At 73.0% G+C, this 57,671-nt stretch carries 49 protein-coding genes (2 of these 49 only partly in view); 19 read left to right on the forward strand and 30 right to left on the reverse strand.

The annotated features are described in order from the left end of the window. Both DFJ68_RS14925 and DFJ68_RS14930 read left to right on the forward strand, forming a co-directional pair. On the forward strand, nt 1–111 hold the end of the coding sequence (locus tag DFJ68_RS14925; protein WP_121034416.1) for a GNAT family N-acetyltransferase family protein. 480 nt of this gene lie to the left of the window's left edge; 111 of the gene's 591 nt are visible here — the last part of the coding sequence; its start codon lies beyond the left edge, outside the window; the stop codon is at nt 109–111. Between the two features lie 7 nt (nt 112–118). Then, entirely contained in the window at nt 119–838 is a 720-nt protein-coding gene (locus DFJ68_RS14930; protein WP_121034417.1) for a class I SAM-dependent methyltransferase, read from the forward strand. 330 nt (nt 839–1,168) lie between these two features. On the opposite strand, the gene dnaB is transcribed toward DFJ68_RS14930, so the two are convergent. From dnaB to DFJ68_RS14950, 4 genes are all read right to left on the reverse strand, one after another. Beyond that, the gene (dnaB, locus tag DFJ68_RS14935; RefSeq protein ID WP_121034418.1) at nt 1,169–2,554 is read right to left on the reverse strand and encodes a replicative DNA helicase; all 1,386 of its coding nucleotides are present in this window, start codon (nt 2,552–2,554) and stop codon (nt 1,169–1,171) included. A gap of 475 nt (nt 2,555–3,029) precedes the next feature. Next, nucleotides 3,030–3,908 (reverse strand): glucosamine-6-phosphate deaminase, encoded by an 879-nt coding sequence (locus DFJ68_RS14940; RefSeq protein WP_121034419.1) that lies wholly within the window; start codon nt 3,906–3,908, stop codon nt 3,030–3,032. A 127-nt stretch (nt 3,909–4,035) separates the two neighbouring features. Further along, complete coding sequence (gene nagZ / locus DFJ68_RS14945) at nt 4,036–5,505, reverse strand: beta-N-acetylhexosaminidase (protein WP_245963679.1); 1,470 nt, start codon at nt 5,503–5,505, stop codon at nt 4,036–4,038. Nucleotides 5,506–5,607: 102 nt separating this feature from the next. Continuing rightward, complete coding sequence (locus DFJ68_RS14950; RefSeq protein WP_245963680.1) at nt 5,608–7,080, reverse strand: MFS transporter; 1,473 nt, start codon at nt 7,078–7,080, stop codon at nt 5,608–5,610. 73 nt (nt 7,081–7,153) lie between these two features. Here DFJ68_RS14950 and DFJ68_RS14955 point away from each other — a divergent pair, with 73 nt between their 5' ends. The 3 genes from DFJ68_RS14955 to nhaA all read left to right on the forward strand — a co-directional run bounded on the left by DFJ68_RS14955 (nt 7,154) and on the right by nhaA (nt 10,210). Continuing rightward, complete coding sequence (locus DFJ68_RS14955) at nt 7,154–7,429, forward strand: DUF2277 domain-containing protein (protein ID WP_121034421.1); 276 nt, start codon at nt 7,154–7,156, stop codon at nt 7,427–7,429. 10 nt (nt 7,430–7,439) lie between these two features. Then, entirely contained in the window at nt 7,440–8,594 is a 1,155-nt protein-coding gene (locus DFJ68_RS14960) for a metallophosphoesterase (RefSeq protein WP_121034422.1), read from the forward strand. Nucleotides 8,595–8,968: 374 nt separating this feature from the next. Beyond that, nucleotides 8,969–10,210, forward strand: coding sequence for a Na+/H+ antiporter NhaA (gene nhaA, locus DFJ68_RS14965; RefSeq protein ID WP_245963812.1), 1,242 nt, complete (start codon nt 8,969–8,971; stop codon nt 10,208–10,210). A gap of 55 nt (nt 10,211–10,265) precedes the next feature. Here nhaA and DFJ68_RS14970 read toward each other — a convergent pair whose 3' ends face one another. Both DFJ68_RS14970 and DFJ68_RS14975 read right to left on the reverse strand, forming a co-directional pair. Beyond that, nucleotides 10,266–10,622 (reverse strand): hypothetical protein, encoded by a 357-nt coding sequence (locus DFJ68_RS14970; RefSeq protein ID WP_147431610.1) that lies wholly within the window; start codon nt 10,620–10,622, stop codon nt 10,266–10,268. Between the two features lie 46 nt (nt 10,623–10,668). Beyond that, a complete protein-coding gene (locus DFJ68_RS14975) occupies nt 10,669–11,982 on the reverse strand; it encodes a glycoside hydrolase family 32 protein (protein WP_121034425.1) in 1,314 nt (437 codons plus the stop codon). Nucleotides 11,983–12,034: 52 nt separating this feature from the next. Between DFJ68_RS14975 and DFJ68_RS14980 the strand changes: the two genes are divergently transcribed. Together DFJ68_RS14980 and DFJ68_RS14985 are read left to right on the forward strand one after the other, a co-directional pair. Beyond that, nucleotides 12,035–12,658: a class I SAM-dependent methyltransferase gene (locus DFJ68_RS14980; RefSeq protein WP_121034426.1), complete on the forward strand. Its 624-nt coding sequence runs from the start codon at nt 12,035–12,037 to the stop codon at nt 12,656–12,658. A 142-nt stretch (nt 12,659–12,800) separates the two neighbouring features. Next, complete coding sequence (locus tag DFJ68_RS14985) at nt 12,801–14,150, forward strand: MATE family efflux transporter (RefSeq protein WP_121035420.1); 1,350 nt, start codon at nt 12,801–12,803, stop codon at nt 14,148–14,150. A 12-nt stretch (nt 14,151–14,162) separates the two neighbouring features. Here DFJ68_RS14985 and DFJ68_RS14990 read toward each other — a convergent pair whose 3' ends face one another. Beyond that, the gene (locus tag DFJ68_RS14990; protein WP_121034427.1) at nt 14,163–14,690 is read right to left on the reverse strand and encodes an anthrone oxygenase family protein; all 528 of its coding nucleotides are present in this window, start codon (nt 14,688–14,690) and stop codon (nt 14,163–14,165) included. Nucleotides 14,691–15,223: 533 nt separating this feature from the next. On the opposite strand from DFJ68_RS14990, the gene DFJ68_RS14995 reads away from it, so the two are divergent. The 5 genes from DFJ68_RS14995 to DFJ68_RS15015 all read left to right on the forward strand — a co-directional run bounded on the left by DFJ68_RS14995 (nt 15,224) and on the right by DFJ68_RS15015 (nt 21,231). Continuing rightward, the gene (locus DFJ68_RS14995) at nt 15,224–16,537 is read left to right on the forward strand and encodes an ABC transporter substrate-binding protein (protein WP_121034428.1); all 1,314 of its coding nucleotides are present in this window, start codon (nt 15,224–15,226) and stop codon (nt 16,535–16,537) included. A 245-nt stretch (nt 16,538–16,782) separates the two neighbouring features. After that, complete coding sequence (locus tag DFJ68_RS15000) at nt 16,783–17,703, forward strand: carbohydrate ABC transporter permease (RefSeq protein ID WP_372498863.1); 921 nt, start codon at nt 16,783–16,785, stop codon at nt 17,701–17,703. Beyond that, the gene (locus tag DFJ68_RS15005) at nt 17,700–18,608 is read left to right on the forward strand and encodes a carbohydrate ABC transporter permease (protein WP_121034429.1); all 909 of its coding nucleotides are present in this window, start codon (nt 17,700–17,702) and stop codon (nt 18,606–18,608) included. Before DFJ68_RS15000 ends, DFJ68_RS15005 begins: the two co-directional genes overlap by 4 nt. Then, entirely contained in the window at nt 18,605–20,197 is a 1,593-nt protein-coding gene (locus DFJ68_RS15010) for a GH1 family beta-glucosidase (RefSeq protein WP_121034430.1), read from the forward strand. The genes DFJ68_RS15005 and DFJ68_RS15010 overlap by 4 nt, the downstream gene beginning before the upstream one ends. Then, nucleotides 20,194–21,231, forward strand: a complete 1,038-nt coding sequence (locus tag DFJ68_RS15015; RefSeq protein WP_121034431.1) for a LacI family DNA-binding transcriptional regulator — start codon at nt 20,194–20,196, stop codon at nt 21,229–21,231. The genes DFJ68_RS15010 and DFJ68_RS15015 overlap by 4 nt, the downstream gene beginning before the upstream one ends. A gap of 112 nt (nt 21,232–21,343) precedes the next feature. On the opposite strand, the gene rplI is transcribed toward DFJ68_RS15015, so the two are convergent. From rplI to DFJ68_RS15040, 5 genes are all read right to left on the reverse strand, one after another. Then, nucleotides 21,344–21,790, reverse strand: coding sequence for a 50S ribosomal protein L9 (gene rplI, locus DFJ68_RS15020; RefSeq protein ID WP_121034432.1), 447 nt, complete (start codon nt 21,788–21,790; stop codon nt 21,344–21,346). 28 nt (nt 21,791–21,818) lie between these two features. Beyond that, complete coding sequence (gene rpsR / locus DFJ68_RS15025) at nt 21,819–22,055, reverse strand: 30S ribosomal protein S18 (RefSeq protein ID WP_056779614.1); 237 nt, start codon at nt 22,053–22,055, stop codon at nt 21,819–21,821. Between the two features lie 162 nt (nt 22,056–22,217). Then, nucleotides 22,218–22,859, reverse strand: a complete 642-nt coding sequence (locus DFJ68_RS15030) for a single-stranded DNA-binding protein (protein WP_121034433.1) — start codon at nt 22,857–22,859, stop codon at nt 22,218–22,220. A 95-nt stretch (nt 22,860–22,954) separates the two neighbouring features. Then, complete coding sequence (gene rpsF, locus DFJ68_RS15035; protein ID WP_121034434.1) at nt 22,955–23,242, reverse strand: 30S ribosomal protein S6; 288 nt, start codon at nt 23,240–23,242, stop codon at nt 22,955–22,957. A gap of 466 nt (nt 23,243–23,708) precedes the next feature. Beyond that, nucleotides 23,709–24,638: a helix-turn-helix transcriptional regulator gene (locus tag DFJ68_RS15040; RefSeq protein ID WP_121034435.1), complete on the reverse strand. Its 930-nt coding sequence runs from the start codon at nt 24,636–24,638 to the stop codon at nt 23,709–23,711. Nucleotides 24,639–24,706: 68 nt separating this feature from the next. Between DFJ68_RS15040 and DFJ68_RS15045 the strand changes: the two genes are divergently transcribed. After that, nucleotides 24,707–25,648, forward strand: coding sequence for an SDR family oxidoreductase (locus DFJ68_RS15045; protein WP_121034436.1), 942 nt, complete (start codon nt 24,707–24,709; stop codon nt 25,646–25,648). A 29-nt stretch (nt 25,649–25,677) separates the two neighbouring features. Here DFJ68_RS15045 and DFJ68_RS15050 read toward each other — a convergent pair whose 3' ends face one another. From DFJ68_RS15050 to DFJ68_RS15095, 10 genes are all read right to left on the reverse strand, one after another. Beyond that, on the reverse strand, nt 25,678–26,685 hold the full coding sequence (locus DFJ68_RS15050) for a glycoside hydrolase family 130 protein (RefSeq protein ID WP_121034437.1): 1,008 nt from the start codon (nt 26,683–26,685) through the stop codon (nt 25,678–25,680). After that, entirely contained in the window at nt 26,682–28,823 is a 2,142-nt protein-coding gene (locus DFJ68_RS15055) for a hypothetical protein (RefSeq protein WP_121034438.1), read from the reverse strand. Before DFJ68_RS15055 ends, DFJ68_RS15050 begins: the two co-directional genes overlap by 4 nt. Before the next feature lie 118 nt (nt 28,824–28,941). Further along, nucleotides 28,942–30,177: a Gfo/Idh/MocA family protein gene (locus DFJ68_RS15060; RefSeq protein ID WP_121034439.1), complete on the reverse strand. Its 1,236-nt coding sequence runs from the start codon at nt 30,175–30,177 to the stop codon at nt 28,942–28,944. After that, nucleotides 30,174–30,926 carry a carbohydrate ABC transporter permease gene (locus DFJ68_RS15065; protein WP_245963814.1) on the reverse strand — a complete coding sequence of 251 codons (753 nt, stop codon included), beginning with the start codon at nt 30,924–30,926 and terminating at the stop codon, nt 30,174–30,176. Before DFJ68_RS15065 ends, DFJ68_RS15060 begins: the two co-directional genes overlap by 4 nt. A 175-nt stretch (nt 30,927–31,101) precedes the next feature. Beyond that, complete coding sequence (locus DFJ68_RS15070) at nt 31,102–32,064, reverse strand: carbohydrate ABC transporter permease (protein ID WP_121034441.1); 963 nt, start codon at nt 32,062–32,064, stop codon at nt 31,102–31,104. Between the two features lie 11 nt (nt 32,065–32,075). Further along, entirely contained in the window at nt 32,076–33,383 is a 1,308-nt protein-coding gene (locus DFJ68_RS15075) for an extracellular solute-binding protein (RefSeq protein WP_121034442.1), read from the reverse strand. Nucleotides 33,384–33,513: 130 nt separating this feature from the next. Continuing rightward, complete coding sequence (locus DFJ68_RS15080) at nt 33,514–34,578, reverse strand: LacI family DNA-binding transcriptional regulator (RefSeq protein WP_121034443.1); 1,065 nt, start codon at nt 34,576–34,578, stop codon at nt 33,514–33,516. Between the two features lie 215 nt (nt 34,579–34,793). Further along, nucleotides 34,794–36,356: a fused MFS/spermidine synthase gene (locus DFJ68_RS15085; protein ID WP_211333385.1), complete on the reverse strand. Its 1,563-nt coding sequence runs from the start codon at nt 36,354–36,356 to the stop codon at nt 34,794–34,796. Nucleotides 36,357–36,503: 147 nt separating this feature from the next. After that, a complete protein-coding gene (locus tag DFJ68_RS15090) occupies nt 36,504–40,013 on the reverse strand; it encodes an ExeM/NucH family extracellular endonuclease (RefSeq protein WP_121034444.1) in 3,510 nt (1,169 codons plus the stop codon). Nucleotides 40,014–40,196: 183 nt separating this feature from the next. Beyond that, nucleotides 40,197–41,192 (reverse strand): helix-turn-helix transcriptional regulator, encoded by a 996-nt coding sequence (locus DFJ68_RS15095; protein WP_121034445.1) that lies wholly within the window; start codon nt 41,190–41,192, stop codon nt 40,197–40,199. Between the two features lie 101 nt (nt 41,193–41,293). Between DFJ68_RS15095 and DFJ68_RS15100 the strand changes: the two genes are divergently transcribed. Both DFJ68_RS15100 and DFJ68_RS19040 read left to right on the forward strand, forming a co-directional pair. After that, nucleotides 41,294–41,746, forward strand: coding sequence for a VOC family protein (locus DFJ68_RS15100; protein WP_121034446.1), 453 nt, complete (start codon nt 41,294–41,296; stop codon nt 41,744–41,746). A 112-nt stretch (nt 41,747–41,858) separates the two neighbouring features. After that, complete coding sequence (locus DFJ68_RS19040) at nt 41,859–43,910, forward strand: amidohydrolase (protein ID WP_211333386.1); 2,052 nt, start codon at nt 41,859–41,861, stop codon at nt 43,908–43,910. 30 nt (nt 43,911–43,940) lie between these two features. Here the strand turns inward: DFJ68_RS19040 and DFJ68_RS15115 are convergent, their stop codons facing one another. Beyond that, nucleotides 43,941–45,356, reverse strand: coding sequence for a glycosyltransferase 87 family protein (locus DFJ68_RS15115; RefSeq protein WP_121034448.1), 1,416 nt, complete (start codon nt 45,354–45,356; stop codon nt 43,941–43,943). Beyond that, nucleotides 45,356–47,662, reverse strand: a complete 2,307-nt coding sequence (locus tag DFJ68_RS15120) for a transglycosylase domain-containing protein (protein WP_245963681.1) — start codon at nt 47,660–47,662, stop codon at nt 45,356–45,358. The genes DFJ68_RS15115 and DFJ68_RS15120 overlap by 1 nt, the downstream gene beginning before the upstream one ends. 342 nt (nt 47,663–48,004) lie before the next feature. On the opposite strand from DFJ68_RS15120, the gene DFJ68_RS15125 reads away from it, so the two are divergent. Together DFJ68_RS15125 and DFJ68_RS15130 are read left to right on the forward strand one after the other, a co-directional pair. After that, nucleotides 48,005–48,661 carry a PadR family transcriptional regulator gene (locus tag DFJ68_RS15125; RefSeq protein ID WP_121035424.1) on the forward strand — a complete coding sequence of 219 codons (657 nt, stop codon included), beginning with the start codon at nt 48,005–48,007 and terminating at the stop codon, nt 48,659–48,661. A gap of 88 nt (nt 48,662–48,749) precedes the next feature. Beyond that, the gene (locus tag DFJ68_RS15130) at nt 48,750–49,841 is read left to right on the forward strand and encodes an inositol-3-phosphate synthase (RefSeq protein ID WP_121034449.1); all 1,092 of its coding nucleotides are present in this window, start codon (nt 48,750–48,752) and stop codon (nt 49,839–49,841) included. A gap of 103 nt (nt 49,842–49,944) precedes the next feature. Here DFJ68_RS15130 and DFJ68_RS15135 read toward each other — a convergent pair whose 3' ends face one another. Together DFJ68_RS15135 and DFJ68_RS15140 are read right to left on the reverse strand one after the other, a co-directional pair. After that, nucleotides 49,945–50,703 carry a DUF4190 domain-containing protein gene (locus tag DFJ68_RS15135; RefSeq protein WP_121034450.1) on the reverse strand — a complete coding sequence of 253 codons (759 nt, stop codon included), beginning with the start codon at nt 50,701–50,703 and terminating at the stop codon, nt 49,945–49,947. Between the two features lie 42 nt (nt 50,704–50,745). Beyond that, on the reverse strand, nt 50,746–51,885 hold the full coding sequence (locus DFJ68_RS15140) for a VanZ family protein (protein WP_121034451.1): 1,140 nt from the start codon (nt 51,883–51,885) through the stop codon (nt 50,746–50,748). Nucleotides 51,886–52,047: 162 nt separating this feature from the next. On the opposite strand from DFJ68_RS15140, the gene DFJ68_RS15145 reads away from it, so the two are divergent. Then, a complete protein-coding gene (locus DFJ68_RS15145) occupies nt 52,048–52,422 on the forward strand; it encodes a YtxH domain-containing protein (RefSeq protein WP_121034452.1) in 375 nt (124 codons plus the stop codon). Nucleotides 52,423–52,573: 151 nt separating this feature from the next. After that, a complete protein-coding gene (locus DFJ68_RS15150) occupies nt 52,574–53,236 on the forward strand; it encodes a peroxiredoxin (RefSeq protein WP_121034453.1) in 663 nt (220 codons plus the stop codon). A gap of 118 nt (nt 53,237–53,354) precedes the next feature. Here DFJ68_RS15150 and DFJ68_RS15155 read toward each other — a convergent pair whose 3' ends face one another. From DFJ68_RS15155 to DFJ68_RS15170, 4 genes are all read right to left on the reverse strand, one after another. Beyond that, nucleotides 53,355–54,434 (reverse strand): threonine aldolase family protein, encoded by a 1,080-nt coding sequence (locus DFJ68_RS15155; RefSeq protein ID WP_121034454.1) that lies wholly within the window; start codon nt 54,432–54,434, stop codon nt 53,355–53,357. A 94-nt stretch (nt 54,435–54,528) separates the two neighbouring features. Continuing rightward, entirely contained in the window at nt 54,529–55,227 is a 699-nt protein-coding gene (locus DFJ68_RS15160) for an SDR family NAD(P)-dependent oxidoreductase (RefSeq protein WP_121034455.1), read from the reverse strand. Further along, a complete protein-coding gene (locus tag DFJ68_RS15165; protein ID WP_121035425.1) occupies nt 55,224–56,618 on the reverse strand; it encodes a DUF6421 family protein in 1,395 nt (464 codons plus the stop codon). Before DFJ68_RS15165 ends, DFJ68_RS15160 begins: the two co-directional genes overlap by 4 nt. A gap of 718 nt (nt 56,619–57,336) precedes the next feature. Then, a protein-coding gene (locus DFJ68_RS15170) for a response regulator (RefSeq protein ID WP_121034456.1) crosses the window boundary here: on the reverse strand, nt 57,337–57,671 show its 3' end. Its footprint extends 349 nt past the window's final position; 335 of the gene's 684 nt are visible here — the last part of the coding sequence; the start codon falls outside the window, past its right edge — the gene reads right to left on this strand; it ends in the stop codon at nt 57,337–57,339.

Below are 57,671 nucleotides of genomic sequence, written 5' to 3' on the forward strand. Positions count from 1 at the left end.
TCCTTCCTCTACAACGGGACGCGCCGACTGTACGAGCGGCTCGGCTTCACCTACGACCGCCCCAAGGGTCTGAAGAACTGCGTCATGGTGACGACGGTCGACCCGGCCTGAGGTCGCCGTGACGACGACCGGGCGCGACGCCGGACCGAGCGACTACGACGAGTTCGCCGAGGCGTACGCGCAGCAGAACGAGACCGGGCTGTTCAACGCCTGGTACGAGAAGCCGGCGATGCTGCGTCTCGTCGGTGACGTCGCGGGGCGGCGGGTGCTCGACGCCGGCTGCGGGTCGGGCCCGACGATGGCGGCCCTGCGTGCCGCGGGCGCGGAGGTCGCCGGGTTCGACGTCAGTACGGCCATGGTCGAGCTGGCACGGCGGCGGCTCGGGGACGACGTCGACCTGCGCGTGGCGGACCTCGCCGCGCCCCTGCCCTACGGAGACGGCGAGTTCGACGACGTCGTCGCCTCGCTCGTGCTGCACTACCTGGAGGAATGGTCGGGGCCGCTGTCGGAGCTGCGCCGGGTGGTGCGGACCGGTGGGCGCCTCCTCGTGTCGGTCAACCACCCGGTGATCTTCCCCGTCGTCCACCCGGACGCGGACTACTTCGCCGTCACGAGGTACACCGAGGACTACACGTTCGACGGCCGGACGGTGTGGCTGACGTTCTTCCACCGGCCACTGCACGCGATGACCGACACCTTCTCCGCCGCCGGGTTCCGTGTCACGACGATCAGCGAACCGGCGCACCACCCCGACACACCGCCGGAGCTCTTGCCCGACGGGCTGCAGGAGGGGCGGACGTTCCTCTGCTTCCTCTTCTTCGTGCTCGAGGCGATCTGAACGGCGGGGCGACCAGGCTCGGTCGGGTGCGTTCCGTCCTTGGATGCAGACGGATTCGGTGAGAAGTATCAGCACTCAGATCGCGATCCGACTGCCGGCCGAGCTGGTGTCGTTCCTCGACCGAGCCGTGGCGGCGGGGGTGGGCCACCAGCCGGGCCGCCCTCGTCACGGCGGTGGTAGAGCGTGAGATGCGCCGACTTGTGGTCGAAAACGACGCAGGGGCGCCTGCCGGCACGCGCCGAGGTGCTGGCCTACGACCTCGAGATACCCCAGCTCGTGTGACCCCGAACGCGTCGCGTTCCCCTCTTCGGGCCCCCTCTCAAAACCGGGCTAGAAGTTCGTCGCCATGTTCTGGAAGCGGCTGAAGTGGCCCTGGAAGGCGACGACGATCGTGTCGGTCGGGCCGTTACGGTGCTTGGCCACGATGAGGTCGGCCTCCCCCTCGCGGGGTGAGTCCTTCTCGTAGGCCGCCTCGCGGTGCAGCAGGATCACCATGTCCGCGTCCTGCTCGATCGAACCCGACTCACGAAGGTCGCTCATCGCGGGCTTCTTGTCGGTGCGCTGCTCCGGGCCACGGTTGAGCTGCGAGATGGCGATGACCGGCACCTCGAGCTCCTTGGCAAGCAGCTTGAGCGCACGCGAGAACTCCGAGACCTCCTGCTGACGCGACTCGACGCGCTTGCCCGAGCTCATCAGCTGCAGGTAGTCGATGACGACGAGCTTGAGGTTGTGCCGCTGCTTGAGCCGGCGGCACTTGGCCCGGATCTCCATGAGCGACATGTTCGGCGAGTCGTCGATGAAGAGCGGCGCATCGGACACCTTGCCCATCGTCGAGGCGAGGCGCATCCAGTCCTCCTCGCGCATGGTGCCCTTGCGCATGTGCTGCAGCTGGATGCCGGCCTCCGCCGAGAGCAGACGCATGGTGATCTCGGTGCGGCTCATCTCGAGCGAGAATACGACGGCGGCCTGCTTGTGCTTGATGGCCGCAGAACGCACGATATCTAGGCCTATGGTCGATTTGCCCATAGCCGGGCGTGCGGCGATGACGATCATCTGGCCGGGGTGCAGGCCGTTCGTCAGGCTGTCGAGGTCGGTGAACCCGGTGGGCACGCCGGTCATCTCGCCGGACCGGCCGGAGGCGACCTCGATCTCGTCGACCGTCGCCTCGATGATGTCGCCGAGCCGGTGGTAGTCGTCGCCGCCGCGCTTGTCGGCCACGGAGTAGACCTCGGCCTGGGCCGCGTTGACGATGTCCTCGACGTCGCCGCCGCCCTGCGCGTAGCCGAGCTGGACGATGCGGGTGCCGGCCTCGACGAGGCGGCGCAGCACCGCGCGCTCGGCGACGATCTGGGCGTAGTAGCCGGCGTTGGCCGCCGTCGGGACCGACGCGATGAGCTGGTGCAGGTACGCCTGCCCGCCGATGCGCGACAGGTCGCCGCGCTTGGTCAGCTCGTCGCTGACGGTGATGGCGTCGGCCGGCTCGCCGCGGCCGTAGAGGTCGAGCACGGCGTCGTAGATGAGCTCGTGGGCCGGCCGGTAGAAGTCGGTGCCCTTGAGCTGCTCGACACAGTCGGCGATGGCGTCCTTGCTGAGCAGCATGCCGCCGAGCACCGACTGCTCGGCGCCGACGTCCTGCGGCGGGAGCCGGTCGTCGGGCGGTCCGCCCTCGCGCGACGACGACCCGAATGCGCTCGTGCTCAGCTCGTCGAGCGACACCGGCTCACCTCTCCCTGACCCTCACGTCGGCGAAACCTGCCGGCCCGCCTCGAACACCTGTCCACACTGAACCACCGGCCACCGACACTGCCAGACGCCGCTTGCCACTGCCTGACACCACCTGACACTGGGGAACCGGCCTCCGCGGGACGCCCGGCCCAACCTAGGGAGACGGGCGGGGCGGCTCCAACTCGGCGGGGCGTGTCGCCGGACAACCCTGTGGACAACCAGTGGACAACACCCACCGACACGCCGTGCACATGTGTGGACAAGGTGTGTGAACAACTGTGTGGGCACCGAGAGGGAGGGACTGTCTCGTGCTCAGCGACCTGCGAGAACGTCCGTCACACCCATGTGGAGGAAAGAAACTTCACCCCTGTGCACTGTCCACAACCCACGATCGTGCGCATGTCGGACCGGGCTGGCGTTCCCGTGTCGAATCGGATATACCGCCCGGCCCAGGCCCAGGCCGCGGTCAGAGGCCGGCGGCCGAGTCGTCGTAGTACCGACGGTTCGCGAGCAGACCCGCGGCCGCCTCGTCGAGCACCGCGACGGCGTCCGCGTGCCACTGCAGGACCGAGGCCGGGCACGACGCCGTCAATGGCCCCTCGACGGCGTTGGCGACCGCCCGCGCCTTGGCCTCCCCCGTCGCGACGAGCACGAGCCGGCGGGCCGACAGCACCGTGCCGAGCCCCTGGGTGACGCAGTGCGTCGGCACGTCGTCGACGGAGTCGAAGAACCGCGCGTTCTCCTCCCGCGTGCTGGCGGCCAGCCGCTTGACCCGGGTGCGCGACGTGAGCGCCGACCCGGGCTCGTTGAACCCGAGGTGGCCGTTGACGCCGATGCCGAGGATCTGCACGTCGACGCCGCCGAGCCCGCGGATGGTCTCCTCGTAGTCCGCGGCCGCCGCCGCGAGGGACGCCTCGTCGTCGTGGGCGCCGTCGGGGACGTGCAGCCGCGCGTCGTCGATGCCCAGCCGGTCGCCGACCTCACGCCGCAGCACCTCGCGGTACGACTGCGGGTGCCCAGCCGGCAGACCGACGTACTCGTCGAGCGCCACGCCGTGCGCCGCGCGCAGGTCGACCCGGCCCTCCCCTTGGGCGCGCTCGAGCTCGCGGTAGAGCCCGAGGGGTGAGGAGCCCGTGGCGAGCCCGAGAACGACCGGACCGCTGACCGCGGGCACCACGGCTGCCACGGCTGCCGCGCCCGCCTGACCCTTCGCGGTCGATGGCGAGCCGGATGCCGGTGGGCGGGCGCCCGACCTGCGTGCGGTCGCGCGGGCCAGCCCCTCGAGCACCTCACGGGCGGCGCACGAGGCGACCGCGTCGGCATCCGGGACGACGAAGACCTCCATCAGCCCACCCTCCCAGCCACGACACCCGGGCCGGGCCGCGACCCGCCCACCGTGCGCGCCGGGGCGGCCGGACGCCCCGCCGACGGCCCGAGGACGAGACCCGACGCACCGAGGCGTGCGGCCGCCCTCATCCGTCGGCCCCGAGCAGGGCGCGCAGCGCCCGACCGACGGCCAGGGACGCGCCGAAGGTGACGAGGTCGGCGCCCCCTCGTGGCCAGCCGCACTCGACGACGAGGACGGCGTGGCCGGTCTCCCGGAGGCGGGTGGCGACACCCCACGCCGGGTGGTCGGGGCCCAGCCCGCGACCGACCACGGCGACCTTGGCGCCGGGGGCGACGGCATCCGCGTCGGTGGTCGGCCCCGCGGCGGCTGGCCCCCAGCGCACCCGACCCACGGCCTGGTTGGCGCCGGAGGCGACCTGCACGACGGCCACGTCGCCGGGCGCGTCACGCCACGAGACGAAGGCCGGACCCGTCTCGAAGGCGGCCTGTACCTCGGCGTCGCTCGTCGGTGAGCCCCTGTCGCCGACCTCGGTCTCTGCCTTTGTCGCCGTCTTGTGGCCGCGCACGGCTGGGTAGGCCTGCGCCACCGCGTCGACCCGGGCGGCAGCCTCGCGCACGCGCTCCAGCGGCAGCCGCCCCTGCTCGACCGCGGCCACGAGCGCGTCGAGCACCTCGCCGTACTCCGCCTCGGTCGTGCGCGACCCGACGCAGAGCAGGTCGCACCCCGCCTGCAGCGCGCGCACCGCCGCCTCGGGGATGCCCGTCTCGGCGCTCGCCCCCGCCATGTCGAGGGCGTCGCTGACGACCAGGCCGTCGTAGCCGAGCTCGTCGCGCAGCAGCCCGCCCAGCACTGCCGACGACATCGTCGCGGGCCGGTCGGGGTCGACCGCGCCGACGACGATGTGCGAGGTCATGACGGCAGCGGCGCCGGCGGTCACCACCGCGCGGAAGGGCACCAGCTCGCGCGCCTCCAGCACATCGCGCGGGACGTCGACGCGGGGCAGCGCGAGGTGGGAGTCGGTGACCGTGTCGCCGTGCCCCGGGAAGTGCTTCGCGCAGGCAGCCACCCCCACCGACTGCAGCCCCTCGACGAAGGCGGCCGCGTGCCGGGCCGCGAGCGCCGGGTCGGCGCCGAAGCTGCGCACGCCGATGACCGGGTTCTCGTCGGCGGAGTTGACGTCGACGACGGGCGCGAGGTCGAGGGTGATGCCGTGGGCGGCGAGCTCGCGGCCGATGGCCGCCGCCGACCGACGGGTCACGGCCACGTCGTCGAGCCGCCCGAGCACCGCGTTGCCGGGCTGCGGCGACCCCGTCAGGTAGTGCAGCCGGGTGACGTCGCCGCCCTCCTCGTCGACGGCCAGCACGAGGTCGTCACGTTCGGAGCGCAGGTCGGCGCACAGCGCGCAGAACTGCTCCTCGTCGACGAGGTTGGTGCCGAAGAGGCACACGGCCCGCAGCCCCGCGCGCAGCTCACGGCGCACCCAGTCGGGCACGGTCGCGCCGACGAAACCCGGCATGAGGGTGGCGGCCACGAGCCCGCGCAGCGCCGCCCGCGCCTCGTCGGGTCCGCTCTCCTGGCTCGTCAGCGCTGACACAGGAAGCAGGCAACCACACGCCGGTGACAGCGCGCGTGGCCGACGCGCCCGCACCCACGGGGAGCGCGGTCCGCGACGGCATCGAGCGCGCTGCCCCTGGCCTCAGGATGCCGGCCGGCGGGGTAGCGCGGTCGCCGTGAGCACCGCGCCCGCCGCCACGAGACCGGCGCAGACCCACATCGCGGCCCGGTAGGCGCTTGCCATGGCGTCGGGGTCGGCGTAGGCCTCGCCCGCCAGCCCGACGAGCGGCGGCAGGGCGGCGACCGCGAGCAGCCCGGCGGTGCGCGAGACCGCGTTGTTGACGCCGCTCGCCGTGCCGGCGAGGGCGTCGGGGGCGGCGGCGAGGACGGTGCCGGTGAGCGGAGCCACGAGCATCGAGAGCCCGAGGCCGACGAGGGCGATGCCGGGCAGCACGGCGGTGACGTACGTGGGGTCGCGCGGCGCGAAGCCGAGCAGCACGAACCCGGCGGCGGCGCACACGGTCCCGGCCACCATGTAGAGGCGGGGCCCGTGACGGGCCGAAAGCGCCCCGAACCGACTGGCCAGCAGCAGCATGGCGAGGCTGAGCGGCAGGCTGGCCGTCCCCGCCGCGAGCGCCGACCAGCCGGCCACGACCTGCAGGAACAGGACGAGGAAGAGCAGGGCCGCCGACAGCCCGGCGTAGACGAGCAGCGTGACGACGTTGACGACGGTGAAGGTGCGGTCGGAGAAGAGCCGCGGCGGCACGAGCGGGTGGGTCGAGCGCCGTTCGGCCACGACGAACCCGACGGCGGCGAGCACCCCGACCCCCGCGGCCACCCACGTCACCGCCCCACCGCCGACCCCACCGCCGGCCGGCCCGACGGTGAGGGCGTAGGTCAGGGCCCCGAGCGCCACGACCGCGAGCACGACGCCGGCCCGGTCGAAGCGGTGGTCGCCGTCGGTGTCGCGAGACTCCGGGACCCGGGTCAGGGTGAGCCACACGACGAGGGCCGCGAGCGGCAGGTTGACCCAGAAGGCCAGGCGCCAGTCGCGGTCGACGAGCCAGCCCCCGACCACCGGCCCCGCCGCCGACGCGACGCCCGACAGGCCGGTCCACGCCCCGATGGCGGCCATGCGGTGCTCGCGCGTGAACGAGGCCTGCAGGATGGCGAGGCTGCCCGGGACGAGCATGGCCGCGGCGACCCCCTGCACGACCCGGGCCAGCACGAGGGTCTCGATCGTCGGGGCGAGGGCGCAGCCGATGGAGGCGAGCCCGAACCCCGCGGTGCCGATGGCGTAGACCCGCGCCCGCCCGAACCGGTCACCCAGCGAACCGCCGAGCAGGATGAGCGAGGCCAAGGCCAGCGCGTAGCCGTTGACCACCCACTGCAGGCCCGCGAGGTCGGCCTCGAGGTCACGGCCGATGCGGGTCAGGGCGACGTTGACGACCGTCCCGTCGAGCAGCGCGATGCCGCTGCCGAGAATGGTCGTGAAGAGCACGAGGCGGGCCCGGGGCGTACCCATGCTCAGCTGCTCCCGCTGTGGGCACTCCCCCGACGGGGGCACGGACGTCGCCACCCGGCATCCGGGGGCACCCTGCGGGGAGTGGCTCATGGCTCATCGTCGCACCCGCCGCGCGACGCGCAAGGCGGTCGGCACCGTCGGGGGTGACGCCTACGCTGGGGACATGTGCAGGAACATCCGACAGCTCCACAACTTCGAGCCACCGGCCACGAGTGACGAGGTGCGGGCCGCTGCGCTGCAGTACGTGCGCAAGGTGAGCGGGGCGAGCAAGCCCAGCCAGGCCAACCAGGCCGCCTTCGACGACGCGGTCGAGCAGATCGCGCACATCACGGCGCACCTGCTCGAGCACCTGACGACGTCGGCCCCGCCGAAGAGCCGTGAGGTCGAGCGCGAGAAGGCCATGGCGCGCAACGCCGTGCGCTTCGGCACCCCCGCCTGAGCGGCACCCCTTGTCGATCTTCGTCCTCGTCGTGGCGGTCGCGCTCGCCCTCCTGAGCCTGCTGCTGTACCGCCGCCTCGCCGTGGCTCCCCGCTGGCCGGATGCCGTGCGCCGCGGTGTCGCGCTCACGCTCGCGCTCGGGTGGGTGGCCCTGCTGCTCGCCTTCGCGATGCAGTCGGGGGTCATCGACCCGCGACCGGCCCGCTGGGTGGCCTGGGCGGGAATGACGTGGCTGGCTCTCGCCTGGTACCTGCTGCTCGGGTCGGTGGTGCTCGGGATCGGCGCCCTCGCGCTGCGGCGGGCCCACCGACCGCAGGCCCGCCTGCGACTGCTGCGGTTCGGCACCCCGGTCGTCGTCGTGGCCGCGCTCGCCACGACGGGCTACGGCGTCTCCGAGGCGGCCACGCCGTCGGTCAACGTCGCCATGCTGACGAGTCCCCGAGTGCCCGAGGGCCTCGACCGGCTGCGCATCGCCCTCGTCACCGACCTGCACGTGGGGCCGGTGCGCGACCGCGCCTTCACCCAGTCGGTCGTGGACCGGGTCAACGAGGCGCACCCCGACATCGTGCTGCTCGGCGGCGACCTCGTCGACGGCAAGGTCGAGCAGGTCGCCGACGCGATCGCCCCCATCGCCGGGCTCGAGGCGCCACTCGGGGTCTACGCCGTCAGCGGCAACCACGAGTTCATCTCCGGCGAGGCCGACGCGTGGATGCGCCAGTGGGAGACCCTCGGCGTGACCGTGCTGCGCAACCGCGGCACCGTCGTCGCGCGCGACGGCAGCGAGCTGCACCTCGCCGGCGTCAACGACCTCACCGCGACCGGGGCCGACGCCACCGACGTCGACGCCGCCCTCGCGGGCACGACCGCCGACGACTTCACCATCCTGCTCGCCCACCAGCCGCTGACGGCCGAGCGGGTACAGGGACGGGGCGTCGACCTGCAGCTGTCGGGCCACACCCACGGCGGGCAGCTCTGGCCTTTCCGCTACTTCGTCCCGCTGCAGCAGCCGATGGTCGACGGGGCCGGGCTCGTCGGCGACGTCCCCGTCTTCACCTCGCGGGGCGCCGGCGCGTGGGGCCCGCCCGAACGGGTGCTCGCCCCGCCCGAGATCCCCGTCATCACGCTGCGCAACGGCGAGCGCCAGGTGCTCGAGCGCCTCGACTGAGGTCGTCGCCGGGTCGGTGACGGCGGGTGAGCGGCCGGCCCGTCTCGCGGTCCGGGCGGGTCGTCTCTGGAGCCGGACGGCGTCCTGACGAGGCCTTCTCGGCCACTACGATGGATGCCGGTGCGCCGGGAAGTCTGGTCGGCAGATGGGTCGTCGACCCCTCTCGGGCGCGGTCGTGCTCGAGACCACCGCCCTCGCAGGAGTCCTCCGTGACCGAGAAGCCCGACCGCCCCCAGCCCCCCGTCGACGCACGGGACCGCCCCGACCTCCTCGGGGTCGACGCGGAGAGCCGCACCGACGCCCGCACCGACAGCTCCAGCGAGGAGACGACCTCGTCCCTCTTCGGCCGCGGCAGCTGGCCGGAGGTCTCGCGCATCACCGAGGTGCTGCGCCGCGAGACCGTCGGCGGGGCCCTGCTGCTGCTCGCGACGGTCGTGGCCCTCGTCTGGGCCAACTCGCCCTGGTCGGAGACCTACGGCCAGGTGCGCGACTTCCGCTTCGGGCCGGAGCAGCTGCACCTCGACCTGTCGGTCGGCTCGTGGGCCGCCGACGGCCTGCTCGCCATCTTCTTCTTCGTCGCCGGGCTCGAGCTCAAGCGCGAGTTCGTCGCGGGCGACCTGCGCGACCGCCGCAAGGCGGCCCTGCCGGTCGTCGCCGCCCTCGGCGGCATGATCGGCCCGGCCCTGATCTTCGTCGCCGTCAACGCGACGACCGGGTCGGGCGCCCTGCAGGGGTGGGCCATCCCCACCGCCACCGACATCGCCTTCGCCCTCGCGGTGCTCGCCGTCATCAGCACGCACCTGCCGGCCGCCCTGCGCACGTTCCTGCTCACCCTCGCAGTCGTCGACGACCTCTTCGCCATCACGATCATCGCGATCTTCTACACCCGCGACCTGCAGCCGCTGCTGCTGCTCGTCGCCCTCGTCCCCCTCGCCGCCTTCGGCCTGCTCGTGCAGCGGCGGGTCCGCTCGTGGTGGGCCCTCGTGCCGCTCGCCCTCGTCACGTGGACCCTCGTCCACGCCTCGGGCGTGCACGCGACGGTGGCCGGCGTGCTCCTCGCCTTCACCGTGCCGGTGATGCGCAGCCAGGCCGCCGGTGGCCCCGAGGCCGGCCCGGGCATGGCCGAGCACTTCGAGCACCGCCTCCGCCCGCTGTCGTCGGGGCTGGCCGTCCCGGTCTTCGCGCTCTTCGCCGCCGGCGTCACGGTCGGTGGCCTCAACGGCTTCGTCGAGGCGCTGTCCGACCGCGTCGCGATCGGGATCGTCGTCGGCCTCGTCGTGGGCAAGGCGGTCGGCATCTTCGGCTCGACCTACCTCATGGCCCGGTTCACCCGGGCGAGCCTCGACCGCCACCTGCGATGGATCGACGTCTTCGGGCTCTCGGTGCTCGCCGGCATCGGCTTCACCGTGTCGTTGCTCATCGGCGAGCTCGCCTTCGGCAGCGGGAGCACCCGCGACGAGCACGTCAAGGTCGGCGTGCTCACCGGGTCGGTGCTCGCGGCCCTCATCGCCGCGGTCATCCTGCGCACCCGCAACCGTGCCTACCGCCGGGCCTGCGAGGAGGAGGAGGCCGACGACGACCACGACGGCACGCCGGACGTCTACCAGCGCAGCTGACCCACAGCGCGTCGGCGACCGGCCGGCGACCGGTCGGTGACCTGCCTACGAACGGTCAGTCGATGATCTCGGACGAGACGCGGTGCGCGGGGGCCGGCACGCCCGACCGGCGGGCCGCCGGCGCCGACACAACGTAGGCGTCGCCGTTGACGGGTCCGGACACGACGGCGTCGACCCACGGGCGGGGCATCGGGGTCAGCCCGGCTGCGGCGATCTCGGCCTCCAGCCGCTGCTGCAGCTCGGCGTGGTCGTGACCGGCGCCCTCGACGGCGAGCCGGTCGATGATCGCCTGCAGCAGGGCGTCGTGGTCCCGTCGGCCGCGCACACCCGTCGCCTCGACCGGCCCGCTGCCGTCGCGCGTCTCGTCGCGACCCGGCTCGCGAGCATCCCCGGTACCGGTCACCCCAGCCATGACGCCTCCGTCCTGCACCCCGGCCCGCCCGGGTGGCACCAGTGCATCACCCGACGCCGGGAGCGGCCTCGGAGACGGGCCGACCCACCCAGCCGGCCCCGACCGCCGACGGCCCGGTCACCTCGTCCCACCGCCCGAGGTCGTCGAGCACGACGCCCACGGCACCGCCCGGGGTGAGCACCTCGACGCACGGGCCGTCGACGAGCACCTGCACCCCCTCGGCCGGCGTCGCCAGCGTGACCGCGGTGTCGTCGTGCTGCACGGTGAGGATGCCGTCACGGTGCGAGAGCGTGAGCCGCACCCGGCCGTCCGCGCCGAGGCTCACCCCGTCGGCGAGGGCGGTCGCGTCGACCGGGTCGAGCACCAGCGCGTTCGCGTCGCCGCGCTCGGTCCACGTGGCGGCGGCGACCGCCGGGTGCAGCCGCACGACGAGCCGACCGTCGACGAGGTCGAGACGGTGCGGCACGCTGAGTGCCCCTGCGCGACAGGCCTGCTCGTCGAGCAGGCCGCGCATCCAGAAGACGATGCAGAGGGCGCCGTCGGCGTCGTGGAACGTCGCGGGGGCGTAGTACGAGTCGCCGTGGGTCAGCCGCTGCCACGCCGCGGCCTCGAAGCGCGGGCCGTCGGCGACACCCGTCGCGGCGGCGACGTGGTGCAAGACGTCGCGGTCCCAGACCGACGTGACGAGCACCTCCACCGCGCCGTCGGAACCCACAGCCCCGTCGGCCCGCCCGGCTCGCTGGCGCTGCGGGCACTCCCAGAGGGCGCCCGTCCAGACCGGCTCCGTCTCCGTCGTCGGGCGCGACGCGGCGACGCCGTCGAACGTCCACGTGTCGAGGTCGGGCGACGAGAACGCCAGGGCGGCAGCGGAACCCGGCTCACCGGCATCCGACAGGGCGGCGCCGACGTACATACGCCACCGGTCGCCGTCGGCGAAGACGAAGGGGTCGCGGAACGACGTCACGCCGAGACCCTCCGGCGCCGTCACGACGACGGCGCCTTTGCCCCACGGCCCGTCGAGGGTGTCGGCGTCGGCCACCCGCACCCGCCCGAGCGGCTGGTCGTCGACGTCGACCGAGGTGTAGAACGCGCGGTGGCCACCGGCGGGGCGGGCCACGACGGAGCCGGACCACACGCCACCGTCGCCGTCACCGGGGGCTAGGGCGACCTCGCGCTCCTCCCAGTGCAGCAGGTCGTCGCTGACGGCGTGACCCCAGTGGCACGTCGGCGCCCACGTCGTGCGGTCGGGGACGTACTGGAACCACAGGTGATAGCGCTCGCCGTCCCACGTCGGCGAGAGTGGGTCGTTGACCCAGCCCCGGTCGGCCGTGAGGTGGATGCCGGGTCGCGCGCTGCTCATGGCCGCCCACTCTGGCACGGGGTGGGGTCGACGGCGCCGGTACGCTCGACCGATGGGCTGGTGGGCGCGCCAGGTGGTGCCGCGGCTCGTGGCCGGCGGCGGCGACGAGCCGAAGGTGCTCGCGCTGCGGGCGCGGGCGTGCGACGGCCTCGAGGGCCGCGTCGTCGAGCTCGGGTTCGGCAGCGGGCCCAACCTGCGGGTGCTGCCGGCCGCGGTCACCGAGGTGGTGGCGGTCGAGCCGTCGGACGTCGCGTGGCGGCTGTCGCAGCCGGCGCGTGACGCCTCTCCGGTGCCGGTGACGCGTGGCGGGCTCGACGCCGGCCGGCTCGACCTGCCCGACGGCAGCGCCGACGCGGTGCTGTCGACGCTGACCCTCTGCACGGTGCCCGACGCCGCGACCGCGCTGGCCGAGGTGCGCCGGGTGCTGCGCCCCGGCGGCACGCTGCACCTGCTCGAGCACGGGCTCGCACCCGACGCCCCCGTGCGCCGGTGGCAGCACCGGCTCGACCCGCTGCAGCGGCGCCTCTTCGACGGCTGCCACCTCACGCGGCCGGTCGACGAGCTCGTGGCCGCCTCAGGGCTGACGGTCGAGGCCATGGAGCGCGAGTACGGCCCCTTCCCCCGGCCGCTGCGCCCGTGGGGGTTCCTCTACGTCGGACGGGCCCGCCGGACCTGACCCCGGCGCCGGGGTGCCGGGGTGCCGCTGCGTCGCATGGAGGTTCGTCGTCGTCACGGCCACCACGACCCTCCACGGGGTCGGGCGCCGCCGCCCCGGACCTGGACGCGCTCCGTCGGTGGTCCCGGCTAGCGTGACGGCCATGCCGGATGCCGACGTGGCCGGGCCCTCGGGGCACCGGCGTGAGATCGCGCGGCTCGCGGTCCCGGCCTTCCTGGCCCTCATCGCCGAGCCGCTGTTCCTGCTCGCCGACTCGGCGATCATCGGCCACCTCGGCACCGTCCCGCTCGCCGGGCTCGGCATCGCCAGCGCCGCCCTCGTCACCGCCGCCGGCGTCTTCGTCTTCCTCGCCTACGGCACGACGAGCGTCGTGGCCCGCCACCTCGGGGCGGGCGACCAGCGCTCGGCGGTCGCGGCCGGCATCGACGGGCTGTGGCTCGCCGTCGGGCTCGGCGCGGTCGTGGCGGTGCTCACCGCCGTCTTCGCCGAGCCGATCTGCGCCCTCTTCGGCTCGTCACCCGACGCCCTCGCGCAGGCCACGACCTACCTGCGGGTCTCGGCCGCCGGCCTGCCCGGCATGCTCGTCGTGCTCGCCGTCACCGGAGTGCTGCGCGGCCTGCAGGACACCCGCACCCCGCTCGTCGCCTCGGGCGTCGGGTTCGGCGCCAACATCGTGCTCAACCTCGTCTTCGTCTACGGGTTCGGTTGGGGCATCGCCGGATCCGCGTGGGGGACAGTCATCGCGCAGACCGGCATGGCGACCGGGCTCGTCGTCGTGCTGCTCGGCGCCGCCCGCCGCCTCGAGGCCCGGCTGCGGCCCCACCCCGGCCGCATCCTCGGGGCCGCGCGCACCGGCATCCCCCTGCTCGTGCGCACCATCGCCCTGCGCGCGACGATGCTCGTCACGACGTGGGTGGCGGCCTCGCTCGGTGACGTGCCGCTCGCCGCCCACCAGGTGGCGCTGACCATCTGGTCGTTCCTCGCCTTCGCGCTCGACGCCCTCGCCATCGCCGGTCAGGCGCTCACCGGCAAGGCGCTCGGGGCGGGCGACCGCGCCGCCGTGCGTGACACCCTCGCCATCATGGTCCGCTGGGGTGTCGTGGGCGGGCTCGTCGTCGGGCTCGTGCTCGCGGCCGTGCACCAGCTCGTGCCGGCGCTCTTCACGAGCGACCCGCAGGTGCGCGAGGCGCTCGGCGCCGCCCTCGTCGTCGTCGGTCTCGGGCAGGCCCTGTCGGGCTACGTCTTCGTGCTCGACGGGGTGCTCATCGGCGCCGGTGACGGCCGCTGGCTGGCCTGGGCCTCCGTCGCCGGGTTCGTCGCCTACCTGCCCTTCATCCTCTGGGTGCGCCACGCCGGGTCGAGCGGCTCGGCCGTGCGCGACGTCGTGGCCCTGTGGCTGGCCTTCACCGCCTTCATGGCCATCCGAGGGGCGCTGCTGTGGTGGCGGTCGCGCCAGGACGCCTGGCTCGTCATCGGGACCGGACGGGCCTGACCCGGCGCCGGGTCAGGCGCCCCGCACGGCCCCCGCGACGAGGAGCACCGCCGAGAGCAGGGCGAGCGCGACCCGCACGTGGTTCATCGCCGTCCAGCCGGGCCGGTACGACTCCCACGCACCGGTGGCGCCCGTGGCACCCGCCTCACCCGTGGAACCGGTGGCACCGGTGGCACCGGCGGAGTCCGGAGGCACGCGCGCGAGGGCGTCGTTGCGCGGCACGTGGTACGCCGCCGTGACGACGAACGCGGCCACCCCGAACACCGCTCCCGCCACGAGCAGCAGCCTCGTCGGACCGTCCGCCGCGACGGCCGCCCAGACCCCGACGACGACGCAGCCCACCGGCGACCCGACGAGCGGCACCATGAGCGCGCTGCGGGGGGCGACGCGGTTGACCGCCTGCATGGTGGGCAGCGCGGTCGCCGGCGGCACCCGGGCGAGCGCCGGCATGACGACGCTCGAGAAGGCGAACAGCGCACCGCCCGTGAGCCCGGAGGCGACGGCGGTGACGAGGGCGATGACCTGCAGCAGCCCGCTCATGGGCGTCAGTCAACCGCACCGGGGTCTGCTCCGGACCCGTGTCGAGCCCGTGACGAGACCGGATGCCGGGCGCACGGTCCCGCGAGCCGTGACCCTCCCGCGGGGCCGAGTCGTCCGGCCGCCGGCACTCTGGGGCAACTGCTACGGCTTTCTCAGGGTTCTTTCAGGTACCCGGGGCAGAGTTCCTCTCGTGAGTTGCTCCTGTGCGGCTCGGTGATCTTCCTCCCCTGTCGGATCGCCGGGTCACGGGCACCCGCTCCTGCTGGCCGAGTTCGGCGACGTGGCCAGCAGGGGCGGGTTTTCTCGTTCGCGCCCCTGCTCACCGGCCGACCATCAACGTGCCAGCGCCGTCCCACGGGGCCCACCCCGGGCCGTGATCGCGCCCCCAGCCCGAGGTCACGGATCGATAACGCCCCTTGACCGGCATCCTGCCTGCCCCTCATTCTCATCCGTGAGAGCGCTCTCACAGCTCGGTTCCGAGCACGGAGAGCGCTCCCACACCACATTGGGGTTGAGACCGAAGGAGCTCTCTCATGGCAACCCGACAGACCCGCTTCGGCCTGCGCGCTACCGCGCTCGCCACCATCTCGATCGGGGTGCTGGCCCTCACGGCGTGCAGCTCGGCTCCCGAACCGACCGCCGCGGCCGGCGGGAGCGCCGCCGCCGGGGGCGGTGACCAGAAGATCACCCTGACGCTCTCGACGTTCAACCAGTTCGGCTACGAGGACCTCATCCCGGAGTACGAGAAGGCCCACCCGAACATCACCATCACGCACAAGAAGGCGGCGACCTCGAACGAGGCGCGCGACAACTTCAACACCCGCCTCGCGGCCGGCAGCGGCATGGCCGACGTCGAGGCCGTCGAGGTCGACTGGCTGCCGGAGATCCTCCAGTACAGCGACAAGTTCGTCGATCTCAAGAACGCCGACGTCGAAGGCCGCTGGCCCGACTGGAAGACGAAGGCCGCCACCGACGCGAACGGCGCCCTCGTCGGCTACGGCACCGACGCCGGTCCCGAGGCCATCTGCTACCGCAGCGACCTCGTCAAGGCCGCCGGCTTCCCCAGCGACCGCGAGTCGGTCGCCAAGTGGTTCGGCACGACGTGGGAGAGCTACTTCGCCGCCGGGAAGCAGTTCGCGGCCAAGAGCCAGGTCCCCTTCTTCGACTCCCTCGGCGCCACGTACCAGGGGATGATCAACCAGGTCGAGAGCACCTACGAGGATGCCGACGGCAACGTCATCGCCGCCGACAACCCGGCCGTCCGCAAGGTCTACGACGAGGTCGTCAAGGCCGGCATCGACGACGGCCTCTCGGCCAAGCTGCAGCAGTGGGGCAAGGACTGGACCGCGAGCTTCCAGAAGGACGGCTTCGCCACCATGCTCTGCCCCGGCTGGATGGTCGGCATCATCGAGGGCAACGCCAAGGGCGTCACCGGCTGGGACATCGCCAACACCTTCCCCGGTGGCGGCGGCAACTGGGGCGGCAGCTACCTCGTCGTGCCCAAGCAGAGCCAGCACCCCGAGGAGGCCCGCGCCCTCGCCGACTGGCTGACCGCGCCCGAGCAGCAGATCAAGGCCTTCCAGAAGATCGGCGCGTTCCCGAGCCAGGTGGCGGCCCAGAGCAGCCCGGCCCTCGCCGCGGTCAAGGTCGCCTCGTTCAACGACGCGCCGACCGGCCAGATCTTCAGCGACCGGTTCAAGGGCATCAGCGTGGCGCCGTTCAAGGGCCCGAAGTACTTCGCCATCAACGACGCGATGCAGAAGGCCCTGACCCGCATCGAGGACGGCAGCTCGACGCCCGACGCCTCGTGGGACAAGTTCGTGGCCGACGTCCAGGCGCTCGGCTGACCGAGGGCGCCAGGGCCGTCCATCCCCACCACCGCCCGGGCCGGCCGCACGCCGGCCGGCCCGGGCGAGGTGGCGTGGGCGGCCACGCCCGACCGTCGCCACGACACCCGTCACGCCCCCACCACGACACCCGCCCACGACCGCCGCCCAGACATCGAGGAGCAGCAGTGACCGTCACCACCCCCCGGCGCGACCGGGCCGACGCGGCACCCGCCGCGCCCGTGCGCCCGAGCGCGCCACCCGGCATCCGGCCGCGGTCGCCGCTGCGGCAGCGCCTCAGCCGCCTCGACGCCCAGGTCTCGCCCTACGCCTACGTCTCGCCGTTCTTCCTGCTCTTCGCGGTCGTCGGGCTGTTCCCGCTCGGGTACACCCTCTGGGTCTCGCTGCACCAGTGGAACCTCATCGGCGGGCAGGGCGCCTTCGTTGGGCTGAAGAACTACACCGACGTGCTCGGCCAGCCGTTCTTCTGGAACAGCCTGCGCAACACCCTGAGCATCTTCTTGCTCTCGAGCGTGCCGCAGGTGGTCTTCGCGGTGCTCATCGCGGCCGCGCTCGACGCGGGGCTGCGGGCGAAGACGTTCTGGCGCATGGGCGTGCTGCTGCCCTACGTCATCGCGCCGGTCGCGGTGGTGCTCATCTTCAACGACCTCTTCGGTGACCGGTTCGGGCTCGTCAACCAGGCCCTCGGCTGGGTCGGCCTCGACCCGATCGCGTGGCACAAGGACACCCTCGCCAGCCACGTCGCCATCGCGAGCATGGTCAACTTCCGCTGGACCGGCTACAACGCGCTCATCTTCCTCGCCGCGATGCAGACCATCCCGCGCGACTACTACGAGGCGGCGCTCATCGACGGTGCCGGGCGCATCCGCACGTTCTTCTCGATCACCATCCCGCAGCTGCGCGCGACGATCATCTTCGTCGTGCTCACCTCGACGATCGGGGGCCTGCAGATCTTCGACGAGCCACGCCTGTTCGACAGCGCCGGCCAGGGCGGGGCCGACCGGCAGTGGCAGACGCTGACGATCTTCCTCTACAACATCGGCTGGACCCAGAAGAACTTCGGCCGGGCCGCCGCCGTCGCGTGGCTGCTCTTCCTCATCATCATCGTCTTCGCGCTCGTCAACTTCGTCGTGACGCGACGCATCGCCTCGAGGGAGTCCCGATGAGCGCCACCCCCGTGCTGCCCGTGCGCAGCGCCCCGACCTCGGATGCCGGTGGGCCCGCCCCGCGCCGCCTCACGCGTCGCGTCGCGCGCCGCGCCCAGGCCAGCCCGATGGCCTACGCCTTCCTCGTCGTCGTGCTGCTGGCGTCGATCTTCCCGCTGTGGTGGTCGTTCGTCATCGGCAGCAAGGACGCCACCGCCATCAACAGCGGGTCCGTCTCGCTCATCCCCGGCGGCAACTTCCTCGCCAACGCCCGCACCGTCGTCGACTCGCTGCCGTTCTGGAAGGCGATGGTCAACAGTGTCATCGTCTCGACCGTCGTCGCGCTCGCCGTCGTGCTGCTCTCGACCCTGGCCGGCTTCGCCTTCGCCAAGCTGCGCTTCCGCGGCAAGGAGGGGATGCTCGTCTTCGTCATCGCGACGATGGCCGTGCCGACCCAGCTCGGGATCGTGCCGCTGTTCATCGTCATGAGCAAGCTCGGCTGGATCGGCAGCCTGGGCGCCGTCATCGTCCCGTCGCTCGTCAACGCCTTCGGTGTGTTCTGGATGACGCAGTACCTCAAGGAGGCGCTGCCCGACGAGCTCATCGAGGCCGCCCGCGTCGACGGGGCCACGGTGTTCCGCACCTTCTGGAACGTCGCGCTGCCGGCCGCCCGACCCGGGGCCGCCATGCTCGGCCTCTTCACCTTCATCGCGACGTGGACCAACTTCTTCTGGCCCTTCATCGTGCTCGACCCCGGCAACCCCACCCTGCCGGTCGCGCTGCAGCAGCTTCAGGCCGAGTACTACGTCGACTACTCGCTCGTGCTCGCCGGGGTCGTGCTCGCCGCGCTCCCCCTCATCGTCGTGTTCGCCGTCGCCGGTCGCCAGCTCGTGTCCGGCATCATGCAAGGAGCGGTCAAGGGATGACCTCCAACCTCACCGACACCCGCACGGGTCGCTCGAGCGGCTCGGGTCGCACGGACGGCGGGCTCGCCGTCGCCGCCGTCGCCGCCGCCCCCACCGGTCTCGACCTCACCGGCCTGACGTCCGCGACGGATGCCGGTGCGCCCGGTGGGCGCGCCTTCCCGCCCGGGTTCGTGCTCGGGGCCGCCACCGCCGCGTACCAGATCGAGGGCGCCGCGCGGGTCGACGGACGGACGCCGTCGATCTGGGACACCTTCTCGCACACGCCGGGGGCCGTCGTCGACGGCGACACCGGGGACGTGGCCTGCGACCACCACGCGCGGTTCGAGCAGGACGTCGAGCTCATGGCGCGCCTCGGCCTGCAGTCGTACCGCTTCTCGACCTCGTGGGGCCGGGTCTGCCCCGACGGCGGCCCGGTCAACGCCCGCGGCCTCGACTTCTACGACCGCCTCGTCGACTCGCTCGTCGAGCACGACGTCGCGCCGTGGCTGACGCTCTACCACTGGGACCTGCCGCAGGCCCTCGAGGACCGCGGCGGCTGGACCTCGCGCGAGACGGCCGAGCGCTTCGTCGAGTACGCCCTCGCCGTGCACGACCGGCTCGGCGACCGGGTGTCGACGTGGACGACGCTCAACGAGCCGTGGTGCTCGGCCTTCCTCGGCTACACCGCCGGGGTGCACGCCCCGGGGCGCACGTCACCGGCCGACGGCCTGGCCGCCGCCCACCACCTGCTGCTCGGCCACGGCCTGGCGGTGCGGGCGCTGCGTGAGCGCGACCCGTCGCTGTCGCTCGGCCTGACGCTCAACTTCACCGTCGCCGACCCGGTCGACCCGACCGACCCGCGCGACCTCGACGCCGTGCGTCGCGTGGACGGGCAGATGAACCGGATCTTCGCCGAGCCCGTGCTGCTCGGGCGCTACCCGGCGGACGTGCTCGACGACGTCCGCGGGTTGGGACTCGAGCGCCACATCCTGGACGGCGACCTCGAGGTCATCTCGACACCCATCGACGTGCTCGGCGTCAACTACTACAACGGCGAGGCGGTCGGGCACACCGAGCCCGAGGTGCTCGTCGACGGGCAGGCCGACCCGGGGCGGCCGACCCGCTCACCGTTCCCGGCCGCGGAGGCGGCGTACCGGCATCCCCGCGGGTTGCCCGTGACGGCGATGGACTGGGAGATCCAGCCCGACGGCCTGACCCGGCTGCTCACCCGCCTGCACACCGACTACGTCGCCGACTACGCCCGGGGCTGCGGGCGGGGGCGGGCGGTGCGGATGTCGGTGACCGAGAACGGGGCCGCCTTCGACGACGAGGCCGACGCCACCGGCTTCGTCGACGACACCCGACGGGTGGCCTACCTGCGGGCGCACCTGGGGGCGGTGCTCGACGCCGTCGACGCGGGCGTGCCGGTGCACGGGTTCTTCTACTGGAGCCTGCTCGACAACTTCGAATGGGCCTGGGGCTACGCCAAGCGGTTCGGTATCGTCCGGGTGGACTACGAGACCCAGGTGCGCACGCCCAAGGCCAGTGCCCTCGACTACGCGCGCATCATCGCGACCAGACGCCTGCCGGCGGGAGACGAGCAGCCATGACCGACGGCGCGGTGGCCGAGCTCGCCGGCGCGGCGCGACCCACCCTCGAGGAGGTCGCGCGGGTCGCCGGCGTGTCCCGGGCCACCGTGTCGCGCGTCATCAACGGCTCCCCTCGGGTCAGCCCCGACGTGCTCTCGGTCGTCGAACGGGCCATCGCCGAGCTCAACTACGTGCCCAACCGGGCGGCGCGGTCGCTCGCGGCACGGTCGACGATGTCGATCGCGCTCGTCGTGCCGGAGGACGCGCACCGGTTCTTCGGCGACCCGTACTTCGCCGACGTCGTGCAGGGGATCAGCGAGCGGCTCGACGACAGCGACTACGTGCTCAACCTGCAGCTGACGCACCCGAGCTCACCGTCGGAGAAGACGCGCCGGTACCTGCTCGGCGGCAACGTCGACGGGGCGCTCGTCGTGTCGCACCACTCGGGTGACCACTTCCTCGCCTCGCTCGGTCGGTCGCTGCCGGTCGTGTTCGGCGGCCGGCCGCTCGGCGAGGTCGCCAACCCGGGCGACTACTACATCGACGTCGGCAACCGCGCCGGCGCGCTGCGCGGGGTCGAGCACCTCGTTACCCGCGGCCGGCGCCACATCGCGACCATCACCGGGCCCGACGACATGCCCGCCTCCGTCGACCGCGAACGCGGCTGGCGCGACGCCCTGGAGGCGGCGGGGCTCGAGGCGACCCGGCTCGAGCGCGGCGACTTCACCGAGGCGGGCGGCATCCGGGCGGCGCTGGCCCTCGTCGACCGCCACCCCGACCTCGACGCGATCTTCGTCGCCAGCGACCTCATGGCGAGCGGTGCCCTGCTCGCCCTCGAGGAGCGCGGGCTGCGCGTGCCCGAGGACGTCGCCGTCGTCGGGTTCGACGACAGCCGGTACGCGACCCGGGGCCGCATCGGGCTGACGACCGTCGCGCAGCCGGCGCAGGAGATGGGCATCGTCATGGCCGACACTCTGCTGCGGCTGCTCGCCGGCGAGAGGCCGCCGCACGTGACGACCCTCGGGACCCGGCTCGTCGAGCGCGACTCGGCCTGACGGCATCCGGGAACGCCGAACGGGCCGGGCGCCGCCGCGAGGGCAGGGCCCGACCCGTTCGCCGAACGGTCGTGCTGTCGTGCTGTGGTGCTGAGATGCGGTGGTGCTGCGCTCAGGCGCTGACTACCTCGAACGTGAGGGTCGCGGCGACCTCGGGGTGCAGGCGCACGGTCGCCTCGTACGAGCCGAGGGTCTTGATGTGCGTCTTCACCTCGATCTTGCGCTTGTCGAGCTCGGGGCCACCGGCGGCCTTGACGGCAGCGGCGATGTCACCGTTGCTGATGGCGCCGAAGAGTCGACCCGACTGGCCCGACTTGGCCGGGACCTGCACCGAGGTGGACTCGAGGCGACCCTTGATGTTGCGGGCGGTGTCGAGGTCCTTGATCTCGCGGACCTCGCGGCCCTTGGTGATCGCGTCGACCTGCTTCTGGCCGCCCTTGGTCCAGGCGGTGGCGAGGCCACGCGGGAGGAGGTAGTTGCGGCCGTAGCCGTCCTTGACCTCGATGATGTCGCCGGCAGCGCCGAGACCCGAGACCTCGTGCGTGAGGATCAGCTTCATGGTGTTCTCCTGGTCTTCTCGAGCGGGCTCAGCGAGCGGAGCTCGAGTAGGGCAGCAGAGCCATCTCACGGGCGTTCTTGACGGCCGTGGCGATGAGGCGCTGCTCCTGGGTGGACACACCGGTCACCCGACGCGCGCGGATCTTGCCGCGGTCGGAGATGAACTTGCGCAGCAGCGCGGTGTCCTTGTAGTCGATGTTCTCGACCTTCGCCGCCTTGAGCGGGTTGGCCTTCTTCTTGGGCTTGCGCACAACGGGCTTAGCCATCGTGGTGCTCTCCTTTGGGAAAGCCCGGGGTTCGAGGCCCCGGGATGGGGTTCTTCATGATGTGGATGCCGCTCAGCGGGCTGAGCGGGCACGGTGCCTCTCGGGTCCCGCCGCGGCGGGACGGACGTTCCGACAGAGGCGGATGAACCGGTCGCGGCTCGGTCAGAACGGGGGCTCGTCGTAGCTGGGGGCCTGACCCCAGCCACCACCCTGGCCGCCGTTCTGGCCGCCCTGGGTGCCACCGCTGCCACCGCTGCCACTGCCGCTGCCGCCCTGGCCACCGGACCAGCCGCCACCCTGGCCGCCGCCCGAGGAACCGCCCGAGCCACCACCGGTGGCCCACGGGTCCTCGGCCTGGCCGCCCTGGCCGCCGACCTGGTTGCCCTGGCCGCCGCCGGCGCCCTGGCCGCCGCCGGAGAAGCCGCCCCCGCCGCTGCCACGCTGGGTCTTGGCGACCTTCGCGGTGGCGCTGCGCAGGGACGGGCCGATCTCGTCGACGTCCATCTCGGTGACGGTGCGCTTCTCGCCCTCCTTGGTCTCGTACGAACGAGACTTCAGACGGCCGGAGGCGATGACGCGCATCCCGCGCTGGAGCGACTCGGCCACGTTCTCGGCCGCGTCACGCCAGACGGAGCAACGCATGAACAGGGTCTCGCCGTCCTTCCACTCGTTGGACTGACGGTCGAACTGCCGCGGCGTCGAGGCCACGGTGAAGTTCGCGACCGCGGCACCGGACGGCGTGAAACGCAGCTCGGGGTCGGCGGTCAGGTTGCCGATGATGGTGATGACGGTGTCGCCTGCCATGGATCGCTTCCTCGGGTCCGAGTGACTGGGATGACTGTGACGGGTGGTCGGGCGAGGCCGGTGAGGGCCCGGTGCCTGACCGGTTCAGATGCTGCTCAGGCGCCGGGGCGCAGCAGCTTCGTGCGCATGATCGACTCGCTGAGGTTCAGCTGTCGGTCGAGCTCCTGGGCCGTGGCCGGCTCCGCCGTCATGGTGACGACGACGTAGATGCCCTCGGACTTCTTCTTGATGTCGTAGGCGAGGCGGCGACGGCCCCAGATGTCGACGTTGTCGACGGTGCCGCCGTCGTTCTTCACGACGTTGAGGAAACGCTCCATCGTGGTGCCGACGGTGCGCTCTTCGGTCTCCGGGTCGAGGATGACCATGAGTTCGTACTGACGCATGCTTCTAACCCACCTCCTCTGGTCTTGGCGGTCACGAGTCTCTCCCGTGACAGGAGGGTTGCATTCGTCCCACTGCGCGCCAGCCTTGCAGACCCCACCGACGGGCGTCGGCGGCCGTCCACAGGCGCGCGGTGAACCCGGCAAGACTAGCGGCCCCCGCGGCATCCGGAGAAATCCCCGACGGGGGAGGCGGCCGCCGCGGGGTGGGCGGTCGGACACCCCGCAGCACCCGACCTCCTCGAACGAAGCGTTCGAGGTCGAACGCGCTGATGGAGGGCGAAAGCTCCGGTGCACCGACGCGTTCGGCCGCCACCGACGCGTTCGGCCGCCACCGACGCGTTCGGCCGCCACCGACGCGTTCGACGCCGAACGGTTCGTTCGGCGAAGCACGGCGCGGGCGCGGGCGCGGGCGCGGGCGCGGGCGCTGGCGCGGGCCGAAGCGCACCGCCGCGATGCGCCGTCGGGCTCAGGGTGTGGCCACCTCGGCACCGAGCACCGCGAGCAGCTGCAGCCTCTCGTGGCTCTCGCTGCCGACCTCGGCGGTGTAGACGAGCAGGGAGTGGGCCTGGGTGGGGTCGAGCAGCACCTGGCAGCTCAGCTCGAGCTCCCCGACCTGCGGGTGCACGAAGGTCTTGACCGGCGCCGGCCGCAGCCCCACCTCCTGGCGCTCCCACACGCGACGGAACTCCTCGCTGCGACCGAGCAGCTCGTCGACGATGCGCGCGGCCCGCGACCCCGGTCCGCGCCGCGTCGCCACCTCGCGCAGCCCCGAGGCCCACAGCCGGCCGAGGTGCTCGTGCTGGTCGGGCGCGTAGAGCCGTCGGCTCGCGGGGTCGGTGAACCAGCGGTAGCCGAGGCTGCGCGTCGACCCCTCCAGCCGCGCGGCGTCACCGGTGAGGGCCACGCCGAGCGGGGTCTGGCGCAGTGTCTCGCCGAGCTCGGTGACGACCTCGGCGGGGGTGTCGTGCAGCCGGTCGAGGATGCGCAGCATCCCCGGGCTGACGTGGTCGCTCTCGGACCCGCGCACCGGCGGGCTGTGCCCGGCGAGGCGGTAAAGGTGGTCGCGCTCGTCGAGCGAGAGGTGCAGACCCTGCGCGATGGCGGCGACCATCTGCTCGGAGGTGTGCGGCCCGGAACCGCGTTCGAGACGCGCGTAGTAGTCGGTCGACATGTGGCAGAGCGAGGCGACCTCCTCGCGCCGCAGCCCGCGGGTACGGCGCCGTCGCCCGCGGGGCAGCCCGACGTCCTCGGGCTGCAGCGACTCCCGACGGTGGCGCAGGTAGCGCGCCAGCCCCTCACGGTCGACCTGCACGTCGCCCCCCGTCCCCGTCGTCAGACCGGATGCCGGTCGCGTCCGTCCATTGTCACCGCCGGCCTCCGCGCTCCCCGCCCTCATCCACTGACCGCCGGTCAGTGGATGTCCCGGCCCTTCCACCGCCGCCCGGCCCGGGACATCGTGGGGGCATGACACGCCACGGCCCCACCCTGACCCTGCCCGACCTCACCGGACGACGGGCGCTCGTCACCGGCGCGAGCGACGGCATCGGCCTCGTCGTCGCCACCCGCCTCGCCGAGGCCGGGGCCGAGGTCGTGCTGCCGGTACGCAACCGCGCGAAGGGCGAGACGGCGCTCGCCGGCATCCGGAGGCACGTGCCGCAGGCACGGGTGTCGCTGCGCGACCTCGACCTGTCGTCGCTGTCGTCGGTGGCCGAGCTCGCGACGGCGCTCACCGACGAGGGCGCGCCGGTGCACCTGCTCGTCAACAACGCCGGTGTCATGACGCCGCCGACCCGGCAGACGACGGCCGACGGGTTCGAGCTGCAGCTCGGCACCAACCACCTCGGCCACGCCGCGCTCGTGCTGCGGCTGCTGCCCCTGCTGCGCGAAGGGCACGCCCGCGTGGTCTCGCAGGTGAGCATCGCGGCCGCCCGCGGGTCGATGGCGTGGGACGACCTTCACGAGCGGCGCTCGTACTCCGGCATGCGCGCCTACCGTCGCTCGAAGATCGCCCTCGGGCTCTTCGGCCTCGAGCTCGACCGGCGCAGCCGGCAGCACGGGTGGGGCCTGACGAGCACGCTCGCGCACCCCGGCGTCGCGCCGACCAGCCTGCTCGACGCGCGCCCCGAGCTCGGCCGCGCCGACGAGACCACGGCGCGACGGGTCATCCGCGCGATGTCGGCCCGCGGCATCCTCGTCGGCACCGTCGAGAGCGCGGCGCTGCCGGCCCTCATGGCGGCGACTGCGCCCGACGCCGACCTCGCCGAGCTGTACGGCCCCGGCGGGCCCGGCCACGTCGGCGGCCCGCCCGCGACGCAGCGTCTCTACCCGCCGCTGCGCGACCAGCCCGAGGCCGCGCGCGTCTGGGAGCGCACCCACGAGCTCGTCGGGCTGCCCCTCACCGGCTGAGCGCGCTCACCCGGGCCCGTCACGCCACCTCACGAGGCCGCCTCACGACGGCGGCGGATGCCGTCCGGCTCGTCCCAGCCGCGCCCCACGGGGCACGTGGCCACGCCGAGCGTCGAGTCGGACTGCCCGTAGTACGCGAACCACGTGTCGCGGAAGAGGACGAGCCCCTCGACGAAGGTGACGTTCGAGACGAGCCCGTGGGTGTCCTCGTACGTCTCCGGTTCGAGCCACGGACGCTCCATGCGGGCGAGCACCTCGGTGGGACGCGCGGGGTCGACGACGACCTGGCCGCACGTGTAGCGGACCGCGCCGTCTGGCAGCCGCACGGCGGCGTTGTGCAGCAGCAGGACCAGACCGTCGGCCGTGACGACCGGCTGGGGCCCCACCTCGACGAGGAAGCTCGCGAAGCCCCCGGGCCACGGGGTGAGCAGTGGCTCGTCGTTCGAGGCCGGGGTCCAGTGGATGAGGTCGTCGGACCACGCGTGCCAGATCGACCCCTCGCCGAAGAACATGAGCCAGCGGCCGTCGACCTGCTGCTCGAGGATGCCGCCCGCCTTGCTCCACGTGCGCGCCGTCCCGTCACCGGCGGGCAGGAACGTGTCGAACCCGGGGAACAGCGGCCCGTGCTTCGTCCACGTGTGCAGGTCGGTCGACGTCGCGAGGCACAGCTGCGCCGAGCTCAGGTCCCAGCCGGTGTAGGTGAGGTAGTACGTGCCGTCGATGACGGCGATGCGCGGGTCCTCGCAGCCGTGGGTCTCGTACGGCTCCGTCGGCTCGAGCACCGGCTCGGGCTCGCGCTCGAAGGTGAACCCGTCGTCGCTCCAGGCGAGCCCGACGCGGGAGACGAGGTCGGGCGAGTGCGCCCGGTACAGCAGGGCCACGCGACCGTCGACGACCGTGGCCGCGGCGTTGTAGACGTGGCCCGACTCCCACCCCGTGCCCTGCGGGCGCAGCACGGGGTTGCCCTCGTAGGGCGTGAAGGGGCCGAGCGGGAACGTCGCCGGCGTCCGCGCCGGGATGCCGGGTCGCCCCGTCATCGACGCACCACCGTGAACCCGCCCGCGGCCACCCGCACCGTCGGGGTGGAGCCCGTCGCGGTGTCCTGACCCAGCGGCCGGCCGAGGCCGTCGAACCGCTCGACCCGGGCGACGCCGGCCCCGGGCAGTGAGACCGCCGTCGCGACCGACGAGCCGCCGGCGTTTCGTACCAAGGCGATCGGCGCACCCGCGCCCTCGATGACGGCCCGGGTGACCTCGGGCTGCAGCATGACCGCGTCGAGCCGGGTCGTGTCGGAGCCGTCGGCGGTCGTGGTCGCCGTCAGCGTGATGGCGCCGTCGGGGACCGGCAGGCGCAGCGTCACGGGCAGCAGCGCGCCGAGCGCCTCGCTCGCACCCTGCGGGCCGACGGCGCCGGCGCGCACCTGCCCGAGCACCCGCCCACCGGCCGAGAAGGTCGTCACCGCAGTGCTGCCCGGCTGCAGGTCGACGACGGCCATGACGATCCGGGAGGGCCCGTCGGGCAGCCGCATCGTCGCCGTGCTCCCCGCCCCCAGGGCGACGTAGCCCCGGCCGCTGTACGAGGCCTCCCCCGTCCAGAGCGACGACGGGGTGACGACCTCGGCGGCGCCGGTCGTCGCCGCGTCCTCGCCCTCGAGGACACCGAGCTGCGACCGCGCGACGAGCCGACCGTTGCGGGCCACGGCGGCGATGTCGGGATGGGCGTCGAGCACGAGCATCGACAGCAGCCCGTGGATCGTCGACTCGGCGCCGGCGTTGCGGTTGACCCGGCCGTCGGCCTCGATGCCGTCGACCGTGCGACCGGTCGTGGGGTCGTAGGCCGGCTGCTCCGAGGCGTTGGCGCCGAAGTACCACGCCGCCTCCATGCCGGCGAGAGCACGCAGCCCGCGTGACCCCGCCGCGTCGGCATCCAGACCGTTTGCGACGGCGTCGGCCGTCTCGGTCAGCGACTGCACCCTCGAGTCGACGCCGTAGGCTATCTGGTTGCGCTCCAACGGGACCGGGAGCATCCCGTTGACGGCTCCGGTGGTCGTCAGCAGCCACGGGTCGAAGGTGCCCGACTCGCGCTCGGCGACCCGGACGAGGGCGTCGCGACTGAGCACGTCGCCGGCCCGCGACAGGGCGGCCGGCTGCTGGGAGGCCCAGGCGTGCCAGACCGAGCGCGACAGGCCCCACTGCTGCACGGCCTCGAACGGCCACGACCGGGTGTCGCCGGCCTGGAGGGCGGTCATGCCCTCGGCGAAACGGGCCAGCGCTCGCCGGGCCGTGGCGGGGCCGCCGGCCTCGACGTACGCCGCGAGCCCGAGCACGGCCTCGGCCGTGGCGTCGGTGCCGTCGTTGACGAGCCACGCCGGGGTCCGCCGCCCGTCGATCTGGAGGTAGCGGCCGTACTGGTCGAGCACCTGCCGGTCGAGGGCGGCGACGGACAGGTCGAGGCGGTCGCGCAGGAAGCGGGCGAAGGCGGGGTCGGCGTCCTTGAACGCGGCGTAGCCCTCGCCGAAGGCCCAGACCGTGCGGGCCAGCCAGAACGAGGCGTCGCTGTCGCTCGGGTCGGGCAGCTCGACCGGCTCGGCGCTGCGGTTGAGGGTGCCGTCGGGCTGCATCCAGAGCACGACGTTGCCGGCGTCGCGGCCGGACACCGTCTGGAAGTAGGCGAGACCGCGCAGCATCTCGAAGGCGCGGTCGCGGCTCGTCGCGGAACCGGTCTGCTGCCAGTGCCGCAGGTAGACGACGGCCGCGCGGCTGACGTCGTCGGCGTTGAACGCGCCCTGCGTGTACGTGTCCGTGGCCGGGTCGTACGTGCCGCCGCCGATGCGCTTGTAGGCGCCCGAGTCGCCGTCGGGCTCGGCGTAGGTCCACAGCACGCCGAACGAGGGGTCGGCGGCGGCGCGGTAGGTGGTGTGCCCGGGCTGGCGCGGCGGGGTGACGCGGTCACCGAGGAAGTCGAGGTGGGCGAGGTTCGTCAGGGGGGCCCGTGCGCCCGTGACGGTCGCAGCGGTGGCCGGTGCCACGGCTCCGGATGCCGGCGTGGCCGAGGCCGGTGCGCCGGCCAGCGTGGCGGCGACGGCGCAGGCCGCGACGGCGGCGGTGCCCGCGAGGGCCGCCCGTGAACGGGTCGGAGTGGTCGGGAGGTGGGTGGGGCGGGTCAGGGGGCTCATGGTCGCTCCTTTGCGTTCGAGCCGGGGCGGGTCGGGCAGGTCGAGCGGTGACGCGGGTCGGACGGTCGCGCAGTTCGGGCCGGTCGGGTGGGTCGCCGATCGGGTGGGTGGGGACCTGTCAGGTCGGTGGGGCGAGCTGCGGCGGCGGGGGCAGGAGGAGGCTGACGGTCGTGCCGGTCTCGAGGGCGCGGGTCGCCCCCGCGGCGACGACGACCGCGGCGGCGGCGTCGGTGACGTCGACGACCGGGCGGTCGCCGGTGCGCACGCAGTGCACGAGGTCGGCCACGGCCGACCGCACCGCGGCCGCGTAGACCTGCTGCTTGGCGTCCTCACCGCCGAGGTCGAGGGTCAGGTGCACCCGGTGCGGCAGGGAGAGGTCGGCGCCCCGCGCCCGCGCGCCGGGAGCGCCGGCGTCGCGCTGCACCTCGACCTCGATGCCGGCCGCGGGCAGGGCTGCGACGTCGATGTGACCGACGGCGAACAACGCCGCCGGGTCGGCCGCGAGCCGTTGCACGGTCGCGACGCCGTCGTCGTCGGTCCAGAGGTCGACCTCGGCCGTGACCGGGATCCAGCCGTGCACGACGGTCTGGGCCGCCCCGTGGTCGAGCCGGAGCCACTGGCGTTCGCAGCGGTCGGCGTGCGTGAAGGAATGGGTGTGCGTGGCGAGGGCCCCACCCGGGTGGGCGGTCGTGACGCTGACGACGTCGAGCAGGCCGTCGAGGTCGCCGTGCGGGGTGGGCCGGCGCACCCCCGTGGCCTGGGCATGGGTGGGCCTGGACCCGAGGAGCCAGTGCGCGGCGTCGAGTGCGTGCACGGCGTGCTCGAGCAGGATGCCGCCGCTGGCGTCCGTGTCCCAGAACCAGTGGTCGGGGCCGAGACCCTCGTCCGCCGCGTCGTTCTCGTAGGCGAAGCGGCGTACCGGGCCGAGCACCTCGTCACGCAGCCGCACGACCGCGGCGAGCAGCGGGTTGTGCCGCAGCACGTGGTCGACGGTGACGACCACGCCGGCCTGCTCGGCCTCGGCCACGACGTCGAGGGCGTCGGCCGCACTCGTCGCGAGCGGCTTCTCGCACAGCACGTGCCGGCCCGCTCGCACGGCCCTCGTGGCCAGCTCGGCGTGGGAGTCGGGCGTCGTCGCGACGAGCACGACGTCGACCGTGCGCAGCAGGGCGTCGACGTCGTCGGCAACCGCGGCACCGTGCCGGTCGGCGAGGTCCCTGGCCCTCTCGGGGTCACGGTCGACGACGGCGGCCACGACGAGGTCGTCGAGGCCGGCGGCCGCCCCGAGGACGAAGTCGGCGAAGCCGCCGGCTCCGACCACACCCAGCCGCAACGGCATCCGGTCGACCGTCATCCCTTCACCCCCGACCCGATGTCGGACGAGGTGAAGTGGCGCTGGAAGGCGACGAAGAGAGCGACGGCCGGTGCGGCGAGCACGACGGCACCGGCGAGGATCGCCCCGAAGGGGTTGCTCGCCCGGCCGGCCGCGTTGCTGATGTAGTTCGCGAGCGACACGGCGAGCGGCTGCATGTCGGCCTGCTTCGTGACGAGGAAGGGCCAGAGGAACTCGTTCCAGGGCCCGATGAAGGTCAGCAGCACGACGGTGAGCAGGGCCGGGCGCACGAGCGGCAGGGCGACCGACCACAGGATGCGGAACTCGCCGGCGCCGTCGATGCGGGCGGCGCTGAAGAGGTCCTCGGGCAGCTGGAGGAAGAACTGCCGGAAGACGAACACCGCGGTCGAGTTGATGGCGAACGGCACGATCATGCCGAGGTAGCTGTCGGCGAGGCCGTACGACCGCACGATCATCACGTAGAGCGGGATGACGAGCAGCTGGAAGGGCACGACCTGCACGAGCAGGACGAGGGCGAAGAGCGTGCCCTTGCCGCGCCAGTGCAGCCGGGCGAGGGCGTAGCCGGCGAGCACCCCGAAGAACACGGTCGAGACGATGACGGCGCCGGTGAAGATGCCGCTGTTGACGAGCGAGCGCAGCAGGTCGACCCGCTCGTTGATCTGCGCGTAGTTGTCGAGGGTGAGGTTGCTGAAGTCGAACGCCCCACCGATGGACGGGTCGGCCATGGTCTGCAGCGAGCCGATCGCCATGTAGTAGAAGGGGAAGAGGAACACGACGGCGCCGAGGGCCAGCAGCAGGCTGAGCGGCCACGTGCGCCGGCCCGGTCCTCGACCAGCGCCGCGGGCACCACCGTCGCCGGCCACTGCCCGTCCGTCGTCGGACGAGCCCGGTTGTGAGACAGGCGGTCTCGTGGGGGTGGCCATGTCAGTCACGCTCCAGCAGGCGTCGGTTGATGAGGGAGATGACGAGCACGAGGATGACGAGGATGACGCCGATCGCGGAGGCGATGTCGGGGTTCCCCTGCTCGATCCCCTTCTGGTACATGACGAGCACCGGCGAGCTGGAGGCGCCGTCGGGCCCGCCACCGTTGGTGAGCAGGTACGGCTCGGTGAAGAGGTTGGCGCCGGTGATGGTGGCGAGGATGACGACGAGCGCCGTCGCCGGCCGCACCCCGGGCACGGTCACCGCCAGGAACGAGCGCCAGCGGCCCGCGCCGTCGACCGAAGCCGACTCGTAGAGCTCCTTCGGCACGTTCTGCAGCGCCGCGAGGTAGAGCAGGATGAAGAAGCCGAGCTGCTTCCAGGCGACGAACACGGCGATGACCGGCAGCGCGAGCGACTCGTTGACGAGCCACGGCGGGTCGGGGGCGAGCGGCCCGAGCAGCCGGCTGACGAGGCCGTCGCCGCTGAAGAGGAACAGCCACACCGCGACCACCGCGACGCTCGCCGTCACGTAGGGCACGTAGTAAGCGACGCGGAAGAAGGTGCGGGCCTGCACGACGGTGTTGAGCGCGACGGCGAGCAGCAGGGCGAGCACGACGGTGATCGGCACGTTGATGACGAGGAAGACGAGCACGTTGCGGAAGGCCTGGCGCACGTCGGGGTCGGCGATGGCGTCGGCGTAGTTCTGCAGGCCGACGAACGGCCGCGACACCCGCGCCCGGGGCGCCGCGAAGAAGTAGTCGTGGAAGCTGATGTAGACCGCCAGCCCGAGCGGGTAGGCGAAGATCGCCGCGAGGTACACCGCGTACGGCAGTGCGAAGAGGATGCCGAGGGGCTGGCGCCCGAGCAGCCGTGAGACGAGCGAGCGGGGCGCGCCCGGCGCGGGGTCGTGGTCGTGACCCCGCGCCGGACCGCCGCCGCGGCCGGTGTCAGCCGTGGTGGTCACCGGTCACCGGCTCACTGCTGGCCGGCGAGCTTGTCGATGGACGCGGCTGCGGTCTTGAGGGCGTCGGCGGGGTTGCCCTTGCCCGAGATGACCGACGCCGTGTACTGGTCGCGGAAGTCCTGCCAGATCTCGACGGAGTTGGGCACGTTGGGGACCTCGACCGTGCGCGAGGCCTGGTCGGCGAAGGTCTTGTACTCCGGCTTCTTCGCGAAGTAGTCGGGGTAGGCCGATGCGAGGTCGGTGCGCAGCGGCATCTGGCCGGTGCGGTCGAGCAGGTCGCCGTCCTGCTCCTTGCTCGTCGAGAACTTCAGCACCTCCCACGCGGTGCCCTGGTTCTCGCAGGCCGAGTAGAGGCCGACGTTCTTGGCGTCCGAGAAGGTGTACGTCTCCGCCGCGCTCTTGCCCGTCGACGTCGGCACCGGGACCACGCCCCACTTCACCTTGTCGCCGTAGACCGCGACCGCCCACGGACCGACGATCGCCATGGCCGCCTTGCCGTCGGCGAAGGAGTCGGCCGTGTACTTCTCCGCGGGGGCGAGCTTCTCCTTGTACATCGTGGCCCAGAAGTCGGCGACCGACGTGCCGGCGGCGTCGGTGAAGGTCGCCTTGCCGTCCTCGACGAGCTGCTTGCCGCCGGTCTCGGCCGCGTAGAGCGGGTAGAAGTCGAACCACGACTGGAAGAACTCGCTCGTCGGCGCGGGCCAGATGGCGGCCTGGGCGGCCTTGCTCTGCACGATCTTCCGGCTCGTGGCGAGGAACTCGTCGTACGTCTTCAGCGGCGGGTTATCGGCGTCGACGCCCGCCTTCGCGAGCAGGGTCTTGTTGTAGAAGATCATGACCGGGTTCGACTTCCACGGCATCTGGTAGAGCTTGCCGTCGCTCGAGGTGTACTGCTCGGCGGTCTTGCCCGACCGGGCCTCGACGTAGGCCTTGCCGTCGGAGAAGTCGTCGAGCGGCACGAGCCCGCCCTGCTTCTGGAACTGCGGCACCGCGGCGGGCGAGGTGTTGTAGACGAGGCACGGGGCGTTGCCGGCGGTGATGGCGGCCCCGATGACCTCCTCCGACGACTTGCCGGCGGGGATCTCCTGCGCCGTGACCTTCTGGTCGGAGTGGGCAGCGTTCCACTTCTCGACCATCGCCTTGCCCCAGGCCACCTCGTCAGGGTTGTTCGACAGCCAGATCGTGATCGGCCCCTTGGCGGTGAGGGCCGCCTCGGCGTCGGCCCCTCCGCCGTCGTCACCCGACCCGCACGCGGCCAGGGTGGCGGCGAGGGCGACGGTGAGCGTCGCGCCGACGGTGGTGCGCGTCCTGCTGGTCATGACTCTGCTCGTGGTTCTCATGGCGATCTCCGTTGATCGTGGCCGGTGGGCCGGTGAGGGGGTGGAGTGGTGCGGGTCGTCGGTCGGGTGGGTCGAGGTCCGGGTTCGGTCGGACGGGTCAGGTTGCGTCTCAGCGCCTTTCGCGCTGCGGGATGCCGGTGGGCCGGGTCGCTTCGGCCGTCGACCCGCGCACGACGAGGTGCGGGGGCGGGAGGTGCACGTCGTCGGTGGCGTCGATGCCGGCGTCGATCGCGGCGAGCAGCGTCTGAGCGGCCGCGGCCCCCCAGGCGAGGACGTCGGTGTGCACGGTCGTCAGGCCCGGACGGAGCACCGCCGACACCGCGGTGTCGTCGAAGCCGGTGACCGACAGGTCGCCCGGCACGTCGAGCCCCCGGTCGGCGGCGACGGCGATGCCCGCGGCGGCCATGAGGTCGTTGGCGTAGACCACGGCGGTCGGGCGCCGGCGCGGCGGCAGGTCGAGCAGCTTCGCGGTGGCGGCGGCGCCGCCCTCGGCGGAGAAGTCGGCCTCGACGTGCAGTCCGGGAGCCAGCCCCGCGGCATCCGTCGCCTCGTCGAACGCCGCCCGGCGGGAGGCGCCGTGCACGTAGGTCGCCGGGCCCCCGACGTGCGCCAGGCGCGTGTGGCCGAGGGCGACGAGGTGCTCGACGGCGGCGCGGATGCCGGGGCGGTCGTCGACGACGACCGAGGGCGCGCTGTCGTCGATGTCGGGCGCGATGCGGACGCCGGGCAGACCGAGCCGACGCAGCACCGCGGGCCGGTCGTCGTCGACCCGCAGGTCGGTGAGGAAGACGCCGTCGGCGCGGCCCTCCCCCGCGAGGCGTTCGTAGGCCTCCTCCTCCGAGACGTGGGTGGGCACCACCTGCATGACGAGGGCGAACCCCGCCTGCGAGAGCACCGTCTCGACGCCCGCGACGAAGACGGCGAAGAAGGGGTCGGCGCCGAGGGTCTCGGGTGGGCGGGCGATGACGAGGGCGACGGCCATGGCGCGCGACGAGCTGAGGCCGCGGGCCCGCACGTCGCGGGTGAAGCCGAGCTCGTCGGCGGCGCGCAGGATGCGGCTGCGCGTCTCGGCGCTGACCCCGTCACGCCCGTTGATGGCGAACGAGACCGCGCCCTTGCTCACGCCCGCGGCCCGCGCGACGTCGGAGATCGTCGGTCTCCGGATCTGGGCCATGCTTGACTAAACCGGTTCAGTAGACGGGCTGTCAAGAGGCTGCCGCCGCAACCCGGTGCGGGCCACGGCCCGTTTTGGGACATCCCTCCGCCCGCCGGACCGTCCTTGACCGCGCCGCGGCCCGATCCCGGACACCCTCCGCACGCCGGACCGTCCTTGACCGCGCCACGGCCCGATGCCGGACACCCGACCGGTCGAACGGGCCGGTGACGGGGTCAGCGGGTCCGGGTGCGCGTCGTGGTCAGCAGCTGGTCGACCGGGGCATGGTCGTCACGCAGCACCATGGGGGCAGCGGCGACCAACGCGGCCACGTCGGCATCCTCGACGAGGGTCATCGGTGACGCCTGTCGCACGAGGGCACGCGTGAGGGCTTCCCGGTCGAGGGACCGGTCGGAGGCGATGATGACGAGGTTGCCGCCCGCTCCCCCGAGCGACCCGGGGACGACGGCGAGGGCGGTGTGCGCGAAGACCGACGCGACCGTGGCCAGCTCGGACCGGGCGAAGTCGAGGGGGCCGAAGTCGATGACGTTGAGCACGACGAGACCGCCGGGGCGCAGCACCCGCGCGACGTCGGCAAAGGTCTCGCGCGTCGTCAGGTGCCAGGGCACTGCCACGCCTCCGAAGGCGTCCCCGACGTACGCGTCGACGCTGTCGTCGGCGAGCTGGGCGACCGCCACGCGGCCGTCCCCGACGTCGACGCGCAGCCGTGGGTCGTCGGGCAGGGCCAGGCGGGTGCGGTCGACGTCGACGACGCCGGGGTCGATCTCGACGACCGTGTTGGTGATGTCGGGGCGCTGGTCGAGCAGGTAGCGCGGCAGCGTCATGCCTCCGCCGCCGACGTGCAGCACGTCGCGCGCCGTGTCCGGCAGGGTGTCGAGCGCGGCGGCGAAGGTCTTGGCGTAGCCGAACTCGAGGTAGGTGGGGTCAGCCGGGTCGACGTAGCTGTGCCTCAGCGTGTCGAGCACGAGCACCTGCCCACCGGGTCGCGCCGGGTCGGGGCGCACCGACGCGCAGTGGTAGGTCGTCTCGACGTCGCACGGCGAGGGGACGGCCACGCAGCCCACCGCGGCGACGAGCGCGACGGCGAGCGCCGCCGACGTACCGGTCGAGGTCCGGATGCCGTCGCGCCGGGCGAGCACGACGAGCGCGGCGCCGCCGACGACGAGCAGCGCTCCCGTGGCCAGCAGGATGACGCTCGTCGGCACGACCGCCACGAGGACGAAACCGGTGAGGAACGTCGCGAGGATGGCCCCGAGGGTGCCGATGCTCGACAGGCGCCCGACGACGGAGCCCGTGTCGTCGAGGCTGGCCAGCTGCAGCTTGACGACCATCGGGCTGACGGCCGACAGGACGGCGGCCGGGGCGAACACGGTGACGCCGGCGAGGAGCAGGGCGACCGACGGCGCGTCGGACGGTCCGACCGCGGCGGCCGCGAGCCGCACGGCCGGGGTGACGACGAGCACGAGCGCGCCGCCGACGACGAGCAGCGGCCCGATCATGGCGCGGGGCGGGCGGCGGTCGGCCGCGGCGCCACCCGCCCACGACCCGAGCGCGATGGCGGCGAGGGCCAGGCCGATGACACCGGTGTTGGTCTCGACCGTGATGCCGACGTAGGGGGCGATGAGACGCAGGGAGGTGATCTCGAGGACGAGCACCGCCGCCGACGAGACGACGACGAGCACGACAGCGAGCCAGCCGGGCAGGGCCCGGTCGACGCGCCTCGCCTCGGCCGTCACCGGTGGCCCCTCGTCGACGAGCAGGGCGTCCGGCGTGACCACTGGACAGGTCGTACGCGCCCTCTCGACGGGTCGTGAGAGCCCTCTCGACGGGAGGGGGGCGGGGGTGGGGGCATGCCTGACCCTAAGCCGACGGCCCCGGATCTCCAGGTGGGAGAGCCGGGGCCGTCGGTGCTGGCGAGCCGTCGGTCAGCGGACGACGACGTCCCCGCGGACCGCCTGGGCGCGGCTGTCGTAGACGAGGTCACCGGACGCCGACCGGACCACCACCCGCAGGGTGTCGGCCTTGCGGACGTCGGTCGCGGTCACCTCGAGGCGGTAGCCCGAGGCGCCGTTGACGACGGCCGGCCCGGCGAAGCGGGCGGTCGTGCCCGTGACGACGAGCGAGTCGAACCTCGTGGCACCGACCGTCAGCCGCGCCTTGGGGGCGACGTAGCCGAAGACGCCGTTCGGGGTGGTCGCGTTGGCGCGGTAGCCGACGGCGAACGAGAACGTCCCCCGGCCGGCGGCAGCGGGTCGCGGCACGTACGACCCGGCGGGCGAGGCGATGCTGCCAGCCCCCGCGGCGGTGCCGGCCCGGCGGTCGTAGACGACGACCTGCGTCGTCGACGCCGAGGAGCCGGCGTTGCCGAACTGGTCTGTGACGGTGACCTTCACCGTGTAGAACCCGGCCGCGGTGTAGGTGTGCGTCCCCGACACCAAGCCGGCCGAGCCGATCCCGGCGGCGCCGGGCTCGGTGACCGTGCCGGCGCTGCTCGTGCCGTCGCCCCACTCGATGGTGGCGCTGTGCGTGTCGAGCGGGTCGGCGTCGGTGAACGGCGCCGAGACCGTGACCGGCACCCCGACCGAGGTAGCCGCCCCCGGGACCGTGACCGCACCGACCACCGGCGCGGCGTTCGTCAGGGACAGCCCGACGACGACGGGGTCGTGGTCGGAGATGCGGAACTGGTTCGGCGCGTACAGGCTGCTCAGCTGGCCGGCCGTCTTGAACTCGGTGTTGTAGTCGAGCACCGACGGCTCGTCGGCGTTGATGTGCCAGTCGGCCACCCCGGTGACCTGCGCGTCGATCGAAGCGGAGCCGAGGGCGTGGTCGAGGTAGCCCCACTGGCCGTCGAACGCGTACGAGTAGGCCTCGCGCCCGTTGCGCGACTCGATGAGGTTGGTGAAGCCGGCCGACTCGATGGCCCGGATCGGGTCCTCCTTGGCGTAGGAGTTGAGGTCGCCGAGGATGAGCACGTCGGGGTCGCCGGTGCCGGTCGGGTCGCCCGCCAGCCAGTCGGTCAGCAGCTGCGCCGACCGGGTGCGCACCGCGTTGCAGTTGCCCTGGCCGTCACCGGCGTCGGGGGCGACGCACGCGCTGCCCTTGCTCTTGAGGTGGTTGGCCACGGCGACGAAGGTGCCACCGGTCTCGTTGTCGCGGAAGGCCTGGGCCAGCGAGGGACGGTTGCGCGGGTCGGGGTCGCCGCCGGTGACGAAGGCCTCCGTGTTGAGCACCCCCGTGCGCCCGACGGGCGTCACCGCCGCCGGCTTGTAGAGCATGCCGACCTTGATGGCGTCGCTGCCGAGCGAGTCGACCTGGCCGGTGCGGGCGTCGGCGTCGATGAACGCCCACGTGCCTGCGCCGTCGGTCGCGTTGAGACGACCGACGAGGTCGGCGACCGCGCTGCCCGAGCCGTAGCCGTTGTTCTCCATCTCCATGAAGGCGACGACGTCGGCGTCCGTGCCGCTGACGGCGGCGACCGTCTTGGCCGCCTGCCGCTCGAGCTCCTGGGCGGTGTTCGCGCCGCGGCAGTCGAGGGCCGGGCCCGTCACGCCGCCGCGGCAGGTGCTGCCCGAGGCGTCGAGGGTGGTGAAGTAGTTGAGCAGGTTCATGCCGGTCACCCGCAGGTCACCGCCGACCGACGGCGGGTCGGCGGGGCGCGGGTTGGTCGGCTCGAACAGCGCCTGACCACCCAGGGCTCCGACGGGCCGGACGCGGTAGGTGTTCGGGCTCGCGGCGTTGCCGCCCCACGTGTAGGTCATGACGCCGACGAGGCCGGTGGTCGTGTCGCCACCGCGGAGGGTGTTGGTCGCCGAGAGCGGCTGGCCTCCCCGCCCGAAGACGATCGGGTCGGGGTTCTGCGCCTGCGTGGCGTCGTCGACGACGATGCGCCGCAGCGCGTTCTGCGCCTGGAGCGCGAGGGCCGGGGCGCCGGGGGCAACGACGTTGGTCGGCTGCTCGAGGCGGCCGCCCTGCGAGAGCGTGACCTGCCCGAAGCGTCCGAGCTGGAAGTGCTCGGTCACCGTCATCGTCTGCGGCAGCCGCACGAGCATGCCCTCGTAGCGCTCGAGGTCGCTCGGCGAGGTGAGCGGGAACGTCACGTCGACGGGCGTCACGGCGGTGGTGCCGCCGCCGGCCGCGCACACGCGGGGCGTCGCCGCGGCGGTGACCTGCGTCTGGCCCTGGAACTCGCCGACGGCGCCGGTCACGCTGACGACGTCACCGGGCGAGACGGCATCCACGCCGTTGTCGAAGACGAAGACCGCGTCGGACGTCGCGGGGTCACCGTCGCCGACGGGGTCCTGGAGGTAGAAGCCGCGCAGCGCGGGCGCCGGCCCCTCGTGGTCGCCGACGACGACGCCGCGCGTCGTGACGGTGGTGCCGCTGAGCGGCGAGGTGTCGGTCGTTCCCTGGATCGCGGGGATCGCCGTGACCCGCCCCGTGCACGCGTCGCCGGCCGGGGTGCTGAAGTGCACGACGACGTCGGCGGCGAGGGTGTCCGGCGGGTCGTCGGCGTCGACGTCGGAGATCGCGGATGCCGTGACGGTGAGCGAGCACGTCTGCCCCGTCGCGAGGTCGGCGGCGGGGTCGAGGGTGAACGTGGTCGGTCCGCCGGAGACGGTGACGGGCACGGCGCCCGCGCCGCTGCACGTGAGGGCGAACGCGCCCGACGCCGCGGTGACGGGCTCGGAGAAGGTGACGCTGATGTTCGAGGCGGGGTCGACGAGGGCGCCACCGTCGGCCGGCGACGTGGCCGTGACGGTCGGCGCGGCGTCGGCGACGGGCCCGGAGTCGACGGTGTGGCTGCCCAGGCCGTCGAAGGTGTCGACCGCGTAGCCGTCCCACTGCACGGAGGGGTCGAAGGCGTCGCTGCCGTCGCGGTCGCCCGACTGGACCGAGGCCTTGCGGCGCAGGGTGTCGTCGGCGGTCGAGGTGAGGCCGGTGCCCCACTCGGTGCCGGGGTCGACACCGATCTGCCCGATGACGTCGACGGTGCTGCCGGCCTTGGTCAGCTCGACGGCGTCGTCGCCGTTCCACAGGCTGGCCCCGGTGGTCTGGTCGGCCTCGGCGAGCACCGGCGCGGAGGCGCTGCTCGCGGCGACGACGTAGACGTCGCCGGGTGCGACCGTGCCGGTGAGCGAGATGGTGCCGCCCGGGGAGGTGGCGCCGTTGAAGTAGACGCGGATGCCGTACTGCCCGGACGAGAGGTCGACGGGCGCCCCGGTGCCGTTGTAGATCTCGAGCGCCTTGTTGTTGCTCGAGCCCTCGACGTACTCGCTGACGAACAGCTCGGTCGGGGCGGCCGACGCGCTCGGCGCCGCGACGAACGGGCCCAGCCCGGCGGCGAGGACGGTCGCGGCGGTGACCCCCGCGACGCGTCGTCTCGGCCGACGGGTGGAGCCGGGGCGCGGGGCCTCGGCGTGGGGACGTGCTGGCATGAGTTCCTCCCTCGGCCGCGCCCTCCGCGCGGTCATCGCGTCACAGTAGACCGGGGTACGGACACCCGCCCGTCGAGAGCGCACGGCCATCAGATGAACGGTCCGCGACGGTCCGGCGCCCCCTCGGCCGGGGCGCGCGACCCGCCCCTCGGGCGACCTCCACCCCCTCTCGAGCGCTTCTCGTCATGGCTGCGGCCCGGCCTGCGGGGTCTCGCCCGCCTGCCGGTACCGAGCCGCCAGCGTCGCGAACGCGGCCGTGAGCTCCGGCGGCCCCACCACCTCCATCGCGGCCTCGAACCTGCCGAACGAGGCTGCGAGCGCCCCCCACGACCACGAGCCGGCCTCGAGCGCGCACCGGTCCTCGTCGACCGCCGTGACGGTGCCGTCGCCCGCGAAGGGGAGGACCTCGTGCACCGGAAGGTCGAGGATGACGGTGCCGCGGCACGGCCAGGCGTCGACGACGGAGCCCTTGAACCGCGCGGAGACGAACGCGTCGACGTCTCCACCCGGTACCGGGCGGGGCGTGAACCGCGGACCGGTCGGCGTCCGCGGTCGGAGACGGTCGACCCGGTAGAGGCGCCAGTCGTCGCGGTCGAGGTCCCAGCCGAGCAGGTACCAGCGCCCGTACGAGGTGACCAGGTGCGCCGGTTCGGTGCGGCGCGGCGGGACGAGCGGCCCGTCGTCGTCCGCGACGCCGTGAGGGCTACAGTCGAAGCGCAGCACCTCGCGGTCGCGGATCGAGCCGGCGAGGGTGACGAGCAGGTCCGTCGAGACGTCGGTGGGGGCGGCGCCCGCCCGCCCGACCACCGTCACCGTGAGGGCGTCGAGGCGGTGCCGCAGGCGCGAGGGCATGACCTGCCGGACCGTCGCGAGGGCGCGCACCGCGGCCTCTCCGATGCCCGCCCCCATCGCGGGGGCCGCGTGCAGGGCCAGGGCGACCGCGACGGCCTGGTCGTCGTCGAAGAGCAGAGGCGGCAGGTCGCTCCCGGCGTCGAGCCGGTACCCGCCGTCCGGCCCCATCGTGGCGTGGATGCGGTAGCCCATCTCGCGCAGCCGTTCGACGTCCCTGCGGACGGTCCGGTCGCTGGTCCCGAGCCGGGACGCCAGGAGATGACCCGGCCAGTCCCGTCGGGTCTGCAGCAGCGAGAGCAGGCTGAGCAGTCGGGCGGTCGTCGTCACACCTCGAAGGCTACGTCGAGTGCAGGACAGAAACTGACCTACACACCCTGGAGAGTGGCGACAGCAGGCCGGACGGGCCCGCACCTCGTGAAGGAGCCACCATGACCATCCAGACGACCACCCACCTCAACTTCCGTGGCGACGCTCGTGCGGCGCTGGAGTTCTACCAGTCCGTCTTCGGCGGCCACCTCGTCGTCAACACCTACGCCGACTTCGGGATGCCGGCCGGCGCTCCCGGTGCCGACAAGGTCGTGTTCGGTCTCGTCGCGGCGGACAACGGGTTCCGGATCATGGGCTACGACGTCCCCGGCCGGACCGAGGGCGCCATCACCGGCGGCGGCTCCACCCGTCGTGAGAACGGCACCACCGTGACCGACCAGGCCCTGTTCGTCTCGATCGGGTCGGACAGCCTCGACGAGCTCCGCGGCCACTGGGACGCCCTCGCCGTGGACGCGGTCGTCGTCGAGCCGTTGGCGGCGTCGGCGTGGAGCGCCGGCTTCGGGATGCTCACCGACCGGTTCGGTGTCACCTGGAGCGTGAGCGTCACGGCGTAAGCGTCGCGGCCCGACCGCGAGACCGCGGTCGGGTCGGACCGCGTGGCCGGCGGCCCGTCTGTCACAGTCGGTGTGCACGCCTCGTCCCCCACCCGGCCCCGAGGAGGCATCCGTGGCGACACCCTCTCCGGAGACCATCGACCAGGCCTTCCGCTGGTCCGACCTGACCGGGGTGCTCGCCAACGCCGTGCTCGGCGGCGTCCTCGCCCGGCAGGCCGGGCTCGACCTCGTCGGATTCGGGACCCTCGCCATCCTCTCGGGCCTCGGGGGCGGGCTCATCCGCGACACCCTCCTGCAGGCCGGGACGCCGGCGGCCCTCACCGACTACGCCTACCTGCTCACGGCGCTGGCCGGGGCGGCGCTCGCCTACCTGCTCGACGTCCGGGGCCGCCTCTGGGACCGGGTCTTCCCCTGCCTCGACGCCGTCGCCATGGGCTGCTGGGCGGCCGCCGGCGCGCAGAAGACGATCGGCACGGGCCTGGGCTGGCTTCCGGCGGTGCTGCTCGGCACCATCACCGCGGTCGGCGGCGGCACCGTGCGTGACGTCGTGCTGCAACGCCGCCCCGGCATCTTTGGGGGGCCCCTGTACGCGACCGCCGCCCTCGTCGCCGCCGGCGTCATGGTGACCATGCACGCGCTGGGTCTCGCCTCCGTGGGGCCTGCTCGTCGCGACGGCGACGGGGGCCGCGCTGACCCTGGTCGCCCGGTGGCGCAACTGGGAGCTGCCCGAGCCCCGGGCCTGGCGACCGACGGCAGCGGTCGCGAAGGCCTCGGGCTCGTGGTTCCGCCACGAGGGCAAACGCTCCCCCACCACGCCGAATCCGCCCCCCGCATCCGGACCACCACGAGAAGCGGAACCTTCCCGATCCTCCGAGCCCCCCGAGGAGCACCCATGACGTCAGCCCTGCCCCAGGTCCTGTCCGGCCTCGACGACGCCCGCGGCTGGCAGGAGGAGCTGTACCGCGACCTGCACGCCCACCCGGAGCTGTCGCACCGCGAGCACCGCACCGCGCGGCTCGTGGCCGAGCGGCTCACGTCGCTCGGCTACGACGTGCGTGACGGCGTCGGCGGCACCGGGGTCGTCGGCATCCTGCGCAACGGTGACGGCCCGACCGTGCTGCTGCGGGCCGACATGGACGCCCTCCCGATCCGCGAGCGCACCGGGCTCGCCTACGCGAGCACCGACACGGCCGACGACGACGGTCAGGAGGTGCCGGTCACGCACGCCTGCGGCCACGACGTCCACGTCGTCTGCCTGCTCGGTGCGGCCGCGCTCCTCGCCGGGTCCACCGCCGCGTGGGGCGGCGCCGTCGTCGCGCTCTTCCAGCCGGCCGAGGAGGTCGGCACCGGGGCGCAGGGCATGCTCGACGACGACCTCGCCGCGCTCGTCGGCACGCCCGACGTGGCCCTGGCCCAGCACGTCCTGCCCTACCCGGTCGGCACCGTGGGCACCCGCCCCGGCTCGTTCCTCTCCGCCGCCGACACGCTGCGGATCACCCTGCACGGTCGTGGTGCCCACGGGTCGATGCCCCAGGCAGCCGTCGACCCGGTCGTGCTCGCCTCGATGGTCGTCCTGCGGCTGCAGACGATCGTGTCGCGCGAGCTGTCGCCCACCACCCCCGCGGTGCTGACGATCGGCAGCCTCCACGCCGGCTCGGCCGGCAACGTCATCAGCGACGAGGCCGTGCTGCAGCTCAACGTGCGCACGTACGACGAGGCGACCCGGACGCAGGTGCTGGATGCCGTCACCCGCATCGTCCGCGCGGAGTGCGCCGCGTCGGGGTCGCCGCAGGAGCCGACCGTCGAGGTCGTCGACCACTACCCGCCGACCGTCAACGACGCCGACACGACGGCCCGCGTCCGCGCGGCCTTCGACACCGCGTTCGGCGACGCCGTCTTCGACATCGACCTGCAGACCGCCAGCGAGGACTTCAGCGTCGTCCCCGACGCCCTCGGGACGCCGTACTGCTACTGGGGAAACGGTGGCATCGACCCCGACGCCTACGCCGTGGCGCAGGAGGCGGGACGCATCGCCTCGGACGTCCCCGTCAACCACTCACCCACCTTCTCGCCCGTCGTCCAGCCGACGCTCGACACGGGGACGTCGGCGATGGTCACTGCGGCGCTGGCCTGGCTGGCCCCGGACGGCGACCGCCCCGCATGAACCGACCGGCCGCAGCGGGCTACCGACCCGTCAGGAGAAGCGGACGAGCACCCGGTCGCCGGCACCGGTGAGCGGCCCGGCGAGGTCGTCGGCCTCGGCGGTGCCGTCATGACTGTGTCGCGGGGCCGCGCCGTCATGGGCCTCGGCGTCGACGGCGGCCTCGGTCGTCTCGGCCGGGGCGGGCAGGGCCGCCCGGTCGCGCGCCCGCAGCCAGACGGCGACGGCGAGCCACAGCACCGCCACGACGCGCAGCATCGACAGGGCGGCGTACCAGGGCGCCGGCAGCCCGCGGTCGGGTGTCGTGTTGCCGGCGATGCTCAGCCAGACCGCGACGAAGTTGACCGCCTCGGCGGAGGCCCAGACGAGATGGTCGCGCCACTGCACCGCGCACCAGGCCACGAGCGGCACGAGCCAGAGCGAGCTCTGCACGGTGAACGACTTGCCGGTGACGAGCACGATGGCGACCATGACGAGCGAGACCTCGGCGAGCGTCGGGCGACGCCGGGACGACAGGGCGAGCACCGCGCCGGCCACGAGGGCGAGCACCCAGCCGAGCGCCGCGATGGCCGTGATGGCCCCGTTGGGCAGCGGGTGCCCGGCGAGCTGCGGCAGCAGCCACGGCGAGCCGTAGCCCGCGCCCGACTCGGCCCACCCCTGGTAGGCCGACAGGGCGGCATCCGGGTTGAGCACCCACAGCCCGACGAGCACGACGCCGAACGTCGCGAGCGCCCGCACCGCGAGGCGCCCGAAGTCGCGCAGCCGACCCGCGCGCAGGGCGAGCAGTCCGATCGCCACGATGATGAGCACGGGGTAGCTGCGCGCGCTCACGGCCAGACCGAGCAGGATGCCGGCCAGCGCCGGCCGTCGTCGGCCCCACGCCCACATGCCCGCGGTCGCGAGCGCCACCCCGAGCAGGTCGGCGGAGACGAAGGCGACGAGGGCGACGACGGGGGCGACGGCGACGTGGGCCGCGCTGAACGGCATCCGGGAGGTCGAGGCGACGAACCAGACGATGGCGAGGAGCAGGACGGTGCTGACGGCCGCCCACAGCGCGAAGAACCACGCCGCCTGCGAGCTGATGCCGTTGGCACCGTCGTGCGGCACGAGGGAGGCGACAGCGGTGAGGGCGAGACCGGTGAGCGGGGGCTGGCCCGTCGTCGCGGCTTCGGGCCCGCCCTGGAGGAAGGCGGCCAGGCCGTCCTTGACCGGGGAGTCGCGGTAGGTGTTCGGCAGGTCGCTGTAGCAGGCGTTCCAGAACTGGCCGTCGCCGACGAACCCGGTGCGCAGACAGGGCACGCGCAGCAGGATGCCGAAGGCGGCGGGCAGGGCCGCGAGGGCCGAGAGCACGGCGGCGACGGTGACCCACGACTGCCGCGGCGGCGACGCGTAGCGGCCCCGCGGCCCCCCGATGACCTCGGAGGCCGCGTCGACGACGGGGTCGCGCATCAGCCGGTGGTGGCGGGCGCGGCGGTCACGCGGTCGGACGTCGGCGCCCCGGGGTTGGCGGGCTTCGTCGGCCTCCCGCCGTTGGTGCGCGTCGTGGTCGGCTGGGGCCGGGTGGACGTGGGCTGCGGCGGTCGCGTCGACGTGGGCTCGGGTGGGCGGGTCGAGGTCGGCTGCGGCGGTCGCGTCGAGGTGGGCGCGGGCGGCTGGGTCGTCGTCGGCTCCGGGGCGGTCGTCGACGGCTCGGGTGTCGACGTGGTCGGCTCGGGGCTGGAGGGGCTCGGCTCCGCACTCGGCGTGGACGGGTCGTTCGTCGGCTGCTGCTGCGTGAACGTCGGACGCTGCGTCGCCGGCGGCGTGTAGACCGGGCGCAGGTCGTTGTCACCGACGCCGACCCGGTCGGGGAACTGCTCGACCGGCAGGTTCTCGAGCGCCACCTGCATGAAGTCGTAGAACACGTCGGCCGGGATCGTGCCGCCGGTGAGGTTGGTGTCCTCGGAGTCGGTGAGGGTCAGGGCGTTGCCGTTCGCGTCGGGCTTGTACATCCCGATGGACACGGCGAGCTGGGGCACGAAGCCGCTGAACCAGATCGACTTGCTGGCCGACGAGGTGCCCGTCTTGCCGGCGATCGGCCGGTCGAGCCGCTGCAGCTTCGTCGCGGTGCCGCCGGTGCGCACGGTGTACGTCATGGCGTTCGTGACGTCGGCCGTCACGTCGGCGTCGAAGGCCCGCACCGGCTCGGGCTTGGCGTCGTACTGGAAGTCGTCGGTCGTCGACGTCACCTTCTTGATGACGTACGCCTTGGTGCGCAGGCCCTGGCTCGCGATGGTCGAGTAGGCCGTGGCCATGTCGACGACGTGCGGCGAGGCACTGCCGAGCACGTTGGTGAGGCTGTCGTCGAGGCCCTTGGTGTTGGCCGGGATGCCGGCGTCGATCGCGGCCTGGCGCGTCTTGGCCGGGCCGATGTCGTTGTTGAGGTTGACGAAGGCCGTGTTGATCGAGCGACCGATCATGCGGCGCATGTCGACCATGCCGTACGAGATGCCGCCGAAGTTGACGATGCGCGTGCCGTCGATCTCCTGCGGCTGGTCGCCGTCGAACCGGGTCTTCGTCGAGACCCCGTCGCGCACGGCGGCGAGCACCGCGAAGGGCTTGAAGTTCGAGGCGCCCTGCAGGATGGCCTGCGTCGCCGTGTTGAGCTGGCTCTTGCGGTAGTCGGCACCGCCGTACATGGCGACGACGGCGCCGTCGCCCGGCTTCATCGCGACGAGCCCGCCGGTGACCTTCTCGGGCAGGTTGTCCTTCATCGCCTCGACGGCGGCGTCCTGCGACGTCTTCTGGATCGTCGTCGTGATGCGTAGGCCGCCGCGCTCGATCTCGGCGTCGGTGAGGCCGGTGCGGGTCAGCTCGTTGGTGACGACCGCCGTGATGTAGCCCGTCGTGCCCGAGCCGAAGCCGTTGGCCTTCGCGGCGGCGATCTTCGGCAGGTTCGCGTCCTTCGCCCGGTCGGCGGCGCTCAGCCACCCCTCGGTCACCATGCCGTCGAGAACGTAGGCGTAGCGGCGCTGGAGGTTCTCCTTCTGGGCCTCGCCGAGGGCCGGGTCGAAGAGGCTGGGCGCGTTGATGACCGAGGCGAGCACCGCCCCCTCGGGGACCGTCAGCTGCGAGACGTCCTTGTTGAAGTACGCCTTGGCCGCGCTCTGGATGCCGTAGGCCCCGCGGCCGTAGTAGATCGTGTTGAGGTAGTCCTCGAGGATCTGGTCCTTGCTGTACTGGCTGTCGATCTTGACCGCGATGAGGATCTCGCGTGCCTTGCGCGAGATGGTGCGGTCCTGGCTGAGGAAGTAGTTCTTCACGTACTGCTGCGTGATGGTCGAGCCACCGACCTGGGCCTCGCCCGTGATGCTCGTCTTCACCGCGCGCAGGATGCCGCCGACCGAGATGCCGTTGTTCTCGTAGAAGCTGCGGTCCTCGGCGGCGAGGTGCGCCTCCTGCACCGCCTTCGGCACCTTCGACAGCGGCACCGACTCGCGGTTGGCGTTGTCGGGGGCGATGCGGTCGAGCTCGGTCTTGCCGTCGGCGTAGTAGACGATCGAGACCTGCTTGTCGGCCAGCTCGTTCGGGGCCGGGATCGTCGTGCGCTGGTAGGCCACGAAGACGCCGATGGCCCCGAGCACGACGAGCACGAGGGCCGTCAGCGAGCCCCACTTGAGGGTGCCGACGAGGGCCCGCCGCCAGCCGGTGCGCTTCGGGCGCTGGGCTCGGCGCGAGGTCTTCGTCGCTCGCGTGCTCTGACTCAACTGCTCCACCACTTCTCTTCGCGTGGCCCGACGGGCGCACGGCGGACCCGTCCGGACGTGCGGAGACGTGCGGCCGGGCCCTCGGACTCGGTCCAGTATGGCCCGGCACCCCTGTGGATGCCGAACCGCGGGTGTGGTAGTGGCGCGCGGTCCGTACGGGGCGAGGTCACGGCCGTCGGACCGGCTCCGCGCCCGTCGAGCGGCCGCACCCGCCCGACCACCCGGCATCCGCGCCGCACCGACCGGTGACGCGGCGATGTATCGCACCGATATATCTCTGTGTACTCTGACGACAGACCCGCCGCCCCGCGCGGCGCCGACGACGACCACGACGACGCAGAGGAGGACACCGTGCCCACGAGCGCAGGCTCACCCCGGTCGCGCCGCGCCGCTCTGCTCGAGTTCGCGGTGCTCGGCCTGCTGCACGACTCGCCGCTGCACGGCTACGAGCTGCGCAAGCGGCTCACGACGGCGCTCGGCATCTTCCGGGCCGTCTCGTACGGCTCGCTCTACCCGTGCCTGCGCGGACTCGTCGAGCGCGGCCTCATCGGCGAGCGCACCGACGACACCGGCGCCGGTGGCCGCCGACCCCGGATCACGTACGAGCTGACGGCCGAGGGCAAGGAGCATTTCCAGGACCTCGTCGCCGCCGCCGGCCCCGACGCGTGGGACGACGACGACTTCGACGTCCGCCTCGCCTTCTTCTCGCGCACCGAGGCCCAGGTGCGCCTGCGCATCCTCGAAGGGCGTCGCTCGCGCCTCGAGGAGCGCCTGGCCAACATCCGCGAGGCCTCGACCCGCAACCGCGAGCGGATGGACGGCTATACCCTCGCGCTGCAGAGCCACGGTGAGGACTTCGCCGAGCGCGAGGTGCGCTGGCTCGACGAGCTCATCACCGCCGAGCGGCGCGCCGCCCTCGACCCCGGTCCCGCCGCCTACGACGACCTCGACCACCAGCCGGCCGCGCCGTCGGGGACACCGTCGGGGACCCCGCCCGACGGGGACTGAGCCGTCGGCGCCCGCGCGCCCCCCGGCATCCCCCGGCCCCACCCACCAGACCCTCTTCGTCAGACCACCACACAACAAGGAGCCACCCATGGGATCCATCCGCGTCGCCATCGTCGGCGTCGGCAACTGCGCGAGCTCGCTCGTGCAGGGTGTCGAGTTCTACAAGGACGCCGACCCCACGACGACCGTGCCCGGCCTCATGCACGTGACGTTCGGCGAGTACCACGTCGGTGACGTCGAGTTCGTCGCCGCGTTCGACGTCGACGACAAGAAGGTCGGCAAGGACCTCGCCGAGGCCATCAACGCCTCGGAGAACAACACCATCAAGATCACCGACGTCCCCACGACTGGCGTCGAGGTGCAGCGGGGCCACACCCTCGACGGGCTCGGCAAGTACTACCGCATGACGATCGACGAGTCGGCCGCCGAGCCGGTCGACGTCGTGTCGGTGCTCAAGGAGCGCCGGGTCGACGTCCTCGTCTCCTACCTCCCCGTCGGCTCCGAGCAGGCCGACAAGTTCTACGCGCAGTGCGCCATCGACGCGAAGGTCGCCTTCGTCAACGCCCTGCCGGTCTTCATCGCCAGCGACCCCGAGTGGTCGGCGAAGTTCGAGGCCGCCGGCGTGCCGATCATCGGCGACGACATCAAGAGCCAGGTCGGTGCCACCATCACCCACCGCGTCATGGCCAAGCTCTTCGAGGACCGCGGCGTCGCGCTCGACCGGACGTACCAGCTCAACGTCGGCGGCAACATGGACTTCAAGAACATGCTCGAGCGCGAGCGCCTGGAGTCCAAGAAGGTCAGCAAGACCCAGGCCGTCACGTCGAACCTGCGCGGCGAGCTCGCCGACAAGATCGACGACCGCAACGTGCACATCGGCCCCAGCGACTACGTGCAGTGGCTCGACGACCGCAAGTGGGCCTACGTGCGCCTCGAGGGCCGCGCCTTCGGCGACGTGCCGCTGAACCTCGAGTACAAGCTCGAGGTGTGGGACTCCCCCAACTCGGCCGGCATCATCATCGACGCCGTGCGCGCCGCGAAGATCGCCAAGGACCGCGGCATCGGCGGCGCCCTGCTGTCCGCGTCGTCGTACCTCATGAAGTCCCCGCCCGAGCAGCGCGAGGACACCGAGGGCCGCCGTCGCCTCGAGGCCTTCATCACCGGCGACGAGGCGCGCTGACCACAGCCGTCTGACTTCGCCCGAGCTCCTACCAGGCCGTCTGAGCCCGGATGCCGTGAGGCCCCCGTCCGTGCGGACGGGGGCCTCACGCGCGCTCGACGGCTCAGGTGGTCCGGGTGGTCGTGCTGGCAAGGACCGAGCCGGTGAGCTGCTCCCCGTCGACGGAGCCGACCGTGCACTGGATGGTGCGGTCGGTGTCCCACGTGTCCTCGTCGGCGGGATAGATGTACGAGGGTTCGATCTCCTCGAGGCGGTCCTCGCTCACGAGGGGCGCGCCCCGCTGCTGACAGCCGGCGTCCGCGTCCTCCGCGAGGGCGTCGACACCGGGGTAGGGCCCCTCGGGCAGCTCGAAGACGGCGATGACCTGGCTGTCGTGGGGCTGGGCACACGGCAGCACGGTCACCCAGTCGACCTCCTCGGCCGTGCCGGAGTCGAAGCAGTCGCCCGCCGCGAGGTCGGAGACGAACATCGACGACCGCTGCGTCACGTTGCCGGAGGCGTCGCGCGGCGCCTCGGTGTTCATGATGCTGAGGGCGGCGACGCCGAGCCAGACGACGACGGCGACGCAGCCGAGGACGATGCCCGTGATGGCGAGGCGACGCCCCGCCTGGTTGCGCTCCATCACCTGGTTGAGGGCGCGGGCACCGAGCACGATGGCGACGATCCCCAGGGGCGGGACCACGCCCAGGATGCCGGTCACCAGGGCCCAGACCGCGAGCCGGTTCGTCCCCGGGGTGCGGGCCGGCGGCGGCATCAGCGGCGCCGGGTAGGCGGGCCCGACGGGCGGCGCCACCGCCGCTGCGGTGGGTTCTGCGCTCATGTCTTCGCTCGGCGCGGCGATGGTGTCAGGGGGCTCGGTCACCGGCCGAAGCGTGCCACAGACCGGCGCCGCCGTGTCCGTTTTCTACGACTTGCCGGAGGGGAGCCGGGAGTCGGCCGCCATCGCGTCGTGGGTGCGGGTGGCGGTGTGGGCGATGACGGAGGTGAGACTGCGGTCGTCGCGGCGCACGAGCACGGTGACCAGCTCGACGACGGCCACGGTGAGCACCCCCGCCGCGGGCCAGAGGATGATCGGCAGCCAGCGCACGACGAAGCGCACGAGCACCGACCAGGCCCGCGCCCGTTCCGGCCGGTCGGAGCGCTGCACCCCGAGCAGCACCATCGCCTGGCCAGGCGTCGCGCGGTCGCGACGCAGCAGCGGCACGACGAGGAAGACGACGGTCGAGACCGCGATCTGGACCCACTGCAGGGGCTGCTGGAGCGACTCGGTGGTGACCCCGCGCCCCCGGGCCACGAGCGAGATCCCGACGGCCAGCACGGCGCCGATGAAGACGGCGAGGACGAGGTCGGACACCGCCGCCCCGACCCGGCGACGGCCGGTCGGCGGCTCGAGGTCGCTGCGCCGGGGGACGTCGAGGCTCAGCCGCGGGCCCAGCCACCGGCCCACCGTGCGCGCGACGAGGCGGCCGATCAGCCACCCCACGATCGCACCGGTCGTGTTCGTCAGCAGGTCGTCGACGTCGGCCAGGCGGTAGGGGCACGGGTAGAGGCCCCACAGGCCCGTGCCCTGGGTCGCCTCGATGAGCAGCGAGACGGCGAGACCGGCCGCCGCCGCCGTGGCCAGCCCGCGCCCGCCGCCGCCCCGGCGCGGGGGCAGAGCCGTGGCGACGAGGACGCCGAGGGGCACGAAGAAGAGCACGTTGAAGGCGACCTGCAGGAATACCCCGCTCGTCAGGGTCGAGGTGAGACCGGTGGCCTCGTACCGGGCGATGACGTCGTCGAGCGAGGCGAGCGGCCGCGTCTGCCAGTAGTCGATACGGCGACCGAGACGGCAGTAGCGCTGCGGGTCGTCCGGCAGCGGGAAGGTCGTGAAGGCGACGAGCGCGCACGCGTAGAGGCCGCCGGCGACCGCCAGCAGGGCCGGCCCGGGGGCGGCGTACCGGTAGCGCCGGTAGACGAACGCGAGGAACGGGCCGACGAGCACCGCCGCCAACGGCACGAAGATGACGAAGGCGGTGACGCCTTGGTACAGCCACGTCGTCATCGCGCCCCCGCTCCCGACCGGGCGCGGTCTCCACCGGCCCCGGTCCAGACGCTACCCGGGGCCCGGGCTGACGCCGGGCCGCTGGGTATGGCTGAACCAACGCGGTCGGCGATGCACCAGACAGGGCGCCGGCCCGGCCACCCCGACCTTCGGAGGTCCACCATGAAGCGACTGCTCATCCTCACCGCCGGCGCCGCCGGCTTCCTGCTCGGCTCCCGGGCGGGCCGCGAGCCCTACGAGCAGTTCATGCGCGCCATCGGCCAGCTCAAGGACGACCCGCGCGTGCAGCAGAAGGCGCAGCAGGGCGTCGACTTCGTCAAGGAGCAGGCGCCCGTCGTCGCGGAGAAGGCCACCGACGCCGCCCGCGCCGCCACGGACAAGGTGACCTCGGCCGTCTCGAACGGCGACGCGTCCTCGTCGTCGGTGGCCGACGGCCACCGCCCGACGCACTCGACGCACTCGGGCGACGCCGACGACCTCATCGAGCAGGCCGTGCAGTACCAGAAGGACCACGGACCCAAGGGCCCGCTCCCCTGAGCCTCCCCTCACAGCCGGCCACCCGGCATCCTCGGTCGGCCGGGGCGGTGGTCTCGCGGGGCGTCACGACATTTGGACACCCATAACGCGATCTACTGCGACGGGGCCAGAATGGCGCTCGATCCCGCACCGCTTCGAGAGGACCGCCGTCATGGCCACACCGCGTCTGGGCGAGACCGCGCCCGACTTCAGCGCCGACACGACCGAGGGCCCGATCCGCTTCCACGAGTGGAAGGCCGACAGCTGGGCCGTGCTGTTCAGCCACCCGGCCGACTTCACCCCCGTCTGCACGACCGAGCTGGGCCGCGTCGCCGCGCTCAGGGACGAGTGGGACGCCCGCGGCGTCAAGGTACTCGCCGTCTCGGTCGACCCGGTCGAGCAGCACGAGCGGTGGAAGGGCGACATCGAGGAGGTCGGCGGTGCCGCCGTGTTCTACCCGCTCATCGCCGACGACTCGCGCCAGGTCAGCGAGCTCTACGACATGATCCACCCGGGCGAGGGCGACACCTCGGGTGTGCGCTCGGTGTTCGTCATCGACAAGGGCAACACCGTGCGCCTGTCGCTGACCTACCCCAAGAGCGTGGGCCGCAACTTCGACGAGATCCTGCGGGCGGTCGATGCCCTGCAGGTCACCGACAGCGGCCCCTTCTCGACGCCCGCCGACTGGCAGGACGGCCAGCGCGTCATCGTCGCTCCGACCGTCTCGACCGCCGACGCCCGGGCGCGCTTCGGCGACGACGCCGTCGACGAGGTCAAGCCCTACCTGCGGTACACGACGGCCGCGGCCAAGACCACGGCCGACGCCCCAGCCTGACCTGCCCCGGCCCTCTCACGTCGAGAGGCCACAAGAGGTCACCGAGAGGCCAGTCCCGGCGCGGGCTGGCCTTTCGCTGGCGTGTATTTGGCCTTTCGACGGGGGTGCGCCGGGTGGGTCAGGCGCGGAGGAGGCGGGTCAGCTCGCGGACGAAGGCGTCGACGTCGGATGCCGCGGTGTCCCACGAGCACATCCAGCGCACCTCGCCGGTGGCCGGGTTCCAGTCGTAGAAGCGGAACGCCTCGCGCAGCCGGTCGGCCACACCCCGGTCGAGCACCGCGAAGACGGCGTTGGCCTGCACGGCCTGGGTGACGGTGACCCCGTCGAGACCGCTCACGCCGTCGGCGAGGCGCTGCGCCATCTCGTTGGCGTGCGAGGCCGACCGCAGCCACAGGTCGCCGTCATAGAGGGCGAGCAGCTGCGCCGAGACGAACCGCATCTTCGAGGCGAGCTGCATGTTGAGCTTGCGCAGGAAGACGAGGCCGTGCTCGTCGGCGGTGATGTCCTGGTTGACGACGACGACCGCCTCGGCGGCGAGCGCGCCGTTCTTCGTCCCGCCGAGGCTGACGAGGTCGACGCCGGCGTCGGTGGTGAAGGCGGCGAGCGAGTCGCCCAGCGAGGCAGCGGCGTTCGCGATTCGCGCCCCGTCGAGATGCACCCGCATGCCGCGGCTGTGGGCGTGCTCGGTGATGGCCCGGATCTCGTCGACCGTGTAGAGCGTGCCGAGCTCGGTGCTCTGCGTGATCGACACGACGAGCGGCTGCGCGCGGTGCTCGTCGCCCCAGCCCCAGGCCTGACGGTCGACCAGCTCGGGGGTGAGCTTGCCGTCGGGGGTCGGCACGGTGAGCAGCTTGAGGCCGGCGACCCGCTCGGGCGCGGCGTTCTCGTCGGTGTTGATGTGGGCCGTCTCGGCGCACACGACCGCACCCCAGCGCGGCAGAAGCGCCTGCAGGGCAAGGACGTTCGCGCCGGTGCCGTTGAAGACGGGCCACGCCGTGGCGCCCTCGCCGAAGTGGCCGGCGACGACCTCCTGCAGGCGGGCGGTGTAGTGGTCCTCGCCGTAGGCGATCTCGTGCCCGCCGTTCGCGACGGCGAGCGCCTCGAGCACCTCGGGGTGCGCACCGGCGTAGTTGTCGGACGCGAAGCCCCGGCGGTCGAGGTCGTGCAGGGGGGCGACGCCCCGGGTGGTGGTGCTCACGAGTTGCCTTCCTGGGTCACGGGTCCGGCGCGCACGCCGTCGCATCCGACGCTACGCCGTCACGGAGCGCCACCGCCCGACGGGTCGGTGGGGGTCAGAGGGTGACGCGGGTGCCGTTGAGCTCGGCGGCGTCGCCGTCAAAGATGGCCCGGATGCCGGACGCCACCTGGGCGGGCGAGCTGGCCTTGGGGTCGTCGCCGATCCACGACACGACGCCGATGACGGCGGCCGCGGTCTGCGGTGTCGGGTCGGTCTTGCGGCCGGACTGCAGGCGGCGGAAGGAGTCGGCGAGGGCGAGCATCCACGCCTCGGCGGCCGACTTGGCGGTGGCGTAGTTGGCGTTGCCCGCGGTCGGCTTGGCCGCCGCGGCCGCGCTGACGACCACGACCCGACCGGCCGGCGACGCGACGAGGTCGTCGTGCAGCGCGAGCGTGAGGTGGCGCAGGCTCTCGACGAGGTTGGCGCTGAGGAAACGCCAGTCGTCGTCAGAGTTGTCGGTGAACGCCTTGCCGCCGCGCCACCCGCCGACGAGGTGGGCCAGCCCGTCGACCCGGCCGTGCGCCGACTTCACCTGCGCGACAAGGGTGCTCATGGCATCCGTCTCGGTGACGTCGGCGACGTGCGTCGTCAGGCGGGCACCACCGGCGGCCGAGCCGGTCACCTGCGCGTCGACCTCGGCGAGGCGGTCGGCGTCGCGACCGACGGCGGCGACGTCGTGGCCGGCCGCGAGCAGCGCGGCGCACGTGGCCAGACCGGAGGCGCCCGTCGCCCCCGTGACGATGACGACGCTCACGCGGCCGCGCCCTCCTCACGGGCGACGAGGTCGCTGCGGCCGGTGATGCCGGCGGTCGACTCGATGACGGGCTTCATCTTCTTGGCCAGCGCCTCGAAGAACATCGACAGCGGGAACTCGTCGGGCAGCACGGCGTCGGTCAGGCCCTTGGGCGGGCCGTCGAGCGGCAGCGCGGTGAGGTCGCCGGCGGCGTGGCGGGCCCAGGCCGAGCTCGGGTGCGGCGTGACGACCGAGCTGACGAGCGCGTAGGCGGCGAGCCAGTGCGACGCCTTGGGGCGGTCGATCGAGCGCCAGTAGAGGTCCTCGATGGCCCGGCCGAGCTCGAGCACGGGCTCGGTGACGGCCTCCCAGTCGACGCTGAGGCGGTTGTCGGTCCAGTGCAGCACGCCGCGCTGGTGCAGCCACGCGAAGAGCAGCTGGCCGCCGAGACCGTCGTAGTTGCGCACCCGGGAGCCGGTGATGCTGAAGCGGAAGATGCGGTCGAAGAGCACCGCGTACTGCACCATGCGCGCGTAGGGGTGACCCTCGGCCTCGAGCTTGACCGACTCGCGGAAGGCGGTGAGGTCGCAGCGCAGCTCTTCGAGCGCGTAGAGGAAGAACGGCATCCGCTGCTTGACCATGAAGGGGTCGAAGGGCAGGTCGCCGTGCATGTGGGTGCGGTCGTGGATGAGGTCCCACATCACGAAGGTGCGCTCGGCCAGCTGCTGGTCGGCGACGAGGCGGGCCGCGTCGGCGGGCAGCGACAGGCGGGTGACGTCGGCGGCCTCGGCGACGACGCGACGGAACCGCGCCGCCTCACGGTCGGCGAAGATGCCGCCCCACGTGAACGCCGGCACCTCGCGCATGGCGACGGTCTCGGGGAAGAGGACGGCCGAGTTCGTGTCGTAGCCGGCGGTGAAGTCGAGGAAGCGGATCGGCAGGAAGAGCCGGTTCGAGTAATCGCCGGCCTCGAGCTCGGCGACGAAGTCGGGCCAGATCACCTCGAGCAGCACGGCCTCGACCATGCGGTCGGGGTTGCCGTTCTGCGTGTACATCGGGAAGACGACGAGGTGGGTCAGGCCGTCGACGCGGTGCTGCGCGGGCGCGAAGGCGTTCAGCGAGTCGAGGAAGTCGGGCACGCCGAAGCCGCCGTCGACCCAGCGGCCGAAGTCGAGGACGAGGGCCTCGAGGTACGCGGCGTCGTGCGGCAGCGACGGCGCCAGGCCACGGATGCCGGCCACGACCTCGGCGACGAGGGTGCGGGCGCGCTCGTGGCCGGCCTCGTCGACGTCGTCACGCAGCGAGCCGTCCTTCTGCTGCAGCAGGCGCAGCTCGGAGACGGCGGCCTTGAGCCGCAGCCATGCCGGGTCGGAGACAAGGGGGTGCACGGCGGCGTCACCGGTGGCGGGCACGGCCTCGGTGGCAGTCGCGGCGACCGGTGCGACCCAGGCGACGGCGTTGCGCAGCAGCTCACGGTACGAGCGTCGCTCGTCGGCCGAGGCGGGCTCGACACCGAGCAGCATCCACCGGCGGCCGGCCTGCTCGCCCTCGGCGGCCGGCGTGACGGCGGCGGCGACGACGAAGCTGGCGGCACGCAGCAGCGGACGGGCGTCGTGGTGCTGCGGCAGGGCGGTGGTGGCGCGCAGGCCGGTGGGCTCGACGCGCGCGAGCAGGTCGAGCTGGTCGGGGCGGGGGCCGTGCGGCTCGGCGGGCTCGACGGCGCCGAGAGACCCGGCATCCGACACGTCGGCGGCGGCGTGCAGCCCGTCAGGCCCGAGGGTCGCGGCGGCGGCACCGAGGGCGATGACGCCGGCGTCGGGGCGCAGGGCGTCGAGGTCGGTCGCGGTGGCCGTGGGGCCCGCCACGACGACGTCGGCCTCGGCCAGGGAGTCGGTCAGTCGGACGCCGACGGCGACGAGGTCGTCGCGCAGGGCGGCGAGCGCCGACTCGGCCCCGAGGACGTGTGCAAGAGGAAGTGACATGGCCTGCGCCCCTGTCCGTAGATTCTGCGGTCTGCTGACGCCAAGTTAACAGAATCTGTAGACGAGACCCCACCCCTTCAGGAGATCGTCCTGACTCACGCGGTCGATTCGGGCGTTCCCATCGCGCGTGCGAACCTCCCCCCACCTCCTAGATGGCGTCGCGCCTTCGGGCACCGAACACGGCTGCCTGCGTGCGCCGCTGCATATGGAGCTTGGCGAGCAGCCCGGAGACGTAGTTCTTCACGGTCTTCTCCGCGAGGTGGAGGCGGTCCCCGATCTCGCGGTTGGTCAGACCGTCGGCGATGAGGTCGAGGATCTGTGACTCGCGTGGGGTGAGGCCGACATCAGGGACAGCCGGCACACCGTCGGGCGTCGGCGAGCGAAGACGCTCGAGGAGAACGCCGACGAGGGCGGGGTCGATGAGCGAGCGTCCTTGCGAGACCTGCGTGATGGCGTCGGTGAGCGACACCCCTCGGATCTCCT

Origin of the sequence: Terracoccus luteus, assembly GCF_003635045.1 — a bacterium.
GTDB classification, from domain to species: Bacteria; Actinomycetota; Actinomycetes; order Actinomycetales; family Dermatophilaceae; genus Terracoccus; species Terracoccus luteus.

Bases quoted from the DNA above. Each gene is read 5' to 3' on its own strand.
- rpsR (WP_056779614.1), bottom strand. From the start codon at position 22,055: ATGGCTAAGCCCGTTGTGCGCAAGCCCAAGAAGAAGGCCAACCCGCTC.
- DFJ68_RS15075 (WP_121034442.1), bottom strand. From the start codon at position 33,383: ATGACCAGCAGGACGCGCACCACCGTCGGCGCGACGCTCACCGTCGCC.
- DFJ68_RS14950 (WP_245963680.1), bottom strand. From the start codon at position 7,080: ATGAGCCACTCCCCGCAGGGTGCCCCCGGATGCCGGGTGGCGACGTCC.
- DFJ68_RS15145 (WP_121034452.1), top strand. From the start codon at position 52,048: ATGAAGCGACTGCTCATCCTCACCGCCGGCGCCGCCGGCTTCCTGCTC.
- DFJ68_RS14940 (WP_121034419.1), bottom strand. From the start codon at position 3,908: ATGGAGGTCTTCGTCGTCCCGGATGCCGACGCGGTCGCCTCGTGCGCC.
- DFJ68_RS15050 (WP_121034437.1), bottom strand. From the start codon at position 26,685: ATGACGGGGCGACCCGGCATCCCGGCGCGGACGCCGGCGACGTTCCCG.
- DFJ68_RS15140 (WP_121034451.1), bottom strand. From the start codon at position 51,885: ATGACGACGTGGCTGTACCAAGGCGTCACCGCCTTCGTCATCTTCGTG.
- DFJ68_RS15005 (WP_121034429.1), top strand. From the start codon at position 17,700: ATGAGCGCCACCCCCGTGCTGCCCGTGCGCAGCGCCCCGACCTCGGAT.
- DFJ68_RS15130 (WP_121034449.1), top strand. From the start codon at position 48,750: ATGGGATCCATCCGCGTCGCCATCGTCGGCGTCGGCAACTGCGCGAGC.
- DFJ68_RS14995 (WP_121034428.1), top strand. From the start codon at position 15,224: ATGGCAACCCGACAGACCCGCTTCGGCCTGCGCGCTACCGCGCTCGCC.
- DFJ68_RS15045 (WP_121034436.1), top strand. From the start codon at position 24,707: ATGACACGCCACGGCCCCACCCTGACCCTGCCCGACCTCACCGGACGA.
- DFJ68_RS15090 (WP_121034444.1), bottom strand. From the start codon at position 40,013: ATGCCAGCACGTCCCCACGCCGAGGCCCCGCGCCCCGGCTCCACCCGT.
- DFJ68_RS15150 (WP_121034453.1), top strand. From the start codon at position 52,574: ATGGCCACACCGCGTCTGGGCGAGACCGCGCCCGACTTCAGCGCCGAC.
- DFJ68_RS15065 (WP_245963814.1), bottom strand. From the start codon at position 30,926: ATGGCGATCGGCTCGCTGCAGACCATGGCCGACCCGTCCATCGGTGGG.
- DFJ68_RS14985 (WP_121035420.1), top strand. From the start codon at position 12,801: ATGCCGGATGCCGACGTGGCCGGGCCCTCGGGGCACCGGCGTGAGATC.
- DFJ68_RS15080 (WP_121034443.1), bottom strand. From the start codon at position 34,578: ATGGCCCAGATCCGGAGACCGACGATCTCCGACGTCGCGCGGGCCGCG.
- DFJ68_RS15040 (WP_121034435.1), bottom strand. From the start codon at position 24,638: ATGAGGGCGGGGAGCGCGGAGGCCGGCGGTGACAATGGACGGACGCGA.
- DFJ68_RS15030 (WP_121034433.1), bottom strand. From the start codon at position 22,859: ATGGCAGGCGACACCGTCATCACCATCATCGGCAACCTGACCGCCGAC.
- DFJ68_RS14970 (WP_147431610.1), bottom strand. From the start codon at position 10,622: ATGGCTGGGGTGACCGGTACCGGGGATGCTCGCGAGCCGGGTCGCGAC.
- DFJ68_RS15060 (WP_121034439.1), bottom strand. From the start codon at position 30,177: ATGACGGTCGACCGGATGCCGTTGCGGCTGGGTGTGGTCGGAGCCGGC.
- DFJ68_RS15100 (WP_121034446.1), top strand. From the start codon at position 41,294: ATGACCATCCAGACGACCACCCACCTCAACTTCCGTGGCGACGCTCGT.
- rpsF (WP_121034434.1), bottom strand. From the start codon at position 23,242: ATGCGTCAGTACGAACTCATGGTCATCCTCGACCCGGAGACCGAAGAG.
- DFJ68_RS15015 (WP_121034431.1), top strand. From the start codon at position 20,194: ATGACCGACGGCGCGGTGGCCGAGCTCGCCGGCGCGGCGCGACCCACC.
- DFJ68_RS15010 (WP_121034430.1), top strand. From the start codon at position 18,605: ATGACCTCCAACCTCACCGACACCCGCACGGGTCGCTCGAGCGGCTCG.
- DFJ68_RS14990 (WP_121034427.1), bottom strand. From the start codon at position 14,690: ATGAGCGGGCTGCTGCAGGTCATCGCCCTCGTCACCGCCGTCGCCTCC.
- DFJ68_RS14980 (WP_121034426.1), top strand. From the start codon at position 12,035: ATGGGCTGGTGGGCGCGCCAGGTGGTGCCGCGGCTCGTGGCCGGCGGC.
- DFJ68_RS14955 (WP_121034421.1), top strand. From the start codon at position 7,154: ATGTGCAGGAACATCCGACAGCTCCACAACTTCGAGCCACCGGCCACG.
- DFJ68_RS15115 (WP_121034448.1), bottom strand. From the start codon at position 45,356: ATGCGCGACCCCGTCGTCGACGCGGCCTCCGAGGTCATCGGGGGGCCG.
- rplI (WP_121034432.1), bottom strand. From the start codon at position 21,790: ATGAAGCTGATCCTCACGCACGAGGTCTCGGGTCTCGGCGCTGCCGGC.
- DFJ68_RS15055 (WP_121034438.1), bottom strand. From the start codon at position 28,823: ATGAGCCCCCTGACCCGCCCCACCCACCTCCCGACCACTCCGACCCGT.
- DFJ68_RS14975 (WP_121034425.1), bottom strand. From the start codon at position 11,982: ATGAGCAGCGCGCGACCCGGCATCCACCTCACGGCCGACCGGGGCTGG.